This is a genomic window from Promicromonospora sp. NPDC023987 (assembly GCF_040639055.1).
Lineage (GTDB): Bacteria > Actinomycetota > Actinomycetes > Actinomycetales > Cellulomonadaceae > Promicromonospora.
In genome coordinates, this window is the sequence record NZ_JBEZZF010000039.1 from 1 (window position 1) to 52,752 (window position 52,752).

The 52,752-nt window shown below is 72.0% G+C and carries 46 protein-coding genes and 1 pseudogene; 31 read left to right on the top strand and 16 right to left on the bottom strand.

The window, feature by feature from the left end; translation table 11 throughout:
• A pseudogene (locus AB0F40_RS17190) lies at positions 1-422 on the bottom strand (UDP-glucose 6-dehydrogenase); the annotation flags it as partial.
• A gap of 226 nt (positions 423-648) precedes the next feature.
• Here AB0F40_RS17190 and AB0F40_RS17195 point away from each other — a divergent pair.
• The 3 genes from AB0F40_RS17195 (at position 649) to AB0F40_RS17205 (ending at position 4,123) form a co-directional block, all read left to right on the top strand.
• Positions 649-1,890, top strand: a complete 1,242-nt coding sequence (locus tag AB0F40_RS17195; protein WP_357469942.1) for an acylneuraminate cytidylyltransferase — start codon at positions 649-651, stop codon at positions 1,888-1,890.
• 58 nt (positions 1,891-1,948) lie between these two features.
• Positions 1,949-2,842 (top strand): N-acetylneuraminate synthase family protein, encoded by an 894-nt coding sequence (locus tag AB0F40_RS17200; protein WP_357469945.1) that lies wholly within the window; start codon positions 1,949-1,951, stop codon positions 2,840-2,842.
• Between the two features lie 237 nt (positions 2,843-3,079).
• A complete protein-coding gene (locus AB0F40_RS17205) occupies positions 3,080-4,123 on the top strand; it encodes a glycosyltransferase family 2 protein (RefSeq protein WP_357469947.1) in 1,044 nt (347 codons plus the stop codon).
• A gap of 34 nt (positions 4,124-4,157) precedes the next feature.
• Here the strand turns inward: AB0F40_RS17205 and AB0F40_RS17210 are convergent, their stop codons facing one another.
• Together AB0F40_RS17210 and AB0F40_RS17215 are read right to left on the bottom strand one after the other, a co-directional pair.
• The gene (locus tag AB0F40_RS17210; RefSeq protein ID WP_357469950.1) at positions 4,158-5,381 is read right to left on the bottom strand and encodes a DUF6716 putative glycosyltransferase; all 1,224 of its coding nucleotides are present in this window, start codon (positions 5,379-5,381) and stop codon (positions 4,158-4,160) included.
• Positions 5,378-6,451 (bottom strand): hypothetical protein, encoded by a 1,074-nt coding sequence (locus AB0F40_RS17215; protein WP_357469953.1) that lies wholly within the window; start codon positions 6,449-6,451, stop codon positions 5,378-5,380. The genes AB0F40_RS17210 and AB0F40_RS17215 overlap by 4 nt, the downstream gene beginning before the upstream one ends.
• A 162-nt stretch (positions 6,452-6,613) precedes the next feature.
• Here AB0F40_RS17215 and AB0F40_RS17220 point away from each other — a divergent pair, with 162 nt between their 5' ends.
• On the top strand, positions 6,614-7,609 hold the full coding sequence (locus tag AB0F40_RS17220) for an ABC transporter permease (RefSeq protein ID WP_357469955.1): 996 nt from the start codon (positions 6,614-6,616) through the stop codon (positions 7,607-7,609).
• Entirely contained in the window at positions 7,602-8,603 is a 1,002-nt protein-coding gene (locus tag AB0F40_RS17225) for an ABC transporter ATP-binding protein (protein ID WP_357469959.1), read from the top strand. The genes AB0F40_RS17220 and AB0F40_RS17225 overlap by 8 nt, the downstream gene beginning before the upstream one ends.
• Positions 8,604-8,695: 92 nt before the next feature.
• Here AB0F40_RS17225 and cysC read toward each other — a convergent pair whose 3' ends face one another.
• Positions 8,696-9,994, bottom strand: coding sequence for an adenylyl-sulfate kinase (gene cysC, locus AB0F40_RS17230; RefSeq protein WP_357469962.1), 1,299 nt, complete (start codon positions 9,992-9,994; stop codon positions 8,696-8,698).
• A gap of 98 nt (positions 9,995-10,092) precedes the next feature.
• On the opposite strand from cysC, the gene AB0F40_RS17235 reads away from it, so the two are divergent.
• Genes AB0F40_RS17235 through cysN form a run of 3 tightly spaced genes read left to right on the top strand, consistent with a single transcriptional unit; the run spans position 10,093 to position 13,217 of the window.
• Positions 10,093-10,980 (top strand): 3'(2'),5'-bisphosphate nucleotidase CysQ, encoded by an 888-nt coding sequence (locus AB0F40_RS17235; RefSeq protein WP_357469965.1) that lies wholly within the window; start codon positions 10,093-10,095, stop codon positions 10,978-10,980.
• A gap of 3 nt (positions 10,981-10,983) precedes the next feature.
• On the top strand, positions 10,984-11,886 hold the full coding sequence (cysD, locus tag AB0F40_RS17240) for a sulfate adenylyltransferase subunit CysD (RefSeq protein ID WP_357469968.1): 903 nt from the start codon (positions 10,984-10,986) through the stop codon (positions 11,884-11,886).
• Positions 11,886-13,217, top strand: coding sequence for a sulfate adenylyltransferase subunit CysN (cysN, locus tag AB0F40_RS17245; protein ID WP_357469971.1), 1,332 nt, complete (start codon positions 11,886-11,888; stop codon positions 13,215-13,217). The genes cysD and cysN overlap by 1 nt, the downstream gene beginning before the upstream one ends.
• 79 nt (positions 13,218-13,296) lie before the next feature.
• On the opposite strand, the gene AB0F40_RS17250 is transcribed toward cysN, so the two are convergent.
• Positions 13,297-14,802: a S8 family serine peptidase gene (locus tag AB0F40_RS17250; protein WP_357469973.1), complete on the bottom strand. Its 1,506-nt coding sequence runs from the start codon at positions 14,800-14,802 to the stop codon at positions 13,297-13,299.
• A gap of 183 nt (positions 14,803-14,985) precedes the next feature.
• Here AB0F40_RS17250 and AB0F40_RS17255 point away from each other — a divergent pair, with 183 nt between their 5' ends.
• The gene (locus AB0F40_RS17255) at positions 14,986-17,082 is read left to right on the top strand and encodes an acyltransferase family protein (RefSeq protein ID WP_357469976.1); all 2,097 of its coding nucleotides are present in this window, start codon (positions 14,986-14,988) and stop codon (positions 17,080-17,082) included.
• On the opposite strand, the gene AB0F40_RS17260 is transcribed toward AB0F40_RS17255, so the two are convergent.
• Entirely contained in the window at positions 17,042-19,276 is a 2,235-nt protein-coding gene (locus AB0F40_RS17260) for an acyltransferase family protein (protein ID WP_357469979.1), read from the bottom strand. The genes AB0F40_RS17255 and AB0F40_RS17260 overlap by 41 nt on opposite strands.
• A gap of 131 nt (positions 19,277-19,407) precedes the next feature.
• Here AB0F40_RS17260 and AB0F40_RS17265 point away from each other — a divergent pair, with 131 nt between their 5' ends.
• From AB0F40_RS17265 to AB0F40_RS17285, 5 genes are all read left to right on the top strand, one after another.
• Complete coding sequence (locus tag AB0F40_RS17265; protein ID WP_357469982.1) at positions 19,408-20,124, top strand: FMN-binding negative transcriptional regulator; 717 nt, start codon at positions 19,408-19,410, stop codon at positions 20,122-20,124.
• Positions 20,121-21,764 (top strand): amidohydrolase family protein, encoded by a 1,644-nt coding sequence (locus AB0F40_RS17270; RefSeq protein WP_357469984.1) that lies wholly within the window; start codon positions 20,121-20,123, stop codon positions 21,762-21,764. The genes AB0F40_RS17265 and AB0F40_RS17270 overlap by 4 nt, the downstream gene beginning before the upstream one ends.
• A gap of 181 nt (positions 21,765-21,945) precedes the next feature.
• Positions 21,946-22,209 carry a ribbon-helix-helix domain-containing protein gene (locus tag AB0F40_RS17275; RefSeq protein ID WP_357469987.1) on the top strand — a complete coding sequence of 88 codons (264 nt, stop codon included), beginning with the start codon at positions 21,946-21,948 and terminating at the stop codon, positions 22,207-22,209.
• On the top strand, positions 22,206-22,349 hold the full coding sequence (locus AB0F40_RS17280) for a hypothetical protein (protein ID WP_357469990.1): 144 nt from the start codon (positions 22,206-22,208) through the stop codon (positions 22,347-22,349). Before AB0F40_RS17275 ends, AB0F40_RS17280 begins: the two co-directional genes overlap by 4 nt.
• Positions 22,346-22,846, top strand: a complete 501-nt coding sequence (locus AB0F40_RS17285; protein WP_357469993.1) for an HIT family protein — start codon at positions 22,346-22,348, stop codon at positions 22,844-22,846. Before AB0F40_RS17280 ends, AB0F40_RS17285 begins: the two co-directional genes overlap by 4 nt.
• An 87-nt stretch (positions 22,847-22,933) precedes the next feature.
• Here the strand turns inward: AB0F40_RS17285 and AB0F40_RS17290 are convergent, their stop codons facing one another.
• Genes AB0F40_RS17290 through AB0F40_RS17310 form a run of 5 tightly spaced genes read right to left on the bottom strand, consistent with a single transcriptional unit; the run spans position 22,934 to position 27,259 of the window.
• The gene (locus AB0F40_RS17290; RefSeq protein WP_357469996.1) at positions 22,934-23,296 is read right to left on the bottom strand and encodes a DUF202 domain-containing protein; all 363 of its coding nucleotides are present in this window, start codon (positions 23,294-23,296) and stop codon (positions 22,934-22,936) included.
• Positions 23,293-23,652: a DUF202 domain-containing protein gene (locus AB0F40_RS17295; protein WP_357469999.1), complete on the bottom strand. Its 360-nt coding sequence runs from the start codon at positions 23,650-23,652 to the stop codon at positions 23,293-23,295. The genes AB0F40_RS17290 and AB0F40_RS17295 overlap by 4 nt, the downstream gene beginning before the upstream one ends.
• The gene (locus AB0F40_RS17300) at positions 23,649-24,659 is read right to left on the bottom strand and encodes a formylglycine-generating enzyme family protein (protein WP_357470002.1); all 1,011 of its coding nucleotides are present in this window, start codon (positions 24,657-24,659) and stop codon (positions 23,649-23,651) included. The genes AB0F40_RS17295 and AB0F40_RS17300 overlap by 4 nt, the downstream gene beginning before the upstream one ends.
• 37 nt (positions 24,660-24,696) lie before the next feature.
• Complete coding sequence (locus AB0F40_RS17305) at positions 24,697-25,479, bottom strand: GntR family transcriptional regulator (RefSeq protein WP_357470005.1); 783 nt, start codon at positions 25,477-25,479, stop codon at positions 24,697-24,699.
• The gene (locus tag AB0F40_RS17310; protein WP_357470069.1) at positions 25,463-27,259 is read right to left on the bottom strand and encodes a gamma-glutamyltransferase; all 1,797 of its coding nucleotides are present in this window, start codon (positions 27,257-27,259) and stop codon (positions 25,463-25,465) included. The genes AB0F40_RS17305 and AB0F40_RS17310 overlap by 17 nt, the downstream gene beginning before the upstream one ends.
• A gap of 423 nt (positions 27,260-27,682) precedes the next feature.
• Here AB0F40_RS17310 and AB0F40_RS17315 point away from each other — a divergent pair, with 423 nt between their 5' ends.
• From AB0F40_RS17315 to AB0F40_RS17335, 5 genes are all read left to right on the top strand, one after another.
• Positions 27,683-28,327 carry an ABC transporter permease gene (locus AB0F40_RS17315; RefSeq protein WP_357470008.1) on the top strand — a complete coding sequence of 215 codons (645 nt, stop codon included), beginning with the start codon at positions 27,683-27,685 and terminating at the stop codon, positions 28,325-28,327.
• The gene (locus AB0F40_RS17320) at positions 28,324-29,562 is read left to right on the top strand and encodes an ABC transporter ATP-binding protein (RefSeq protein ID WP_357470011.1); all 1,239 of its coding nucleotides are present in this window, start codon (positions 28,324-28,326) and stop codon (positions 29,560-29,562) included. Before AB0F40_RS17315 ends, AB0F40_RS17320 begins: the two co-directional genes overlap by 4 nt.
• Positions 29,562-30,386: an ABC transporter permease gene (locus AB0F40_RS17325; protein ID WP_357470014.1), complete on the top strand. Its 825-nt coding sequence runs from the start codon at positions 29,562-29,564 to the stop codon at positions 30,384-30,386. The genes AB0F40_RS17320 and AB0F40_RS17325 overlap by 1 nt, the downstream gene beginning before the upstream one ends.
• 73 nt (positions 30,387-30,459) lie before the next feature.
• Positions 30,460-31,404: a glycine betaine ABC transporter substrate-binding protein gene (locus tag AB0F40_RS17330; RefSeq protein ID WP_357470017.1), complete on the top strand. Its 945-nt coding sequence runs from the start codon at positions 30,460-30,462 to the stop codon at positions 31,402-31,404.
• Positions 31,405-31,509: 105 nt separating this feature from the next.
• On the top strand, positions 31,510-32,841 hold the full coding sequence (locus tag AB0F40_RS17335) for an Nramp family divalent metal transporter (RefSeq protein ID WP_357470021.1): 1,332 nt from the start codon (positions 31,510-31,512) through the stop codon (positions 32,839-32,841).
• Between the two features lie 87 nt (positions 32,842-32,928).
• Here AB0F40_RS17335 and AB0F40_RS17340 read toward each other — a convergent pair whose 3' ends face one another.
• Together AB0F40_RS17340 and AB0F40_RS17345 are read right to left on the bottom strand one after the other, a co-directional pair.
• Entirely contained in the window at positions 32,929-34,113 is a 1,185-nt protein-coding gene (locus AB0F40_RS17340) for a glycosyltransferase (protein ID WP_357470024.1), read from the bottom strand.
• A complete protein-coding gene (locus AB0F40_RS17345) occupies positions 34,110-35,042 on the bottom strand; it encodes a hypothetical protein (RefSeq protein ID WP_357470026.1) in 933 nt (310 codons plus the stop codon). The genes AB0F40_RS17340 and AB0F40_RS17345 overlap by 4 nt, the downstream gene beginning before the upstream one ends.
• A gap of 127 nt (positions 35,043-35,169) precedes the next feature.
• On the opposite strand from AB0F40_RS17345, the gene AB0F40_RS17350 reads away from it, so the two are divergent.
• Genes AB0F40_RS17350 through AB0F40_RS17360 form a run of 3 tightly spaced genes read left to right on the top strand, consistent with a single transcriptional unit; the run spans position 35,170 to position 38,490 of the window.
• Positions 35,170-36,189 carry an alpha/beta hydrolase gene (locus tag AB0F40_RS17350; protein ID WP_357470029.1) on the top strand — a complete coding sequence of 340 codons (1,020 nt, stop codon included), beginning with the start codon at positions 35,170-35,172 and terminating at the stop codon, positions 36,187-36,189.
• A gap of 11 nt (positions 36,190-36,200) precedes the next feature.
• The gene (locus tag AB0F40_RS17355) at positions 36,201-37,262 is read left to right on the top strand and encodes a glycosyltransferase family 1 protein (RefSeq protein WP_357470032.1); all 1,062 of its coding nucleotides are present in this window, start codon (positions 36,201-36,203) and stop codon (positions 37,260-37,262) included.
• 40 nt (positions 37,263-37,302) lie between these two features.
• Entirely contained in the window at positions 37,303-38,490 is a 1,188-nt protein-coding gene (locus AB0F40_RS17360) for an acyltransferase (protein WP_357470034.1), read from the top strand.
• A gap of 27 nt (positions 38,491-38,517) precedes the next feature.
• Here the strand turns inward: AB0F40_RS17360 and AB0F40_RS17365 are convergent, their stop codons facing one another.
• Positions 38,518-39,345 (bottom strand): RDD family protein, encoded by an 828-nt coding sequence (locus tag AB0F40_RS17365; RefSeq protein WP_357470037.1) that lies wholly within the window; start codon positions 39,343-39,345, stop codon positions 38,518-38,520.
• A 68-nt stretch (positions 39,346-39,413) separates the two neighbouring features.
• Between AB0F40_RS17365 and AB0F40_RS17370 the strand changes: the two genes are divergently transcribed.
• From AB0F40_RS17370 to AB0F40_RS17395, 6 genes are all read left to right on the top strand, one after another.
• Complete coding sequence (locus AB0F40_RS17370) at positions 39,414-40,403, top strand: stage II sporulation protein M (protein ID WP_357470040.1); 990 nt, start codon at positions 39,414-39,416, stop codon at positions 40,401-40,403.
• Between the two features lie 110 nt (positions 40,404-40,513).
• Entirely contained in the window at positions 40,514-41,731 is a 1,218-nt protein-coding gene (locus AB0F40_RS17375) for a hypothetical protein (RefSeq protein ID WP_357470043.1), read from the top strand.
• Position 41,732: 1 nt separating this feature from the next.
• Positions 41,733-42,356, top strand: a complete 624-nt coding sequence (locus AB0F40_RS17380) for a DUF4129 domain-containing protein (protein ID WP_357470046.1) — start codon at positions 41,733-41,735, stop codon at positions 42,354-42,356.
• On the top strand, positions 42,353-43,642 hold the full coding sequence (locus AB0F40_RS17385) for a DUF4350 domain-containing protein (RefSeq protein WP_357470049.1): 1,290 nt from the start codon (positions 42,353-42,355) through the stop codon (positions 43,640-43,642). The genes AB0F40_RS17380 and AB0F40_RS17385 overlap by 4 nt, the downstream gene beginning before the upstream one ends.
• Positions 43,639-44,766: a MoxR family ATPase gene (locus tag AB0F40_RS17390; protein ID WP_357470052.1), complete on the top strand. Its 1,128-nt coding sequence runs from the start codon at positions 43,639-43,641 to the stop codon at positions 44,764-44,766. Before AB0F40_RS17385 ends, AB0F40_RS17390 begins: the two co-directional genes overlap by 4 nt.
• Positions 44,767-44,776: 10 nt before the next feature.
• On the top strand, positions 44,777-46,129 hold the full coding sequence (locus tag AB0F40_RS17395) for a DUF58 domain-containing protein (protein WP_357470054.1): 1,353 nt from the start codon (positions 44,777-44,779) through the stop codon (positions 46,127-46,129).
• Between the two features lie 7 nt (positions 46,130-46,136).
• Here the strand turns inward: AB0F40_RS17395 and AB0F40_RS17400 are convergent, their stop codons facing one another.
• Positions 46,137-46,823 carry a response regulator transcription factor gene (locus AB0F40_RS17400; RefSeq protein ID WP_357470057.1) on the bottom strand — a complete coding sequence of 229 codons (687 nt, stop codon included), beginning with the start codon at positions 46,821-46,823 and terminating at the stop codon, positions 46,137-46,139.
• Positions 46,820-48,205 (bottom strand): sensor domain-containing protein, encoded by a 1,386-nt coding sequence (locus tag AB0F40_RS17405; RefSeq protein WP_357470060.1) that lies wholly within the window; start codon positions 48,203-48,205, stop codon positions 46,820-46,822. Before AB0F40_RS17405 ends, AB0F40_RS17400 begins: the two co-directional genes overlap by 4 nt.
• A gap of 205 nt (positions 48,206-48,410) precedes the next feature.
• Here AB0F40_RS17405 and mtrA point away from each other — a divergent pair, with 205 nt between their 5' ends.
• Genes mtrA through AB0F40_RS17420 form a run of 3 tightly spaced genes read left to right on the top strand, consistent with a single transcriptional unit; the run spans position 48,411 to position 52,575 of the window.
• Positions 48,411-49,091, top strand: coding sequence for an MtrAB system response regulator MtrA (mtrA, locus tag AB0F40_RS17410; protein ID WP_274996175.1), 681 nt, complete (start codon positions 48,411-48,413; stop codon positions 49,089-49,091).
• Positions 49,091-50,845 carry an MtrAB system histidine kinase MtrB gene (mtrB, locus tag AB0F40_RS17415; RefSeq protein WP_357470064.1) on the top strand — a complete coding sequence of 585 codons (1,755 nt, stop codon included), beginning with the start codon at positions 49,091-49,093 and terminating at the stop codon, positions 50,843-50,845. The genes mtrA and mtrB overlap by 1 nt, the downstream gene beginning before the upstream one ends.
• A complete protein-coding gene (locus AB0F40_RS17420; protein WP_357470067.1) occupies positions 50,845-52,575 on the top strand; it encodes a GerMN domain-containing protein in 1,731 nt (576 codons plus the stop codon). The genes mtrB and AB0F40_RS17420 overlap by 1 nt, the downstream gene beginning before the upstream one ends.
• Positions 52,576-52,752: the final 177 nt, after the last annotated feature.

Consider the following 52,752-nt stretch of genomic DNA (forward strand, 5'->3'; position numbering starts at 1 on the left):
TCCGGGGAGAACACGATCCCCGCGCCCGGGTGCTCGGCCCGCATCCGCTCGGTGAAGCCCACCGGGATCGTCGACTTCACCACGATCGTCGCGTCGGGCGCCACCTGCAGCACCTGACCGATCACCGACTCCACCGACGAGGTGTCGAAGAAGTTGCTCACCTCGTCGTAGTTTGTCGGCGTCGCCACGACCACGACCTGCGCACCGGTGTAGGCGGCCGAGGCGTCCAGCGTCGCGGTGAGGTCGAGCTCCTCCGTGGCCAGGTACTCCTCGAGCTCCGCATCCACGATCGGGCTCTTGCGCTCGTTCACCAGCGCGACCTTCGAAGCATCCACGTCCACCGCCCACACCTGGTGGTGCTGTGCGAGCAGGACGGCGTTCGACAGGCCGACATAGCCTGTACCGGCAACAGCTATCTTCATGGGCGAATCCTCTCACGGCGTGTTTGTGAAGGGCGGTGTTCACAAACACCGCCCTTGTCGGGCGTCCTTCGGTTCAGGCCGCTGGTGGGCGGAACCGGCAACCCCGATGACCAGCGGGCATCTCGGAGAGCGCTACAGTAAACAGCCGCCCTGCGTGCGTTCGCGGTGGCGGCACGGGACCTGGGCTGACCAGGGCCCTGCCCGAGTCATCCCGTCAGAGGAAAGCATGCCAGAAACAGCCGGCCCGTCGGCCATCGTGATCATCCCTGCCCGTGGTGGTTCGCAGGGGGTCCCGCTGAAGAACCTGGCGCGGGTCGACGGCATCACGCTCGTCGGCCGGGCGGTCCAGGCCGCGTCGGCAGCCCCGTCGGTAGCGACCGTCATCGTCTCGACGGACCACGACGAGATCGCGGCCGAGGCGAGATCGCACGGAGCCCGTGTGGTGGTCCGCCCCGCGGAGATCGCCGGGGGGACCGCGTCGTCGGAGTCCGCGCTGCTGCATGTCCTCGAGCGGGTCGAGGCCGGTGACGGGGATCTGCCCCCGCAGGAGATCCCGCCCGTCACCGTACTGGTGCAGTGCACCTCTCCGTTCATCGATCCCGCAGACCTGGACGCGGCCGTCCGGGCCGTCGCCGGGGGCGAGAAGGACGTGGTCGTCGCCGTCTCGGAGACGCACGACTTCCAGTGGCGGATCGACGACGGCGTGGCGAGCCCTGTGGGCCACACCACCGAGTACCGTCCACGGCGTCAGGAGCGGGCCCCGCACTACCGGGAGACCGGTGCCTTCTACGTGATGCGCACGGACGGGTTCCGGGAGAGCAGGACGCGGTTCTTCGGTGACGTCGGCATCCAGCCGGTCGCCTCGGAGTGGGCCATCGAGATCGACGAGCCGCGTGACCTCTGGCTCGCGCGCCAGCTCGTGGACCAGAGCGTCGAGGCCGCGCCAGAGCCGCTGGACGTCGACGCACTGGTGACGGACTTCGACGGCGTGCACACCGACGATCACGCCTACGTCGACCAGGACGGGACCGAGCAGGTCAGGGTGAGCCGCGGCGACGGGATGGGCATCTCCCTCCTGCGGCGCACGGGCATCCCGATCCTGATCCTGTCGACGGAGACCAACAAGGTCGTCGCCTCCCGCGCGAGCAAGCTGCGCGTCGAGGTGCTGCACGGCGTCGAGGACAAGGCCACCGCGCTGCGCGGCTGGCTCGCTGAGCGCGGTCTCGACCCGGCACGGGTCGCGTACGTCGGCAACGACGTCAACGACCTGCCCGCCATGGCGGCCGTCGGATGGCCGATCGCGGTCGCCGACGCGCGTCCCGAGGTGAAGACGCAGGCCAGGATCGTGCTGTCCCGCGACGGCGGGAACGGTGCGGTGCGTGAGGTCTGTGACCGTATACTCGCATCGCGTCCGGGTGAAGTCGCTCTGAGGGCCGGCACCGCCCAGGCTCCCGCCGTCACCGGATAGCCATCGACGACCCGTACGAGCACTACCCTGTGCATGACATCTTCGGAAGGACCTCGATATGAGCGCGACGAACGCGCAGCCCACGCCGGTCGCCATCGGCGAGCACCAGGTGGGCGCCGACCAGCCGGTCTACGTGATCGGCGAGATCGGCATCAATCACAACGGTGACGTCGAGATCGCCAAGAAGCTGATGGACGTCGCGGTCGAGGCCGGGTGCCAGGCCGTGAAGTTCCAGAAGCGCACTCCGGAGATCAGCACTCCGAAGGACCAGCGCGACAAGATCCGTCAGACGCCCTGGGGCGAGATGACGTACCTCGAGTACAAGTACAAGGTCGAGTTCGAGGAGCCGGAGTACACGGAGATCGACGCGTACGCCAAGGAGAAGGGCCTGCAGTGGTTCGCTTCTCCGTGGGACGCGCCGTCGGTGGACTTCCTGGAGAAGATGGGCGTGCCGACCCACAAGGTCGCCTCTGCGTCGGTCACGGACCACGAGATGCTGCGCGCGCTGGCCGCGACGGGCAAGCCGATCATCCTGTCGACCGGGATGTCGACGCTGGAACAGATCGACGCCGCCGTTGAGATCCTGGACACGAGCAAGCTCGTGATCCTGCACTCCACCTCGACCTACCCGCTCCCCCCTGAGGAGGCGAACCTGCGCACCATCACGACGCTGCAGGAGCGCTACGGCGTGCCCGTCGGCTACTCGGGCCACGAGACGGGTCTGCAGATCTCGATCGCGGCCGTCGCGCTGGGTGCCGTCGCCGTCGAGCGGCACATCACGCTCGACCGCGCCATGTGGGGCTCGGACCACGCCTCCTCGCTCGAGCCCAAGGGCCTCGAGAACCTGGTGCGCGACATCCGCATCCTCGAGAAGGCTCTCGGCGACGGTCAGAAGCGCGTCATGCCCGGCGAGTTCTCGCCGATGTCGCGTCTGCGTCGCGTCGACGCCTGAGCCGGTCGGCTCAGGGGAGGCGATAATGGATCCTGAGCCAGCGCTGCAAGTACGTCACGGGTCCTGACGCCGAGAGGCGTCCGAGCTCGTGGAACTGTTCATCGTCGGAGGCGGGTGCCGCGCGCGCGGTGCTCGCCTCTGATGTTTCCGGATCCGGCAGATCCAGTGTTTCCGGGTCCGGCAGGTTTCCTGGAAGTCCCGGGCCGGACCGGTCCGGCTATCTCGAGAGGGGGCCGCGTGCCCGAGCAGGTTGATGCGGCGAGCATGCCGTTGGTGACGGTGGTCGCCGTCGTACGAGACGAGGAGCCGTACCTCGAGGCGATGGTGCGGTCCATCCTGGGCCAGGACTACCCGCACCCGCTGCACATGGTGCTCGCGGTGGGCCCTTCGCAGGACCGCACGCGTGAGATCGCGGACAAGCTGGCGGTCGAGACCGGCCGGGTGACGGTGGTGGACAACCCCACGGGCTCCAAGCCGCTCGGTCTCAACGCGGGCCTGGCGCGGATGCCCGAGGGACACTCGATCTTCGTGCGCGTGGACGGCCACACGGTGGCCGAGCCCACGTACGTGCGCCGTGCGGTGGAGGCGCTCCAGGCCGCGGGGGCCGACGGCGTGGGCGGCCGCATGGTGCCCGTCGGCAACACCCCGGTCCAGAAGGCCGTGGCCCGGGCGATGGTCCACCCGGCAGGCCTCGGCGCGGCGTCGTTCCATACGGGTGGCAGCGCGGGGCCGGCCGACACGGTCTACCTGGGAACGTTCCGCCGCGAGGCGCTGGAGCGCGTGGGCGGCTACTCGCCCGTGTACGTGCGGGCCCAGGACTGGGAGCTGTGCCTACGGCTGCGCAACAGCGGCAGCCTCCTGTGGTTCGACCCCTCGCTGGTGGTCGAGTACAAGCCTCGCCGGACGCTGGGCGCCGTCGCCACGCAGTTCTGGCGCACCGGCATGTGGCGGCGCGAGGTGGTGCGCCGCAACCCCGGCACCGCCAACCTCCGCTATCTCGCCCCGCCGACGGTCGCGATCGTGCTGGCCGTGTCGGTGCTGGTGGCTGTCGTCGCGGCCGTCCTGGGTGCCGTCCCCGTGGCGCTGGTCGCACTGGTGCCGCCGGTCGCGTACACCCTGGGCGTGCTCGCCGCCTCCGCGCACGCCGCCACGCGCTCGCCGCGGCTGGACGTGCGCTCGGCCCTGGTGCTGCCCGTGACGCTCATGACCATGCACATGGCGTGGGGCGCGGGATTCCTGCGTGGTCTCACCGAGCGCGTCCGCGAGGACGACGGCGTCTGACCCTGCCGGGACGGAACCAGGGCGAGAGGGGTGGTCAGGCCTTCTTGTCCAGGAGCAGCAGCCGCACGGGGCGGGTGGACAGCCGGATCGCGTTGTAGACGAACCTGGGCAGGTACATCTGCAGCGCCATCCGCAGGTAGCGGAGCCTGAGCCACGGCTTGACCTCGGCCAGCGGCGTCAGGGCGCCCGTCTCGCGGCGCGCGGCGAGAGCCTGGACCGTCGCCGGCAGCTCCGACTCCGTCGCGTGCAGGTAGTTCTCCTCGAGCCAGACCGGGTCCGGCTCGGGTCCGCCCGAGCGGAACGCCCCCGCGGCGTCGGCGACGTGCATCACGCAGCCGCTGCCGGCGAACGGCGCGTTGAGGAGCTCGGGGCTGACGCCGAAGTCGTCGATGATGACGGTGGACAGGCCGAGGGCCAGCGACTCCATCGCGGCGGTCGAGCTGACCGTCATGAGTGCCGCACCCGGCTGGAGCCACTCGGCCATCGGTCCGTCGACGAACCGCAGGGTGTCGCTGCGGTGCCCGAGCTGCGTGTGCTCGGCGTCCCACAGCTCGTCGTACGGGAACGCCTCGTTGTGCGTCTGCCGCTCGCCCTTGCGGGCGCGGAGCTTGACGATGACCTCGAACTCGTCGTCGGCGAGGCGGGCGAGACGGTCCAGGAGGGCGACCCGGTCGGGCCGGTTGTCCGGCACCTTGGCCTGCGCGGCGAAGACGATCCGCTTGACCGGCTCGGTGCCGAGGCTGGCCGACATGTGCTCGAGGAAGGGCAGGTGCGCGAGCGGCACCTCGGGGGCGACGCCGTGCGCGGCGAAGGCCTCGCGGTAGGCGTCGATCTCGAGCCGGCTGTGCACCACGAAGGCGTCGCACCAGCGGCGCCAGCCGGTGCCCTCCGGCGTGGCGGGCAGCGCCATGCCGGGCAGGCCCGTGATGAGCGCGGGACGGCGCTTGCCGGTGGCGCCGACGACGGCACGCGCCACCACCTCGGCGACCGGGCCGGTGGCGGCGATGAGTACCACGTCGGGGGTGCTCTCCCGGATCTGCGCGGCGAGGTCCCGGACGGCCAGCACGGCGGGACGGACCACCGATGATCCAGCGACGGCGGCGGCGATCTGACTGGTGGTCGGCGCGATCGGCGTCTTGACGATCACCGCCGAACGGTCCAGACCGTCGTCCTCGGCCGGGCCGAGCCTGTCCAGCGTCGCGCATGCCCACTTCAGGTACGAGTCGCTGTCCGCGACCGCGAGCACGCGGATGGTCATTCGTTCTCCTCCGGGGAGTCGATTTCCGAAGCGTCCTCGACGGCGGCCCGGGCTTGCCGGGCGAGCTCGACGACGCTGGTCAGGTGTGCTCGGTGCTCGGCCGAGGCGCGCGGGGTCCACCAGTCGGCGGGCACTTCGAGCGCGGTGACGGGAACACCGAGTGGTGAAATGATAGTGGTCAGCAGGATGGTCGACGTCGAGGGCAGGCTCAGCACGCGCTGGCCGGACCGCAGGCCACGGAGCCGGATCTCCACGGGAGCGCCGGGCGAGTCGACCGTGACGCCGTCGATCGACGCCAGTGCGGCGAGCAGCTCCGGCGTCTGACGGCGGTGGGGGAGGTAGCGCAGCGCTCCCTCCTGCGCCAGCGACCGGATCCACTCGACGTACCGGTCCTGGTCGACCAGCCCGTCGGCCGGCATGGCCGAGCCGACGACGACGGTGGGCTCGGGCATCGCGGCGTCCGCAGGCTGCGCGGTGAGCCAGCCGAAGCGGTTGGGCCGCACGTCGAAGCCCTGGGCCCGCAGCCCGGCGGCCAGGTCGGGCGCGAGGGGGAGCGCGGTGAAGATCGTGACGCGGCCGTCGGCGGCCAGGGACCGCAGGCGTCCGGCGGCCACGGCACCGAGCCGACGCCGGGGTGCGCGCGCGGGCCGGCCGATCCGGACCAGCGGGTCCCGGCGCACCAGGAGGCGGCACAGCTCGAGGGTCGCCAGGCCGTCGTCGACCAGCACGACGTGTTCGGGCCGCCGCAGGGGAGCGGTGGCCTGGAAGAGGCCGGAGAAGGCGTCACCGACGAGCCAGACAGGCTCCCGGGCGGTCAGCGCGCTGCGCCGGCCCGCCAGGTCGAAGGTCAGGCCCTCGGGGAGGGTGAGGCCACGCACGGCGGACAGGGCGTCGCCAAGGGCGGGGACGTCGTCGCGGACGTGGACGTGGGTGTCGGTGCCGCTGTACCCGGCGGCGTGCGCTTCGATCGTGCAGAGCAGCTGCAGCGGCGACTCGACCAGGGCGCCGGCGACACGCGGGGACGTGGCGCGCGGGTCCGTGGCCCGAGGGGCGGGACGGGGGTGATGCACGCGGTGCAGTCTCTCACGGGAGCGGTCCGCCGAGGTCCAGAGGTGTGGTCCCAGGTGCCCCGAACAGCCCCCGGCCACCCTGCTAGGGTTCGGGACCGGCTAGGATCGAACGGCCGGAATGTCGCCGGCAGTGCCCCCGACCAGACAGGTATTTCCCCTACCGTGAGCACACCTACTACCGATGCGGTGGCGCCCGGGGCGCCCGCCGCCAGCGGTGATGCGAAGCAGCCGCCGCCGCCGCTCGTGCCGAGCGCGACGTCCGCCGAGCGGCTCGCCCTCGCGAAGCAGCACGGGCTGCGCCCCCTGAACGTTCGCCCCCCGCTGGGCGAGTACATCCGTGATCTGACGAAGCGCTGGGCGTTCACCCGCGTCCTGGCCACGTCTACGGCCTACGCGAAGAACCAGAACAACTACCTGGGCCAGCTCTGGGCCGTGCTCAACCCGATCCTCAACGCGGCTGTCTACGTGCTGATCTTCGGGGTGGTGCTGCAGCTCAGCCGTGACATGGACAACTCGATCGCGTTCATCGTGATCGGCGTCTTCATGTACCGCTTCATCGAGGCCTCGGTGACGGGCGGCGCCAAGTCCATCAGCGGCAAGACGCAGCTGCTGCGCTCGCTCCACTTCCCGCGCGCCGTGCTGCCGATGTCGACGGTGCTGTCGCTGCTGACGACGCTCATCCCCGCGATCGTGGTCATGTGCGCCATCACCCTGCTGAGCGGGTTCCTGCCCACCTACGAGATGATCCATGTGACCTGGTGGTGGCTCCTGCTGCCCGCCGCCGTGGTGCTGATGTGGATCTTCAACACCGGGCTGGCCTTCATCATGGCCCGGTTGGTGGCCACCACGCCGGACCTTGAGAACGTGCTGCCCTTCATCATGCGCGTCGTGATGTACGCGTCGGGCGTGATCTTCCCGGTGGCCGCCAAGGTGAACGAGCTGCAGATCGCCGAGCCGGCGAAGACGATCCTCACCGGCGTCCTCGACTACCAGCCCGTCGCGGTGTACCTGTACCTGGTGCGCTCCATCCTGATGCAGGAGGAGCAGTTCCCCCCCAGCGGCCTGATGTGGGCGCTCGGCGGCGCGTGGGCCGTGCTGTTCTTCGTGATCGGGTTCATCGTCTTCTGGCGTGGCGAGGAAAGGTACGGACGTGACTGAGGCCGACGACCACATGGACTTCGACCTCGAGGTCGAGCCGGAGGACGCCGGCGAGGAGGCGCTCGAGACCGACCTCGGGACCCCCTGTCTCGTGGTGGACGACCTGCATGTCGTCTACCGGGTCATCGGCGGCCGGGCCAAGAAGGAGGCCGAGAAGCAGGGCGCGGAGATTCACGAGGTCAAGGTCAAGGTCCCCTTCTTCAAGCGGCTGCTCCAGGCGGGACGCCGGCACGTCGGCGCCGTGAGCGAGATCCACGCCGTGCGCGGCGTCTCGTTCACCGTGCGGCACGGCGAGTCGGTCGGCATCGTCGGCGTGAACGGCTCCGGAAAGAGCACCATGCTCCGGGCGATCGCCGGGCTCCTGCCGCCCAGGTCGGGCACCGTGCACGTCTCGGGCGAGCCGTCGCTGCTCGGTGTGAACGCGGCGCTCATGCCGGCGCTGACGGGTGAGCGCAACATCATGATCGGCGGCCTCGCGCTAGGGCTCACGCCCAAGCAGGTCGACGAGCGGTTCGACGAGGTGGTGGAGTTCGCCGGTATCGGGGACTTCGTCTACCTGCCGATGAAGACGTACTCGTCCGGCATGGGCGCGCGCCTGCGGTTCGCGATCTCCTCGTCCGCCTCGCCGGACATCCTGATGATCGACGAGGCCCTCGCCACCGGTGACGCCGCCTTCAAGGAGCGCAGCAAGGCGCGCATCGAGCAGGTCCGCGAGGACGCGGGCACCGTGTTCCTCGTGAGCCACTCGATCTCGACGATCGAGGCGATGTGCACGCGCGTCCTGTGGATGCACCAGGGCCAGCTGGTCATGGACGGTCCTGTGCGCGAGGTCGCCGAAGCGTACAAGAACTTCGTGCGGGCGCAGCGGCCGGGCCGTCCGAGCATGAGCCCGGCGCGCCGCAGGGCGCACCTGCGCAAGAAGGCGCGGGAAGAGGCGGAGCAGAAGGCCGCGGCCGAGGCCGAGGCGAAGAAGGCGGCCGACGCGCGCGCGTGAGCGCCGCGCCCGGTCGGACGTAGAGCAAGAAGGGGCTGGGGCGGCACGAACCACAGGGTTCGTGCCGCCCCAGCCGTGTACTGCCTGGCGTTCTACCGCGGCGGACCGGTCAGCAGGCCGGTGAGATGACGGCGGACCGTCTCCACGGCGTCCGGGACCGGGACGTCGGTGGTGTCGATGACCAGCTCGGCGTCGTCGGGCTCCTCGTAGGGCGAGGAGATGCCCGTGAACTCCGCGATCTCACCGGCCCGCGCCTTGGCGTAGAAGCCCTTGCGGTCGCGGGCCTCGCACACCGCCAGCGGTGTGCTGACGTGCACCAGGACGAAGTGTGCTCCCGCCTCCTCGGCCAGCGTCCGCACCCTGGCCCGGCCGGCCGCGAACGGCGCGATCGGCGCGGCGACGGCGATACCACCGTGCTTGGCCACGAGGGCCGCGACGTACCCGATGCGCTCCACGTTGGTCTCTCGGGACGCACGGTCGAACCCGAGCCCCTTCGACAGGTGGTGCCGCACCTCGTCGCCGTCGAGCAGGGTGGTCCCGAGGCCGTCGTCGTCCAGCTCGGCGGCCAGGGCGCGCGCGACCGTGGACTTGCCTGAGCCTGACAGGCCGGTGAAGAACACGACGATGCCCTGGCGGTGGGTGCCGCTCGCGGCGCGCAGGACCTCCGCGGCGGAGGCGGGCGGGTACAGCGTCCGCACCGCGTCGTCCCGCACCCCGGCCAGGGCCGCGACGCGCTCGACGGTGGCCGGCGAGCGGCGTTCGGCGAGCGTCTCGACGCGGGTGGCGCCGTAGGCGGCCGCTACCTCTGCGAGCGTCGCCCCGCCCGGCCCGGACCAGGGCACGACGACGGTGGTCACCGTCGCCCCGGTACGCGCGGCGAGGTCACCGGCCAGCGCGAGCGCGGATCGGACCAGCCCGGGAGCGCCCACGCCGCCCGGTCCCGGAGCCCGGCGCGCGACCGGCACGAGCAGGAGCACGGGGCCGGCCCCCGCGCCGGAGACGAGGTCCGCCGCGACCTCGAACTCCTCGCGGGTGGGCGGCTCGGTGACGAGCAGCCCGACGCGGTCGTCGTCGTCCCCAGGGGCGGCACCGAGGTCCGCTCGGACCTCGCGTGCCGGACGGCGCAGGCGGGCGTCCCACTGCGGTCCGGTCGCGGTCGCGAGGGGCCGGAGCGGCTCGACGGCGTCCGGCAGCCCGTCCGGCCGGGCCGTGAGGCGGGCCAACGGGGTGTTCTCGGCGTCGGTCAGGATGACGCCCTCTCCCGCTGCCTCCGCGGGCAGAGCCGTCATCAGCACCGTCACCAGGGCCGACGGCGGGAGCGCGCCGCCGAGGACCAGCTCGAGGAGGTCCACCTCGTCGTCGGTGAGGACACGGGTCGTGGAGTCGGTCATCTACGGGTGCTCTTTCCTGATGGACGGCGCGGGAGCGGCGGCATCCCGGATGGTAACGTCGCGGCGTCCGCCGGGCTCGTGTCCACCTACGGAGATCGATGAACGCGCCGTCCCCCATGCTCCCTCAGGCCTCGCTCGGTGACGACGCCATCGCTCACGCGCTCGCCTCGGGAGCCACTGAGGTGCTGCTCGCGCTGCGTGCGGCGGTCGACGCCGCCGGCGGCTCGTTCGACGCCAAGGAGCTCAAGGACGCGGGCGACGCCGCGGCCCAGGCCTGGCTCGCGGCCGCGCTGAGCGCAGCCCGGCCCGCCGACGCCGTCCTCTCGGAGGAAGCAACCGACGGTTCCGGCCGGCTCACCGCCGACCGGGTGTGGATCATCGACCCGCTCGACGGCACCCGCGAGTTCGCCGAGCGGCACGCCGACGGCCCGTCGGCCGGCCGGTGGAGGGACGACTTCGCCGTCCATGTCGCGCTCTGGGAGCGCGGGCCCGGGCTCACCGCTGGTGCGGTCGCCCTGCCTGCCCGCGCGCAGGTCCTGACCACGGCGGACGCCGTCGTGCCGGGAACGTCCTTGGACACGCGCACTGCCGCTGTCCGCTCGGGTGAGCGCCCGCTGCGGATCGCCGCAAGCCGCAGCCGCCCGCCGGAGTTCGTGTCCGCCCTGGCCGAGCGCGACGACGTCGAGCTGGTCCCGATGGGCTCCGCGGGCGTCAAGACGCTGGCGGTGGCCGACGGCGGCGTCGACGCCTACGTCCACTCCGGTGGGCAGTACGAGTGGGACTCCGCGGCGCCCGTCGCGGTCGCCAGGTCCCGAGGCCTCGTCTGTACCCGGCTCGACGGATCCGAGCTGGAGTACAACCGGGAGAGCCCCTGGCTCCCCGACCTGTTCGTATGCCCCCCGACCCTGGCTCCGCGCCTGCGAGAGCTGCTCGACACCGTTGGTGTCGCGTCCGTGGCCGGGGCAGATCGCAAGGAAGGTGCTTAAGGAGTGAAGAGTCACGTCCTGAGTCAGCTGCGCAACCTGGAGGCCGAGAGCATCCACATCATGCGCGAGGTGGTGGCCGAGATGCAGCGGCCGTGTCTGCTGTTCTCGGGCGGCAAGGACTCGATCGTCATGCTGCACCTCGCGGTCAAGGCGTTCGCGCCGGCGCGGGTGCCGTTCCCCATCATGCACGTCGACACGGGACTGAACTTCCGGACCGTGCTCGACTGCCGTGACCGGTGGGTGGAGCGCACGGGCGTGCAGCTCGTCGTCGCGTCCGTGCAGGAGGCGATCGACCGCGGTCTGGTGCGGGAGGAGCCCAACGGCTCGCGGAACCGGGTCCAGACGCCGGTGCTGCTGGAGGCCGCGGAGAAGCACGGCTTCGACGCGCTGTTCGGCGGCGGCCGCCGCGACGAGGAGAAGGCCCGCGCCAAGGAGCGGGTGTTCTCCTTCCGCGACGACTTCGGCCAGTGGGACCCGAAGAACCAGCGCCCCGAGATCTGGAACCTGTACAACGGTCGCGTGCACCAGGGCGAGTCCATCCGCGTGTTCCCGCTGTCCAACTGGACCGAGCTGGACATCTGGGCGTACATCGAGGCAGAGGACATCGACCTGCCCGACCTCTACCTCGCCAAGGAGCGCGAGGTCGTGGACCGCGGCGGGATGCTCTACGAGGTCAACGACTTCACTCCGCTCAAGGACGGCGAGACCGCCGAGGTCCGCTCCACGCGTTACCGCACCGTCGGCGACGCGAACCTCACCGCATGCGTCGAGTCCACCGCGACCACGCTCCGCGAGGTCGTCGAGGAGGTCGCGGCCGTGCGCCTGACCGAGCGCGGCGCCACGCGCGGCGACGACAAGGTGAGCGAGGCCGCCATGGAGGACCGCAAGAAGGAAGGCTACTTCTGATGACGATTGCTCTTTCACCGGGCGAGTCCGAGACCGGCGCGGCCGGCGAGGGCTACCACGAGACGGTCAGCGGTGACCTCCTGCGGTTCGCCACGGCCGGCTCGGTCGACGACGGCAAGTCCACCCTGATCGGCCGCCTGCTGTTCGACAGCAAGTCGATCTTCGCCGACCAGCTCGAGTCCGTGGAGCAGGTCAGCAAGGACCGCGGCAACGACTACGCGGACCTGTCGCTCCTGACCGACGGCCTGCGTGCCGAGCGCGAGCAGGGCATCACCATCGACGTGGCCTACCGCTACTTCGCGACGCCCAAGCGCAAGTTCATCATCGCGGACACGCCCGGCCACACGCAGTACACGCGGAACATGGTCACGGGGGCCTCGACGGCGGACGTGGCGCTCATCCTCATCGACGCGCGCAAGGGCGTCGTCGAGCAGTCGCGCCGGCACACGTTCCTCGCCACGCTGCTGGGCGTGCCGCACGTGGTCGTCTGCGTGAACAAGATGGACCTGGTCGACTACGACGAGCAGGTGTTCGAGCAGATCCGTGCGGAGTTCACCGAGTTCGCCTCGCGGCTGCGCGTGCCCGACCTGACCTTCATCCCGGTGTCCGCCCTCGCGGGCGACAACGTGGTGACGCGGTCGGAGAACATGCAGTGGTTCGACGGCTCGCCGCTGCTCAGCCACCTCGAACGCCTGCACGTCGCCTCGGACCGCAACCTGGTCGACGTGCGGTTCCCCGTGCAGTACGTGATCCGGCCGCAGCAGAACGACGCGCGCGACTACCGCGGCTACGCGGGCACCGTCGCGTCCGGCGTCATGAAGCCCGGCGACCGGGTGCTGGCTCTCCCGGCCGGCCTGGAGACGACCATCGAGTCCATCGACACGGCAGACGGCCCGGTCGAGGAGGCGTACCCGCCCATGTCGGTGACCGTGCGCCTAGCGGACGAGATCGACATCTCGCGCGGGGACATGATCTGCCGCCCGAACAACTCACCGACGGTCACGCAGGACATCGACGCCCAGATCTGCTGGATGGACGAGTCGGCCTCGCTGGTGCAGGGCAAGAAGTACGCGATCAAGCACACCACCCGGTGGGCGCGAGCACTGGTCAAGCACATCAACTACCGCGTCGACGTCAATACCCTGCACCGGGACGAGGACGCGACCGAGATCAAGCTGAACGAGATGGCCCGGATCCGGCTGCGGGTCACCCAGCCGCTGTTCGTGGACGCCTACCAGACCAACCGGCAGACGGGCGCGTTCATCCTCGTGGACGAGGCGACCAACAAGACGGTCGCGGCGGGCATGATCGGCGGCCCCGCCCACCAGTAGTCGCCGCCTGCGTTGAGTGCGGGATATTCGCGCTGTCGAAACGTCTCGACAGCACGAATATCCCGCACTCAACGGGGTTCTACTTGCCGAGCGTTACCGCGTTCAGGGCGTTCGCTATGCCGTCACCGTAGTAGCTGTTCTCTTCTCGGTCACCTATGCATGGCGCTCCGGCACTCGTGGTCGTGCACTCGTGGTCGTCGGCCTGGGCGCGGACTGCCGCCTCCAGCCTTTCGGGGCTCCAGCGCGGGTGCGCCGACTTCATGAGCGCCAGGACACCCGCGACGTGCGGGGACGCCATCGACGTGCCGCTCTTGAGGTCCCAGGTGCCGTCGAGCTCCGTGGACAGGATCGCGCTGCCCGGGGCGGCGACGTCGATCTTGCCGAGGCCGCGGTTCGAGAACGAGCTCAGGTTCGTGGCCTCGGTCAGCGACGAGACCGTCACGACGCCGTCCAGCTCAGCGGGGATGTCCTCACAGCCCGAGTTGATCACCCGGTCCACGGCCGTCGAGTCGTTGGGGCTCGCCGTGTCGGTCGTGTTGTTGGCCAGGTCGGTGGCGGCGTTGCCGGCCGCGGCGGCGTGCACCACACCGCGCTCGGTCGAGAAGTCCACCGCGCGACGCACGGCCTCCTTGGCGGCAGCCTGGTCCGGCTGGTCCTCGCACCAGTACATGAACGGGTCGACGTAGTACGAGTTGTTCGTGACGTCCATGCGGTGCATTCCTGCCCAGATGAAGCCGCAGATCGCGTACTCGGGGTAGATGAACCCGTCGTCGTTCACGACCTTGACCGAGGCCATCTTGACGCCCGGAGCCACGCCCACGATGCCGACGCCGTTCTGCGCCGCGGCGATGGTGCCCGCGACGTGCGTGCCGTGGTCGGACGTGGTGGGCAGCCAGCCGGTCGCAGACATGTCCGGCTTACCGCCGTCGGTGCAGTTTACCGACCGGTCGGCGTCGACCTGCGTGGCCAGGTCGGGGTGCGACGCGTCGATCCCGGAGTCCAGCACGCCGACGACGACGTCGGACGAGCCGGGGTTGATCTCCAGGGACTGGTCGGCCTTGATCATCTCCATGTCCCACTGCGTCGCCTCACCCGGGTCGGGTACGGCGGTCGTGCCGGCCGGCTCCTCGACGGTCCACCCGGTGGTGTCCTTCTTGGCCTTGCCCATGACGGTCTTGCTCTTCTTGGCGCCCTCGGCGGTGTCCCTGCCGGGGGTGCCCTCGGTGGGGCTGACGGTGCGGGTGACACCGACGGACTCGACGACGCCGACCCGGTCGGCCGCGAGCACGTCCTCGCGGAACGATCCGTTGGCCGAGTGCACGACGACCACGCCGATCTGCGGCCAGGCCTGCACGACGACGCCGTCGGCGCGCTGGACCGCCTTGACGGCGTGGCGCGTCTGGCCGGGGTTGGCGCGCTCCGTGTTCACGACGTACGAGAACAGGGCGCCGTCCGGGGTGACGATCGGGACCGGCGTGGACTCCGGTTCGTCAGCCGCGTACCCGGCCACGGTGCCGAGCGCGGAGAGGGCGAGCGTCGTCGCGGTAGCGACGGCGATGGCTCGCCGGGAGTGGGAGATGCGCATGTTCACTCTCCTGTGGTGAGGACGGGTCCCCGAGTGGGACCCGTAGGGAAACCTACGCGTCCTGACCAGGATTGCCATCGCATCTGCACATCTGAAATGGACCCATAGCGATAACTTTCACCCGGCGGCCTGCTGTGAGAAGGTGAGCCGTTCTTGCCCCCGAGCCGGAGAGCCTGACACTCCATGACGGCAACGACGACAGCGCCTGCTGCCTCCAAGTACCGGTCGCCCGCGGTCCGTGTCCGCCAGCGAAAGTTCCGTCCCGAGGTCCAGGCACTGCGTGCTCTGGCCGTGCTGATGGTACTCGTGTACCACATCGACCCGGCCGTCCTCCCGGGCGGATACATCGGCGTCGACGTCTTCTTCGTGATCTCCGGCTTCCTCATCACGGGCCACCTGTGGCGCGAGGTCTCGACCACGGGCTCGGTGAGCCTCAAGAAGTTCTGGGCCGCCCGCGCCCGGCGCATCCTGCCGGCCTCCCTGGTCGCCACCGTGGGCGTGATCCTGCTCTCGCTCGTCGTGCTGCCGCCCTCTCTCGTGGAGACCTGGTGGCGGCAGGCGCTCGCCTCCGTGCTCTACGTCGAGAACTGGGCGCTCGCGGCCGACGCCGTCGACTACCAGGCGGCCAGCAACGACCCCACCGCCTTCCAGCACTTCTGGTCGCTGGGCGTGGAGGAGCAGTTCTATCTGTTCTGGCCGCTGCTCGTGCTGCTGGCGGTCGGGATCTGGGGCGGAGCGCGCCGTGGCGTAGTGGTGAAGGACCCCGAGAGGCTGCGCCGCATCTTGCTCGCCATCTTCGGCGTGGTGTTCGTCGCCTCCCTGATCTGGGGTGTCCGGCAGTCGCTCGGTGGCGACCCGGTGGCCTACTACTCGACGCTGACCCGCGTCTGGGAGCTCGCGGCCGGCGGCATCCTGGCGCTGCTCATCAAGGACACGCAGCGCTTCGCCCCGCTGCGCAACACGATGGCCGTGTTCGGAGCCGCGACCATCATCGCGGCGGCCTGCCTGCTCGACGACGGCACCCCGTTCCCCGGCTTCGCCGCCCTCGCGCCCGTGCTGGGCGCGTGCGCCGTGATCCTGGCGGGCCGCACCTCGGGCCCGGGCTCGCTGCGCACGGTCACCGAGTCGTGGGGCGTGCAGCGCATCGGCGACATCTCCTACTCGCTCTATCTCTGGCACTTCCCGGTGATCGTGTTCTTCGGTGTCTACACCGGACGGGACCCCAGGTTCACCGATGTCATGGTGATCCTCCTGGCCTCGTTCTCCATGGCGATCGCCAGCTACGTCCTCGTGGAGCAGCCCGTCCGGGCGGTGCGCTGGTTCCGGGCCGACGGGCGTCTGCTCGTGGCCGCCCTCGTCGCGATGGCGCTGGTGGCCGGACTCACCCTGACGATGCCATGGCGGTTGCAGGGCATCGTCGAAGGATGGGACGCCAACGCCCAGGCGGTCGATGCGGCCGAGACCGTCCCGGAGGGGATCGAGCAGGGCTTCGCACCGTTCGTCGACGGGAGCACCGCGATCGCGCCGAACCCGATCAAGGCAGCCGATGACATGGACCCCGAGGTCAGGGAGTGCCAGTCGCCGCAGCGGGCCAAGGTGACGAGCACCTGCGAGTTCGGCGTGACCGACGACCCGACGGCGACCGTGGCCGTGGTGGGCGACTCGCACGCAGCGGTGCTCACCGAGCCGATCATCGACGTCGCCACCGAGCGTGGCTGGCGCGTGGTCACCTACCTGCACTCCGCGTGCCCGTACACCGCCGGCAGCCCTAGCGGCAACGGGCCCAACGTCGACGCCTGCAACGAGGCCAACGCCGGGACCCGCGCCGAGCTGCGCGAGAGCGCGCCCGACCTCGTGGTCACCACCTACCACGAGTCGAACGAGCTCGAGCAGCGCGGCTCGGAGGAGCACGCGGGCGCGGCGGGTCTCGCCGAGGTCTGGAACGAGCTCGCCGACCAGGGTTCGCAGGTCGTCGTGCTGCGGGACACGCCGGGCGCGCGGGAGCACGCCGTCGCGTGCGTCAGCAAGAACTACGCCGACCCGTCGCAGTGCGACCAGCCGCGAGAGCGTGCCCTGGCCGACCGGGACACCGTCCCGGCGGCGCTGGAGGCTGCGCCGCGGGCCCGGGTCGGGGAGTTCACCGACTACTTCTGCGACGCGGAGACCTGCCACGCGGTGATCGGGAACGTGCTCGTCTACCGCGACGACGACCACGTGAGCGCCACCTACGTGAACCAGCTCACCGACCGGCTGCGCGAGGTGCTGCCTCAGGCGCCGTGACCGGTCCGTTCTCGAAGAGCCAGGGCACGCCCGTCCGGAGCTGGTCGCCGATGACGGGTGTCAGGGTGCGCACGTAGGTGTTGGTCAGGTGGTCGTCGTCGCGGTAGACGAGCACGTTGCCGACCACGGCGTCGCACGTCTCGGGCCCGCAGATGGAGTCGGTGAGATCCAGGTGGACGGCGGCGTCGGGCACGTCGGGCGCCGTCGTGACGGGCGAGACGTCGGCGAGCTGCTCCGCGCGCGGTCGGCCGCAGGCCTCGGGGGAGACCGCGTCGACCATGCACTCCGGGACGAACCACTCGAAGCGTGGGTTGTCCCGGATGGTGACCACGGTGATCCCGGCGTCGTCCAGCGTGCGCCACGCGTCGACCTGGCCGGGCAGCACCTCTTCCGGTGCGCCGCCCTCGTGGGTCCGCGTGCCCACCACGACCACGACGTCGGGCCGGGCCGCGACCAGGGCGTCCAGCGCGCCCTCGTTCCACGTGGTGCACGCCGACCGGTGTGCCACGCTGCCGCCGCCCGCCGTCGTCAGGCGGCATCCGTGCTTGATCATCTCGCGCAGCTCCCAGCCGTGCTCGTGGGCGAGCGCGACGAAGGCCTCCTCGTACTGCTGCTCGTGCGACGCGCCGGCGAGATAGACCACGGCCGCCGGGTCGGCGGGCGACACCACCGTGCACTCCAGCACCTCGGACCGGTCGCCGCCCTGGGCGCACTCCGGCCGGTCCGGGTGGTCGTCGTAGGCCACCCACGTCGCGGGGCGGAACGGGGCGTCGGGCTGCGGGTCGACAGGAGGCGCGTCCGCCGCGAGCGCGGCGGCCCCCGGGTGGTCGGGTGACGGCTGGAGGAGCGCGGCGACGCCGTGCCGCACCGTCGCGTCGTGCCCGGCCGCCGCGGCCTGGGTGCCGCAGAGCACCAGCACGGCGGCACCGGCCAGCGCCGCGAGCGTCCGCCTGCCCGACGGCGTCGTGGCGGCCCGGTGACCGACGTCGCCGCTCGGGGGAGCGGGGTCCGGAGCCGCGGCTCGCCGGGCAGCCAGGCGGTCCGTGACCCGGGTCAGGAGCGGTTCGGCGACGTACCGCGTCGTGAGCCACGCGAGGACTGCCGAGGCGGTGAGGATCGCGCCTGCCGCCGTCGGGCCCACCTGGCGTGTGTCGGTCGTGAGGAGCCAGAAGATCAGGATCGGCCAGTGCCAGAGGTAGAGGGCGTAGGAGATGCGCGCGCCGAAGCGCAGCGGAGTGCTGTCCAGCAGCCGCTCGACACCTCGGGCTGGAGCCGCCACGGGACGTCGCTGCCCTGCCGGGACGGACGCCGTCGCCATGAGCACGAGCGCAGCACCGCCGACGGGGACGAGGGCCCACGCGCCGGGGAACATGTGCGCGCCGTCCACCAGGAAGCCCGATCCGACCACCAGGGCGAGGCCCGCCCATCCGAGTGCGCTGCGCAGCGGGCCCTGCCGGGGTACGCGGGCGCGGAGGGCCAGGGCGAGCAGCGCGCCGGCGCCGATCTCCCAGAATCGCGTGAACGTGCTGAAGTAGGCGACCGGCTGGTCCACGGTGACGAGCCACAGGGCACCGGCGAACGAGGCGGCCGTCGCGACGCCGGTGACCGCGGCGAGCAGGAGGGCCGGGCTGAGCACACCCCGCGCGGCGCCGCGGTGCCGCCCGAGCCGTCGGGCGCCGAGGACCAGGCCCAGCACCACCAGCGGCCAGACGGCGAAGAACTGGCCCTGCACCGACAGCGACCAGAAGTGCTGCAGCGGGCTCGTCCCGGGCCCCGCGGCACCGTAGGCGAGCGACGCGTCCACGAGCTCCCAGTTCTGCCAGAAGGTCGCCGAGGCTCCGACCTCCCGCAGGCCCGCCGACCAGCTCATCCGGGGGGCCAGCGTGAGCAGCGCGATCGTGACGGCGGTCAGCACGACCAGCGCGGCGGGAAGCAGCCGGGCGAGGGTGCGCGCATAGTGCGCCGCCAGCCGCAGGCTGCCTGCCTCGGCGCGGCGGAACAGCGTTCCCGTGGCGAAGTAGCCCGACAACAGGAGGAACACGTCGACGCCGCCCGAGACGCGCCCCTGGCCGAAGAGGTGGAACGCGACGACGAGGATCAGTGCCAGGCCGCGCAGGCCGTCGACGGCACCGATCCGCCGGGCCGGCTGGGCGGGGGCGGACGAGGGCGCCGTCGGCGCGCCGGTGGCTGGCACGCCGACGAATCTAGAGCCGGCGCCTTACGCGCAGGTGGAGAGCGGGTGACGCCCAGGTCTCGACCTCACCCGCCCGGCCTGCCGCCGTCGGCAGGTTCCACGCGGAGTGCCCGCGGTGGTTCGATGGCCCCGTGATCGACACCCGCGACTACGAGATCGAGGACGAGGCCCGCGTGCGCGACCTGGTCCGCAACCATGGCTGGGCCACCCTCGTCTCGGTGGCCGACGACGGAGCTCCCGTCGCCTCCCACCTGCCGGTCCTGCTGGAGGACGCGCCGCAGGGGGAGCCGATGACCTTGCTCAGCCACGTCGGCCGGCCCGACGAGGTGCTGCACCGGCTGGACAGCGGCCGCGAGTCGCTGCTGATCGTGCAGGGCCCGCACGGCTACGTGTCGCCGGGCTGGTACGACCTGACGCCGGCCGTGCCGACGTGGAACTACATCGCCGTCCACCTGTACTGCGCGGTCGAGCTCCTCGCGCCGGCGGAGTCGTACCGGGTCCTCTCCGAAACCGTCGACCGGTACGAGTCGGTCATGCCGCAGCCGCTACGCCTGCCGCACGTGGAGGAGTACGCCCGGCGCATCGCCAAGGGTGCGGCGGGGTTCCGTCTGCGGGTGACCCGGTGGCAGGGCAAGGCCAAGCTGAGCCAGGACAAGCCCCGTGCCGTCGCCGAACGGGTGATCGCAGCGCTGGAGGCGGACCCGCACTACGCGCAGCCGGCGCTCGCGGCCGAGATGCGCGCGGAGCTCGGCAGGGGCCCCGACGGCCCCGGCGAGGGTCCGGTCGTCGGTCCGGCGGGCGGTTCGGCCGGGGGCTCGGCCGGGGGCTCGAGCGGCGGCGAGAGATGACCGGGACGGACGGCGTGCGCGGCCCGGCCGAGCCGCTGCTGCTGACCGGCGCGCGCCTCGTCGGGCACACCAAGCCCGTCGACCTGCTGCTGCGGGACGGCCGGGTGCGCGCGGTCGCGCCGTCGGGCACGCTCGCCGGCGGTGACCTCGGCTCCCTGGCCGCAGCCGGCCGGGGTCAGGGAGCCGGGCCGGTGGAGCGCCTCGACCTGGACGGCCGTACCGTCCTGCCCGGCCTCTGGGACAAGCACGTGCACCTCACGCAGTGGGCGCTGGTGCGTCGTCGGCTCGACCTGTCCGGCGCGCGCTCCGCGGCAGAGGTCGTCCGGCTCGTACGTGACCGCCTCGCCGACGGTCCGCCCGAGCAGGGCGCCGCGCTGGTCGGCTTCGGTTTCCGGGACGGACTGTGGCCGGACGTTCCCACGGCAGCGATGCTCGACTCCGTGGCGGGCTCCGTCCCCGTCGTGCTCATGTCCGGCGACCTGCACTGCGCCTGGCTCAACAGTGCCGGGCTGCGCTTCGTCGGCGTCGGCTCGCACCCCACCGGGTTGCTGCGCGAGAGCGAGTGGCTGCCGTTGTCCGCCGTCGTCGACCGGGTGGCCGACGACCTCGCCGACACCTGGGTGGCCGACGCCGCAGCTGCCGCGGCGGCCCGGGGCGTGGTCGGCGTCGTCGACCTGGAGATCACCGACAACCTCACGGCCTGGCACCGCCGGTTCGCGGGTGGGTTCGACGCACTGCGGGTCCGGGCCGGGGTCTGGACGCCCTGGCTGGACGACGTCCTCGCCGAAGGGCTGCGCACCGGTGACGTGCTGGCCGGCACCGGGGGCCTGCTGGAGCAGGGGCCGTACAAGGTGGTCACCGACGGGTCGCTCAACACCCGCACCGCCTACTGCCACGACCCGTACCCCGGACTGGCCGGGCCGGAGGCGCACGGGATCCTGTCCGTGCCGCCGGAGGACCTGGTCCCGCTCATGAAGCGCGCCCATGACGGCGGTCTGCACTGCGCGATCCACGCGATCGGCGACCACGCCAACGCCCTCGCGCTGGACGCGTTCGCCGCCACCGGCGCTCGCGGCTCGGTCGAGCATGCTCAGCTCCTCGACTCCGCCGACCTGGCCCGGTTCGCCGAGCTCGGCGTGGTCGCATCGGTCCAGCCCGAGCACGCCATGGACGACCGCGACATCGCCGACCGGCACTGGCCCGGCCGCACCGGCAGGGCCTTCCCGTACGGGGCCCTGGACGCGGCCGGCGCCGTGCTCGTCCTGGGATCGGACGCGCCGGTCGCCCCGCTCGACCCCTGGATCGCTGTCGCGGCGGCGGTCAGCCGGTCCCGGGGCGGACGTGCGCCCTGGCACCCGGAGCAGCGGATCGGGCTGCGGACCGCGCTCGAGGCCTCGACGGACGGGCGCGGGCTGTTCCCGACGGCGGGCGGGCCGGCGGACCTCGTGGTGCTGGACGCGGACCCGCTCGTGGCAGGGTCCGGTGGCGGGTCCGGCGTCGGCGGGTTGGGCGACGGTGGGTTCGACGGCGACGGTGGGTTCGACGGCGGCGGTGCGGACGCGGACGCCGCGGACGCGCTGCGGCAGATGCCGGTGGCGGGCACCCTGCTGGCGGGCCGCTGGACCCACCGGCTGTTCTGAGGCCTCGACCGCGTCTGTCGACCCCAACGCACTGCACGCGACACGCCGACGAAGAGGTGCAGGGTGTAGGGGTCGCGGGCGACGAGCCACGGCAGCGACGTCGGAGCACAGGGGCGTCCACAACGTGAGCGCCATGGGCACCACCTGTTGACCGGCAGGTATTTATGTATACGATATTCCCATGACCGACAGGAAGCTCCGCGGGCAGGCGGTGAGCGAAGAACAGATCCAGGCGTGGGCCGAGGAGGCCGAGGCTGGCTATGACGTGACCAGGCTGCGCGGCCGCGGCCGCCCCCCCGTCGGCGACGGGCCAGGCGAGGTGGTTCCGGCCCGGCTGGACGCTGCGACGCTGGCCGCGCTGGACCGGCAAGCCAAGGCTGAGGGACTGGCGAACAGGTCCGAGGCAATCCGTGCGGCGGTGCGTGCCTGGGCGCACGTCGCGTGAAGCTGCACGATTCGGCCCGTAAGCACTTCAAGCGAGACCGGCTGACCGAGGTCGGCGTTCTGCGCGCCGCCGAGCAGCCCGCCTACCGCGCAGCGCTGGACGACGAGGACGATCCGCGGCGCTGGCTCCTGGGTGTATGAGCGGTCGAGCAGTCGCACACGGCGTGCGGCATGAACCGAACGGGTACCGGTGCCCGTTCTGCCTCCTGCAGCAGGGAGCGTTCGACGAGCGGAACCAGCCGGCCGACGTCGTCGGCGTGACTGCCCTGGCCTACGCGCGCATCGCGCCGAAATGGTGGCCGGCCAACCCCGGCGGGGTCCTGGTGATCCCCCGCGCGCACCATGAGAACCTGTACGACCTGCCGGACGAGGTCGGGCACGCGGTCTGGGACCTGACCCGCAGTGTCGCAGCAGCGATGAAGAAGGCCTACCGGTGCGACGGGGTGTCGACACGGCAGCACAACGAGCCCGCCGGCGACCAGGACGTCTGGCACCTGCACGTACACGTCTTCCCGCGCTACGAGGACGACCAGCTCTACCTGCGGCACCTCGGCGCCGCCTCCGTGCCCGCCGTCGACCGGGTGCCCTACGCCGAGCGGCTCCGGGAGTCCCTGAACCTCCCGACGACGTTCGCCTGACCCCCGCCGTCCGGGGCCCCCGCGAAGTCCGGCTTGAGAATGACCTGGGGTACCGAATCCGGCCTGGACTGGTACCCCAGGTCATTCTCAAGCCGGACCGCCTCGCAGAGTGCTCAGGATCAGGTATGCCGCGCAGGCGATGCCCAGGACGAGCGCGGCAGCGGTGGCCAGGGCGATCGGGGCGGCCCCGTGGTCGAGCGAGCCGGTGCTGTGCAGCGCGGTGTTGGCCCTGCGGTAGCCGACGGCGGCGGCGACGTAGGCGGCGACCGCGAGCCCCGCCCCGGCGACGCCCGCGAAGACGGCGAGGACGCCGGCGGTCTCCACGGTGAAGCGCATGGCGACGAGGCTCGCGACGCCGAACGAGAGGCACGTGCGGCGCCAGGCAAGGAGCGTGCGCTCGGTCTGGAGCCCCGGATCGTAGACGCCGTGCTCGTCTGCGGCCCCGCTCATACGAACAGCCCGATCGTGACGAGGACGACGGCGACGACGATGCCCACCACGAGCAGCCCCCCGACGGCGAGCCCCGGGAGCGGCCGGCCCTTGCGCAGCGCCGACTCGGTGGCGGACCAGCCGAGCCAGGCCTGCACGGCGGCGATCGTGCCGAGGACGAGGAAGACGCCGGCAGCGGCCAAGCGCCAGCCGGTCGCGGCGGGCAGCGAGAGCGCTTCGAGCGCGAACGCGCCCGCGTACAGCCCGAGCGCGGTGCGCAGCCAGGCCAGGAACGTGCGCTCGTTGGCGAGGCTGAACCGGGGGTCAGGCTCTTCGCCGTCGCGGTAGACGCGCTGGGGGAATCTCTTCGCGCTCATGCCCGTGCGCCGGTGGGGCTGAGCGCGACGGTGCGGAAGCCGGCGTTACCCATCGAGGAGTCGGGGGTGTTCGACGACCGCGCGGAGTTGCGGTAGCGGTTGCAGTACGAGAGGTGGCACAGATAGCTGCCGCCCCGGAGGACCCGCACCGCGCCCTGCTCCGGACCCGGCGGGTCGGCCGCGGGGGAGCCCTGGTAGTAGCTCGGGTCGAACCAGTCCTGGCACCATTCCCAGACGTTGCCGACGGGCTGCCGGAGGCCGTAGCCGTTGGGCTCGAAGCTCCGCACCGGAGCGGTGGTGAGCCAGCCGTCGTCCAGGGTGTTCACCCGCGGGAACGTGCCCTGCCAGATGTTCGCGCGCCATCCGCCGTCATTGACCTCTGCGTCGCCCCAGGGGTACTTGGCGCGGTCGATCCCGCCGCGGGCCGCGTACTCCCACTCGGCCTCCGTCGGCAGGCGTCGGCCGGCCCAGGCGCAGTAGGCGACGGCGTCGTTCCAGCTGATGTGGGTGGCCGGATGGTCGTCGAGCCCCTCGACGCTCGAGCGAGGGCCACCGGGGTGTGCCCAGTCGGCGCCGCGCACGCCGAACCACCACGGGGCGCCGCTCGGCTGGCCCATGACGTCGGCGGGGTCGGCCGCCACGGCGAGGTGGAACACGGCAGAGAAGCCGAACGTCTCCGCCTCGGTGCGGTACCCGGTGTCGTCGACGAAGCGTGCGAAGTCCGCGTTCGTGACGGTCGTCGCGTCGATCTCGAACGCGTCGAGCGTCACCTCGTGCAGCGGGACCTCGCCGTCGGCGGCGTTCCGGTCGCCCGACGAGTCGCCCATGGTGAAGGTCCCGGCCGGGATCCGTACCTGTTCGACGCCGTGCCTGCCGTCGGCCGGTGTCGCGGCGGTGGCACCGGCGTCGTCGACCGGGCGGGTCCCCAGCTGCACGAACGCGTCCCGCCCCGGAGTACCGCAGCCGCAGCCGCAACCCTCGTGCTCTGCCCCGGTCTGCTCGCTCATGATCACGTCCCCACCGTAACCGCGTCGGGCGCCCGGCCTACCGCCGGCCCGTCGGCCGACGCTCCTCCACCGTCGCCGCGACCACCGGGTCGGAGCTCGGTGTCTCGATGCCGTACCGCAGCAGGTAGCCGATCCGGGACTCCCGCACGTGCGCGGCCATCAGGGCGGCGGCGCGCTCGCCGTCGCCCGCGTCGATGGCGCCGACGATCACCCGGTGCTCGGGCCAGAGCCGCTTGCCACGGGGCTGCACCTCGGCGGCGTAGAGCCACTCGATCTTCCACGAGAGCTGGCGCAGCAGCCGGGTCATGGTCGCACTGCCGCTGAGCTCGGCGATCCTGAGGTGGATCTGGTCGTTGAGGGCGACCAGCGGGTCCAGGTCGTCGGCCGCGACGTGCGCGTCCCCGGCGTCGAGCAGGGCGGCGATCTCCCGGCGGACCCGCCACCAGTCCTCCGGGCTCTCCTCGCCCGACCAGAGGGCGGCGGCCCGGCGCGCCGCGCGGCGCGCGGTCGACACCTCCAGGGCCTCGCGTACGGCGAAGAGGTCGTCGGCGTCGTGCACCGGGATGGGCGCCACCCGGGACCCCACGTGGGGCAGCGAGTCGATGAAGCCCTCGCTCTCCAGTCCCCGCAGCGCCTCGCGGACCGGGACCCGCGAGACGTCGTAGCGCTGGGCGAGCGAGGTCTCGGTGACGCGGGCGCCCGGCGTCAGCACCCCGGCGATGATGTCCCGCCGGATCGCGTCCTGGACCGACGCCGGACGCCCCGCCCCGGCGGGAAGCGGCCCGCCCGTCCCAGCGGCGGGCTCAGCGCCCTGCGGCATAGCCCTGCGCGCCCCTCGGGTTGGCGGCGGCCCCCAGCAGTCCCGTTGCCGGGTCGCGGGTCACCGCCGACAGGCGCCCGAGGGCCCAGTCTCCCGCGCGGGTCACCACGTGGCCGCGCCGTTCCAGGCCGGCGATGACGGCGTCGCCGAGCCGGTCCTCCACGACAGCGCCGCCGGGCGTCCAGGTGCGGGGCCAGAACGACCCGGGGAACGACGTCGTGTGCAGCGCAGGCGCGTCGATCGCCTGCTGCGGTGTGTACCCGCCGACGAGCACGCGCAGCAGGAACAACAGCTGCCACTGGTCCTGCTGGTCGCCGCCCGGCGAGCCGAGCGCGAGCACGGGCTCTCCGTCGCGCAGCACCAGCGTGGGCGTGAGCGTGGTGCGCGGCCGTCGTCCGGGCACGAGGGCCGACGGCGACGCCTCGTCCAGCCACGTCATCTGCAGCCGCGTGCCCAGGCAGAAGCCGAGGCCGGGCACCGCGGGTGAGGACTGCAGCCAGCCGCCCGACGGCGTCGCGGAGACCATGTTGCCCCAGCGGTCGACGACGTCGATGTGGCAGGTGTCGCCGCGCGTGGCACCGGTGTGCTCGGGGGTGTCGGGGGCCTCGACCGTCGGCTCGCCTACCCCGGCCGCCGCGCCGCCGGTCGGGGCGCCCGGCAGGGACCCGATCGGGGCGCTGCTGGCGTACTCGGTGCGCAGGGCCGGCACGGGCGGCGTGGGCCGGCCGGGCACGGCACCGGGGCGCACCTCGTGGCTCGCGGAGCCCGTGACGAGCGCTCGGCGCTGAGCCGCGTAGTCCTCGCTCAGCAGGTAGGTCAGCGGCACGTCGTCCGCAGCGGGGTCGCCGTACCAGACGTCGCGGTCCGCCAGCGCGAGCTTCTGCGCCTCGAGGATCGTGTGGGCGCCCAGCTCGGTGGACGGGTCGAGCGCGGCGTCGTCGAAGCCCTCCAGGATCTTGCACGCGGCCAGCAGCGCGGGGCCCTGCCCCCAGGAGCCGGTCTTGGCGATCGTGTACCCGCGGAACGTCACGGTGGTCGCGTCCTCGTAGGACGCCTCGAAGGCCGCGACGTCGGCGGCGGTCATGACGCCCGCGTGGTCGCCGCCGTCGGAGTGCCGGTGCGGGGTCCCGACGAACTCCTCGACGGCCTGGCCGACGCGCTCGCGCCAGGTGGCGCGGCCGAGGTCGATGGCCTCCTCGCGGCTCCCGGCGGCAGAGCCCGCGGCCACGACGGCGTCCAGCAGGTCGGCGTACTCCGGGTTGGTGACGAGGGTCCCGGGGGCGGGCGCCACGCCGTCGGGCAGCCAGCGCGCGGCCGAGGTGGGCCAGTGGTCCTGGAACAGCTCGGCGACCATGGAGATGGTGGAGCTGACCCGGCCGAGCAGCGGATGTCCGTCGCGCGCGTAACCGATGGCGTAGGCGAGCACGTCGGCGAGGTCCCACGTCCCGTGGTCGCGCAGGAGCAGCAGCCAGGCGTCGACGGCGCCCGGTACCGCCGCCGCCAGGGCACCGGAGCCCGGGACGAGGTCCAGCCCTTCGGCCCGGTAGTGCTCGATGGTCGCGCCGGCGGGCGCCGGTCCCTGGCCCATCAGGACGCGGGGCGCCGACGGCGCTTCGGCGGTGACGAAGACGCCGGTCATGTCGCCGCCGGGCCCGTTGAGGTGCGGCTCCACGACATGCAGCACGAAGGCCCCTGCCACCGCCGCGTCGAAGGCGTTGCCGCCCCGTTCGAGCACGGCCTGGGCGCTCGCAGTGGCGATCCAGTGGGTGGAGCCCACCATCCCGAACGTGCCCTGGAGGTCGGGTCGGGTCAGCGGTGCGGGCGGAGGGGTGAACGACGAGGTGCCGGCGGTCGGCGACGGAGTGCGCACTGGAGAATCCAATCAGGGTCGGACGGGACGATTGAATACAATCATTCTCTGCACGGACCCGATGTATGCAATGTGTGGCCGTCTTGTTCAGCCACCGTGTCGAGCCTCAAGGCGACGCGTTGAGGCGCTGTTGAGCGGCGTTTTGGCGTGAGCTCCGGGGGCGGTGCGGCTCCTGAGGGTCTCGTGACCGGGAACGATCTCACCTTACGATCGGGTCACAGATCGGGCTGCTGACAGTCATCCGGGCCCATCGGTGCGCGGGGCACCCGTACCGTGGGCGCCGCGCGAGCCGCCACGCTGCGGACCGCAGCACCCCCTACGTAACGAGCCTTTGTGACCTTTGCCGAATACCTGACACGCAACTATGACAACCTTCTGGAGCTCGGCCTCGAGCACCTCAACCTGGTCCTCGTCTCCATGGGGATCGCGCTCGTCGTGGGCCTGCCACTCGGGATCGTGGCCCATCGCAACGGGTTCCTGCGCAACCCGATCCTCGCCGGCGCAGGGTTCTTCCTGACCCTGCCGTCGCTGGCGCTCTTCTCGATCTTCATCCCGGTGCTCGGGATCGGTGCGCCTCCCGCGATCGCTGCCCTGAGCCTGTACGCGCTCCTGCCGATCGTGAGCAACACGGTCACGGGGCTCGCCTCGGTGAGCCCCGCGGTGGTCAAGGCGTCGCAGGGCATGGGCATGACCGGCTTCCAGCGCCTGCTCAGGGTCGAGCTGCCGCTGGCCTGGCCGGTGATCCTCACCGGCATCCGGGTCTCCACGCAGGTGGTCATCGGGATCGCCGCCATCGCAGCCCTCGTGGGCGGCCCGGGCCTCGGCACCGAGATCTTCCGGGGCCTGCGTTCCCAGGGCAACGCGAGCGCTCCCAACCTGGTCTACGGCGGCACGCTCGGCGTCATCGTGCTGGCACTCCTGCTCGATGCCGCCTTCGTCCTGATCCGCCGACTCACCACTTCGCGAGGTATCCGATGACCACCACCGAGACGATGACCCAGGCCGGTCCGACGGGAGCCGACGCCAAGCCGATGATCGAGCTCGTCGGCCTCACCAAGCGGTTCTCCGGCACGGCAGAGGCAGCGGTGGACGGGCTCACGCTCACGGTCAACGAGGGCGAGATCACGGTGCTCGTCGGGCCGTCCGGCTGCGGCAAGACCACCTCGATGGAGCTGATCAACCGCCTCATCGAGCCGACGTCGGGCCAGATCCTCATCGACGGCGAGGACATGACCCATACGAACCCGGACGAGCTGCGCCGGCACATCGGGTACGTGATCCAGGAGACCGGGCTGCTGCCGCACCGCACCATCGCGCAGAACGTCGGCACCGTGCCGAAGCTGCTCGGCTGGGACAAGAAGCGCATCGCCGCACGCGTGGACGAGCTGCTCGAGATGGTCGGCATGGACCCGGCCACCTACCGCGACCGCTACCCCAAGGAGCTGTCCGGCGGGCAGCGTCAGCGCGTCGGCGTTGCCAGGGCGCTGGCTGCCGACCCGCCCGTGATGCTCATGGACGAGCCGTTCGGTGCCATCGACCCGATCACCCGGGAACGCCTGCAGAACGAGTTCCTGCGACTCCAGCAGCAGGTCCGCAAGACCATCATCTTCGTCACGCACGACATCGACGAGGCGCTCAAGATGGGTGACCGCATCGCCGTGCTGCGCAACCAGTCGCACATCGCCCAGTACGACACCCCGGAGAACCTGCTCACCAGTCCGGCCGACGACTACGTGTCGGACTTCATCGGGACAGGTGCCTCGCTGAAGCGGCTCAACCTGAGCCGCGTGCGGGACATCGAGATGGCGACGGACGCGCCGACGGCAAGCCTCTCGACGCCGGTGGCCGAGGTGCGGGCCGCTCTGCTGGCCTCCAGCTGGACGTCCCTGCTGCTGCTCGACGCCGCCGGCCGCCCCGCCCGATGGGTGAACGGCCGGGACCTGGTCCGGGCTGAGAAGGGCACGGCGCTCACGGACCTGGGCCTGCCGGTCGAGGCGATCGTGGAGCCCCACGCGACGCTGGCCGACGCGCTCGACGAGCTCATCGCCTCCAACGTGGGCTGCACCGTGGTGGTCGACGGGACCGGCGCCTACCAGGGGGTCGTGGACCTGGAGACCATCATGACCGTGGTCAGGACGGTCCGGGACGAGTACGAGCGGTTCCATCTCGCGCAGAAGCTCGCCGGGAAGCCGACCGACGGTCAGGTGCACTGATGGCGGGCACCGCACTGGCCGCACAGGCGCCGCCAGGTCCGTCGGGCACACCCGGTGTGTCGGGTACGTCCGGCACGCCCGGCAGGGCCGGGAGCCGGCGCGGCGGGTCGCCGCTGACCTGGTTCGGCATGCCCGTGCTGCTCGCGGTGATCCTGGGCGGCACGTATCTCTGGGTGAGCTCGCTCGAGCTGGACTCGATCGAGCAGCGCACGCTCAACGCCGAACAGCTGACGCAGAGCACGATCGAGCACCTGCACATGACCGCGGTCTCGACGGCCATCGTGATCGTGCTCGCGATCCCGCTCGGCGTCCTGCTGTCGCGGCCGTTCGCCCGGCCCGTGGTGCCCGCTGTGCTGGGGCTCGCGAACATCGGCCAGGGCGTGCCGTCGTTCGGGCTGATCACGATCGTCATCCTCTGGACATCGCTGGGCTTCTGGCCCATGATCATCGGCCTCGTGGCCTGCTCGACGCTGCCCATCCTGCGCAACACCATGGTGGGGCTGGAGCAGGTGGACCGGACGGCCGTCAAGGCGTCGCGCGGGATGGGGATGTCACCGCTGCAGGTGCTCCTCAAGGTAGAGCTCCCGCTGGCCTTCCCGGTCATGATCGCCGGCATCCGTACCGCACTGATCATCAACGTCGGCACCGCGGCCCTCGGCACGTTCTTCGGCCAGGGCGGGCTCGGCTTCATCATCTACAACGGCATCACCCTCAACCGCACGCCCGTGCTCATCACGGGTGTGGTCCTGGTCTCGGCGCTGGCGCTGCTCGTCGACTACCTGGCCGGCGCGCTCGGCCGGCTGCTCGCCCCACGGGGCTTGTGAGCGAACGCCCCTGGCGGGCACCACGAAGCAGCGCTATCGAAGAACAACGCTCTGGAAAGGAGCATTAATGCGCATGAAAAAGGTATTCGCGACGGCAGGCGTGGTCACGGTGTCGTTCAGCCTGGCCGCCTGCGGCGGCAGCGACAACGCTGCGTCCGCGACCGACGGCGCCCTCGCCGGTGCCGAGATCGTCGTCGGGTCCAAGGACTTCGACGAGCAGCTCGTCCTGGGCAATATCACCAAGCTCGCGCTGGAGAACGCCGGCGCCACGGTGGACGACCAGATCAACCTCGGCGGCACCGACGCGGCGCGCGCCGCGCTGATCTCCGGCGACATCGACACGTACTGGGAGTACAACGGCACCGCCTGGATCAGCTTCTTCGGCGAGACCGAGGCGATCCCGGACCGCATCGAGCAGTACGAGGCCGTGCGGGACCGCGACCTCGAGGAGAACCAGCTGGTCTGGATGCAGCCGGCGGAGTTCAACAACACCTACGCGCTCGCGTTCCCGACCGCAGCCGCGGAGGAGCTGGGCAACCCCACCAAGCTCTCCGACCTGGCCGGCCTCGTCGCCGACGACCCGGACGCCGCGACGGTCTGCGTGGAGAACGAGTTCTCCACGCGCGACGACGGCCTGCCGGGCCTGGAGGAGGCCTACGGGATCGAGTTCCCGGACGACAACGTCACGGTGCTCGACACCGCGCTCGTGTACACGGCTGCGGCGGCGCAGGACCCCTGCAACTTCGGCGAGGTGTTCACCTCCGACGGTCGCGTGGCCTCGCTCGACCTGACGGTCCTCGAGGACGACAAGGGATTCTTCCCCCTGTACAACCCGAGCCCGGTCTTCCGCGAGGAGGTCTACGAGGAGTACGGCGACCAGCTCGACGAGATCTTCGACCCGATCTCGGCCGCGCTCACCCAGGAGGAGATGACCATGCTCAACGAGCGCGTCTCCGTCGACCTGGAGCAGCCCGCTGACGTGGCCGAGGACTGGCTGACCGAGCAGGGCCTGCTGTAGGTCCCCGGCTCCCTCGCGCGCCCGCGCCCGCGCCCGCCGCTCCCGGCGGGACGGGACGCGGGCGCGTCTCTTTCCGCTGGGTGAAACCGTGAGTACAGTCTCGCCATGGAAAAGGACAATGAGGTCACTTCACAAGGCACGGCCGGGGGGCCGCCGACGCCGGGCGGTGGGACCGCCGCCGGGTACGACGGGTCCCTCGAGAAGCCGCGCTGGAAGATCGTCGGCCCTGGCCTCATCGTCGCGGCCACCGGCATCGGCGCCGGTGACCTCGTCGCCACGATGGTCGCGGGCAGCGCCTACGGGTACGCCCTGCTGTGGGCGGTGATCCTCGGTGTCGTCATCAAGATCGTGCTGGTCGAGGGTGCGGGACGCTGGACGCTCTCGACCGGCCGCACCATCTTCGACGGCTGGAAGTCGCTGGGGCTGTGGGCCGTCGTCTACTTCGGCATCTACGTGGTGATCTGGGGCTTCAGCTACGGCGCCGCCGCGATGTCCGGCGTCGGCCTCGCGCTGAACGGCCTGTTCCCGGGTGTCGACGTGCGGTACTGGGCGATGCTCGCGGGAGTCGCGGGCCTGCTGCTCGTCTGGTTCGGCAAGTACAAGCCGTTCGAGAACGTCATGGCGGTCCTGATCGGCGTCATGTTCGTGACCGTCGTGGGCTCGGCCATCATGACGACGCCCAACCTCGGGGAGATCGCCGCCGGCCTGGTGCCGATCATCCCGGAGGGTGCGGTGCTGAACACGCTGGGCCTCGCGGGCGGCGTCGGCGGCACGATCACCCTGGCCGCCTATGGCTACTGGCTCACCGAGAAGGGCTGGGACACGCCCCGCTGGATGCGCGTCATGCGGCTCGACAACGCGTGGGCGTACGTGATGTCAGGCATCTTCGTGGTGTCGATGCTGATCGTGGGCGCCGAGCTCCTGTTCTCCGCCGGGATGGCCGTGGCCGACGGCGAGGAGGGGCTCATCGACCTCGCCGACGTCCTCTCGCAGCGGTACGGGGCGTTCATGGCGCCGCTGTTCCTCGTCGGGTTCTTCGCCGCGACGTTCTCGTCGATCCTCGGTGTCTGGCACGGCGTGTCGCTGATGTTCGCCGACTTCGTCGCCACCATGCGCAACCTGCCCAGCGACGACCCCCGCCGCGGCGCGGGCGGCACCTACCACCGCGCGTACATCCTGTGGCTGACGTTCCCGCCGATGGCGCTGCTGTTCCTCGGCAAGCCGATCCTGCTCGTCGTGATCTACGGCGCGCTGGGCTCGCTGTTCATGCCGTTCCTCGCGCTGACGCTGCTGATCCTCATGAACTCCAAGGCGGTGCCGCCGCGGTGGCGCAACCGGTGGTGGGTCAACGTGATCCTCGTCCTGGTGGCTGCGATGTTCCTGTTCCTCGGCGGCAACCAGCTGATCAAGGCGGTAGCGCCGCTCTTCGGCGGCTGACCCATCCACCGACGTGTCAGACCCTCAGGTCACTCCGGTGGCCTGAGGGTCTGACCCGTCCCGGAGGTTCTGACAGGTCGGAACCGGTCAGGCCGCCGCCGGGGCCTCGCGCATGCTCCGGACCTTCTCGTAGATGCCCTCGAACGCGTCGAGGGTGCCGTCCACGGCGTGCGCCGCGACGAGCTCCCGGCTGGCCGCGCCCATCCGGCGGCGGAGGCCGGCGTCCGCGAGGAGGTCGCTCAGCCGGTTGGCCAGCTCGCGGACGTCACCGGGGGTGTAGAGCCAGCCGTTGACCCCTGGCCGCACGAGGTGGGGCAGCGCCATCGCGTCGGCGGCGACCACCGGCAGGCCCGAGGCCATCGCCTCGAGGGTGACCAGGCTCTGCAGCTCGGCCACACCCGGCATGCAGAACACGTCCGCCCGGGAGTAGGCGGTGAGCAGCTCGTCGTCGGGCACGTACCCGCGGAACCGGACGCGGTGCGAGACGCCGGAGGTCGCGGCGAGCTCCGCCCACTCCTCGGCCTTCGCGCCGGTGCCGACGATCTCGAGCCGACCGGGCAGGTCCGCGGGCAGCAGGGCGAAGGCGCGGATGATCTCGTCGACCCGCTTCTCCTGGTCCAGGCGGCCCACGAACAGGACGGTGGGCTCGGCGCGCCCGTCCCGGACGGTGGTCGTGTACCGCTCGGTGTCGATGCCGTTGGACACCGGGACCGCGTGGGTGAGGCCCGCGTGCTGCGCGAGCAGGTCGACGGCACGCGGGGTGGGGGCGGTGACGACGTCGGCCTTCGCGTAGACGCGCCCGATGTCCTGCCAGGCCCAGCGCCCCACGGCGCGGTGCATCGAGCTCGGCACCATGAGGTAGCCGACGATGTTCTCCGGCATCAGGTGGTTGGTGGCCACCAGGGGAAGGCCCTCGCGGTGCGCGGCGTCGACCAGGGCGCGGCCGACGATGAAGCTGCCGTTGGTGTGCACGACGTCGGGCCGGACCTCGTCGAGGATCTCGGTGACCGCCCGGCGCGTCTCCCACGGCAGGCACACGCGCAGGTTGTCGTGCGACCGGTAGCGCCGGGACCGCAGCCCGTGCAGCACCACGCCGTCGCGCACCTCGCGCACCGGCGCGCCGGTCGGCGACGGTGCGACGACGTGCACGTCGTACCCACGCCGGGCCAGGCCGGTGGCCAGGCTGCCGGCGAACCGGGCCGCGCCGTTCACAGCGGGCGGGTAGGTGTCGGCGCCGATCAGGATCGTGCGGAAAGTACCGGGCAGGTTCACTGTGCTGTACCTCTCGATGGTTCGGGAAGTCTCGAAGGGTTGGAACGCGCCGCGCGAGCCGCTACGGCGTCTGGATGAAGCCGGGCAAGGACGAGGACCCCCACGGCCGCGGCGACCGCCGCGCCGCCGAGGAGGAACCAGGTGGCGACGGGCGTCTCAGCGCCCTCGCCGAGGAGCAGCGCGCCCAGGAGGACCGCGACTATCGGGTCCACGACGGTGAGGCACGCGACCACCACCTCGGGCGGACCGGACGGGTACGCCTGCTGCACGAGCCAGCCGCCCACGACGAGGGCGACGACGGCGCTCGCGGCGGCACCGAGCACCGTCGGCTCGTACCAGAGGGAGCCGGCCGTGAGCTCCTGGAAGATCACCCGCATGAGGGCGGAGAGCAGGCCGAACGCGGTGGCCCCCGCCGTCGCGCACGCGACGCAGCGGAGCCAGCCGCCGACCGCCAGGCCCGCGGTCGCGAGGGCGAGCACGACACCGCCGACGACGAGGGTGGTCGGCAGCGTGGATCCGGGCGGCGGTGGACTGCCGGTGCTGCCGCCCACCGACGCGGCGACGAACACCGCGACGCCGGCCATCGTCAGCACGACGCCGAGGATGACGCTGCGGCTGGGCGGACGCCGGGACCGGAGCGAGGAGAGCAGGACCGCCACGGGCACGGCGAGCACCCCGATCGGCTGGACCACGCGGAGCGGAGCGAGCGCGAGCGCTATGGCGTGCACGATCGTGCCGCCCCCGGCGAGCCCGAAGCCGGCCAGCCAGCCCGGACGCCGGGCGATCCTGGCGAGGCGGCCCAGGGAGAGGACCCGTTCGCGGGGGAGTGGCTGCCCGTAGAGATCGGCCACCTCGCGGTGCTGCAGGACGGCCGCCCCGGCGAACAGGGCGGCGCCGAGCACTGCGAGGGTGATCGCTATGGCTTGCATGGGTCAACGGTGACGTAAGGATGCCCTTCTCCGCCACCAGGTTTCCCCCCGGGATCGCATGGGGGTTTACCCCCATCTTTCTCGGCCCCCTCCCGCGTTGGCCACAGACGTGCTTAGGGTCAGCGCGATGAACACCGACACGCACTCGCGCCGCCGCGCCGAGCCGCCGCACGATCCACCGCACAAGGCATCGTACGAGTTGCCGTACGCGGCGCTCGTCGGGGGCACGCCCGTTCGCTCCGCTGACCTCGAGGTTCGCGGCGTCCGCGCGCACGTCCGGGTGTACGGCGCCGAGACTGCGCCGCGCCGCATGGTGTTCCTGCACGGGCTCCGGGGCGACCACCACGGACTGGAGCCGATCGTCGCTCACCTCGTCCAGGCGCGTCCTGACCTGCAGGTATGGGTGCCCGACCTGCCGGGGTTCGGTGCGTCCGCACCGCTGCGGGACCGAGCGCACGACGTCGCCGGCTACGCCGCGTGGACGGCCGAGCTGCTGGCCGCCGTCGCGCCGGAGGGCGACGTCGTGCTCGCCGGTCATTCCTTCGGGTCGATCGTCGCCGCCGCCACCGTGGCCGCCCCGGTCGGCACCGGACCGGGGCTCCGGCCCGCGCCGTCCGTGCGGGGTCTCGTGCTGGTCAACCCGATAGCGACGGCCGCGCTCGACGGCCCGCGCCGGGCGATGAGTGCCGTCACGGTCGGGGTGCACCGGCTGGCCGCCGCCCTGCCCGAGCGGGCCGGGACGGGCCTGCTGCGTCACCCGTTGTTCACCCGCATCGCGAGCCTCGCCATGGTCACCTCGACCGACCGGGAGATGCGGCGCTGGATCCACGCGGAGCACGATCGGTACTTCTCCGGGTTCGCCGATCGGCGCACCCTGCTGGAGGCCTTCCACGCCTCCGTCGGGACGGACGTCGCCGCCTACGCCCCGCGCATCAGTGCGCCGACGCTGCTGGTCGCGTCGGAGAACGACGACGTCGCGCCGTTGCCGTCCCAGCGGGTCCTGGAGTCGACGCTCGCCGACGCACGGCTGGTCGTGATCCCGCGGGTCGGGCACCTGGCGCACTACGAGGCCCCTGGTGCCGTGGCCCGTGAGACCGCCGGTTTTCTGGCCGCGCTGGAGCCCGCCGCCGGGCGGGATGAACAGTGAGGGAAGATCGGATGAAGATCGTCGTCGACTGCCGGTATCTGCGGGTCGGCCGGCACGACGGCATCAGTCGGTACACCGCGGGGATCGTCACCGCGCTGGCCCGGCTGCACCCGGTCGAGGTGCTGGTGAACGACGAACGCCAGCTCGACCACCTGCCCGACGGGCTGCCGTGGCACCTGGTGAGCGCCCCGACCAGCTGGCGCGAGCCGTTCGTGGCACGGCAGGTGCGGCGCACGGGGGCCGACGTCGTGTTCAGCCCCATGCAGACCATGGGGACGTGGGGACGGGACTACCGCGTCGTCCTGACGCTGCACGACCTCATCTACTACCGGCACCCCACACCGCCACGGAACCTGCCCGCTCCGGTGCGCCTGCTGTGGCGCCTGTTCCACCTCGCCTGGTGGCCGCAGCGGCTCCTGCTGAACCGCGCGGATGCCGTGGTCACCGTCTCCGAGACCACCCGCGACCTCATCGCGCACCACCGGCTGACCCGGCGTCCCGTGACGGTGGTGCCGAACGCGTCCGATCCGGTGCCCACCCGTCCGGGCGGCCGGTCCGAGGCGTCGCGCACCCGCTCGCTCGTCTACATGGGCTCGTTCATGCCGTACAAGAACGTGGAGCTGCCCGCGCGCGCCATGGCGCAGCTGCCCGGGTGGGAGCTGCACCTCATGAGCCCGGTGACGCCCGAGCACCGGGCACGGCTGACCGAGCTGGCCGGCACCGGCACGCTCGTGTTCCATGACGGCGCGTCCGACGAGGTCTACCGCGACGTGCTGGGGAGCGCGACGGCGCTCGTCTCCGGCTCAAGGGACGAGGGTTTCGGGCTGCCGCTGGTGGAGGCGATGGCGCTCGGCACGCCCCTGGTCGTCAGCGACATCCCCGTGTTCCGTGAGGTGGGTGGTGAAGCGGGCGCCTACGTCGGTCCCGACGACGTCACGGGGTTCGTCGCGGCGGTCCGAGAGCTCGACGACGCCGAGACGTGGGCCGAGCGATCGGCGGCGGCTCAGGTGCGCGCGGCATTTTACGACTGGGACGCTTCCGCGAAAACGCTTCTTACACTTCTGGTAGGGTGAAGTTTGACCGTTACCGTTCTGTGATCTAAGGTCTGCGGCGATGACCAGTCACCACAGCACGTCCGCCACCTTGCCAGAGGCGCCCTCCGCACCCGCGGTCGGCAAGGACCGGAAGCCCTCCGGTCGGCTCGTGGGGATCGACGGCCTGCGCTTCGCGGCGGCGGCTGCTGTGCTGCTCTACCACTTCACGGCGACCTCGACGGTGACCGGGTACTGGGGCGTCGACCCCGTGGACGCGTTCCCGCTGCTCAACGAGGTCACGCGGTACGGCTGGCTGGCGGTCGAGCTGTTCTTCATGATCTCGGGGTTCGTGATCCTGCTCAGCGCCGACGGCCGGGGCGTCGCGGGCTTCGTCGCTTCTCGCGTGGGCCGGCTCTTCCCGGCGTACTGGGCCTGCATCGTCCTGACGGCGGGCCTGCAGCAGGTGTGGTCGGGCGGGCGCCGCACGAGCCTCACGGAGACCCTGGTCAACCTCACGATGGTGCAGGACCTGTTCCAGGTCACCGGCGTCCAGGTCGTGTTCTGGACCCTGCTGGTGGAGCTGAAGTTCTACCTGCTCGTGTTCGTGGTGCTGGCGTTCGGCCGGCTCACGCGTAACCGCGTGCTCGCGTTCGCCACGCTCTGGCCGCTCGCCGGCTGGGCCGCCCAGGAGCTCGGCGCCCAGTGGCTCACCGACTGGCTGGTACCGAACTACGCTCCGTACTTCGCCGTCGGCATGCTGCTGTTCCTCGTCTACCGCGACGGTTGGGACCTGGTCAGCGGCCTGCTGCTCGTCGGGGGAATCACCCTGTGCGTGATGCGGGTCCTCGACGCCGCAGGCCGGGCGTCGGACCTCCAGGGCGTGCCGGTGAGCCCCGTCATCGCCGTGATGCTCATGCTGGCGAGCGTCGCGGCCGTCTGGGCGACGACCCTGCCAGGCCCGACCGTCCCGCCCCGGCGGGTGGCGGCCGTGCTCGGCACGGTCGGTGCCCTGACCTATCCCATCTACCTGGTGCACACCCAGTTCGGCTACGCCGTGATCGACCTCCTGGCCCACGAGACCACCCGCACCGTCGCGCTGTTCGCGGCGGGTGGGATCAGCCTCGCCCTGGCCGCGGTGATCCACTACGGCGTCGAGCGCCCGACGGCGACCCGGCTGCGCCGGGCGGTGCAGGCCGGGCTGTTGCGCGGCTCGGACGCCCTGCGCTCGCGTGGCCTGCTGCCCACCACGGACCACATCCGGACCTGAGGTCTCGGGCTGCGGGTCAACCAGCCGTCAGCGCGGCGGGTCCGCCACCGCGAACGGCAGGCGGTGCAGCAGCTCCGCCTGCTCCTCGGCCCGCTTGCGCTCGCGCTGACCAGCGCCGAGCTCACGGTCGCGACGCTCGGCGAGGACGGCGTGCAGGAAGGCCTCCGGGTGGGTGCCGGGCGGCGGACCGGGGGCGACGTAGCGCTCGATCCGGCCGGCGAGGTCGTCGGCGAGCCGGGCGCGGGAGTCGGGTGCGAGCCGGGCGGCGCGGCCCAGGAGCTGGCGGGCGGCCAACGCCAGCCCGTCCGGCAGCCTGCGCATGTCGGCAGTGTGGGCCCACGAGGCCAGGGCCTGCGGCATCACGATCGGTGCCGACAGCGGCTTGCCGCCCCGCACCCGTACCGCGTACGTGCCCGCGGCGAGATCGCCGAGGCGCTTGCCCTTCGCGTTCGACAGCGACGCGATGGCCGCGATGCCGCCGAACGTGAGCCACAGCTCGATCACCCCGACCAGAGCGCGCACCAGTGCGTGGCGGAACCGGACGGGCCCGCCGTCGTCGCGCACCACCCGGATGCCGCAGGCGAGCTTGCCGACGGACCGGCCGCGGGACAGCGTCTCGACGGTGACCGGCACTCCCACCATGACCACGACGGTCGCGACGACATAGATCACCATCGCGATGTCCTCGCCCAGCACGGCGTTCTCCAGGAACCAGATGCCGCCGACGATCAGCGCGACCCAGATGACGGCGCCGATCACCAGGAAGTCGAGCATTGCGCCCATCGCGCGGGTGATGAACGACGCGGGGCGTGCGTCCAGCACCACGCCCTCGCCGATGACTATGCCGTCCTGCACGGTTCCTCCGGTCGGGATGTCGGGGCCTTCGGGGTCACGCCGTATCTCCTGTGCGGCAGACTACCGTCGTGGACATCGACGCCTTCACCGCCGTGCACGCCGCAGAGTGGGACCGCCTCAAGGAGCTCTCGTCCCGGCGCCGCCTGGACGGCGCCGAGGCCGACGAGCTGGTGCGCCTGTACCAGTCGGTCGCCACGCACCTGTCGACCGTCCGGTCGGCCGCGCCGGACCCTGCGCTGGTCACGCGCCTGTCCGACGTCCTGAACCGTGCTCGCACCCGCATCGCCGGCACGCACGAGCCGGCCTGGCGCGAGGTCGTGCGGTTCGCCGTGGTGTCGCTGCCCGCGGCGTTCTACCGGATCCGCTGGTGGTCGCACGCGGTGACGGCGGCCTGCCTGCTCGTGGCGATCGTCGCGGGCGTCTACATCGCCACGGACTCCGCCGCGCTCAACGACATGGCGACGCCGTCGGCGCAGGAGGACTACGTGAACAACGCGTTCGCGTCGTACTACGACCCCGGCATCGGGTTCGCCGCGGTGGTGTGGACCAACAACGCATGGATCGCCGCCCAGGCCGTCGGCGGCGGCATCACGGGGTTCTTCACCCTGATGGTGCTCTGGCAGAACGCGGTGAGCATCGGAGCCACGGGCGGCATGATGGCTGCCCACGGCGAGCTCGACATGTTCCTCACGCTCATCGCCCCGCACGGCCTGCTCGAGCTGACCTGCATCTTCGTCGCGGGTGCCGCCGGGCTGCGGCTCTTCTGGACCCTGATCGATCCCGGGCACCGCAAGCGGTCGGTCGCCATGGCCGCCGAGGGCCGCGCCCTGATCACGACGGTCATCGGGCTCGCGGTGGCGCTCGGGGTCTCCGGTCTCGTGGAAGGCTTCGTCACCGGGTCCGAGATGTACTGGTGGCTCAAGATCGTGATCGGCATGATCGTGCTGGCCGGCTTCTGGACCTACGTCTATGTGCTGGGCCGCCGCGCCGTCCGTGCCGGCGCGACGGGCGACCTCGCCGAGCACGACGCCGGCGCCACGGTGGTCACGGCTGGGTGACAGTTGCGCGGAGCGACCGACGCGCGCGAAAAGCGCGGCCTGGTGTCAGCCCCGCGTACTAGGGTTGCCGCGCAGGCACGACTTGAGACGACAACCGGGAGCACGCCCCCATGACGACGCCCGAGAGCGCACCCGACCAGCCGGCGCAGCCGACGCCCCCGCAGCCCGGAGGGTCCCAGCCCGCCGGCTGGGGCGAGCCGCCGCGGTACGGGCAGTACGCGCCCGGGTACGACCCGGCAGCGCCACCGGCCCAGGACCAGCCGCAGTACGGCACGCCGCAGTACGGCACGGCGCAGGGTGAGCAGGCCGCGCAGTACGGTCAGAGCCAGTACGGGCAGTACTCCCCGTACACCTCGCAGGTACCCGGCTACCGCCCGCCGGCGGACAAGCCCGGCATCGTCCCGCTGCGCCCGCTCAGCCTGGGCGAGCTGTACGACGGCGCGTTCGGCGCCGTCCGCCACAACCCGGGCGTGACGCTGGGCCTGACGGCGATCATCGTCGTCATCGCCGTCGCCCTCGGCACGCTGGTCAGCATCCCCCTGACCACCCTGTTCACCGACATGTTCGCGGACCTGTTCGGGGAGATCGGGTCCGACCCGGCCTTCGACGACCTCGGCTTCACGCAGGACGTCCTCGGTGTGACCTACGGGTCGCTGCTCGGCACCAGCCTGCTGCTCATGTTCGCCACACCGCTCGCCATGGGTGTCATGGCGATCTCCGTCAGCGACTCGGTGATCGGCCGCAAGATCTCGGTGTCCGCCGCCTGGCACCGCGTCGGCAAGCGCGCCTGGTTCCTCATCGGGTTCTCGCTCCTCAGCACCGTCGCGGTGCTCGTGGCGTACGCGCTGGCCGTCGGCATCATCGCGGGGCTGTTCTACGTGGACCCGACGCTCGGCGTGATCGGCCTGTTCCTCGTGCTCGCTGCCCTTCTGGTGGTCGGCGTGTGGGTGTTCACCCGCCTCCTCCTCGTCCCGCCGGCGCTCGCCGTCGAGGGTGGCGGCTTCTGGACCACGGTTCGCCGCGCGTGGAAGCTGACGCGCGGCACGTTCTGGCGGCTGCTCGGCATCTACCTGCTGACGTCGATCATTCTGAGCATCATCGGCCAGATCGTCGCCTTCCCCGTCGGCATGTTGATGGGCGTGTTCATGGCGACCGCGAACAGCGCGGCCCTCGCGGTCGGCTACGGGATCACCTACGTCATCACCGGCGGCATGACCGTGCTGTTCCTCGGTGGCGTCATCGCTCTGCTCTACATCGACACCCGGATGCGTCGCGAGGGACTGGACGTGCAGCTGCAGACCGCGGCCGCCACCGCGGCGGACCAGTGAGATGAGGGCCGGCCTACCCGTCGTCCCGGACCGGGACACCGCACGTGAGTGGCTCAGCAGCGAGCTGCAGGGCCCCGAGTACGCGGAGCGCGAGTCCCTGCTGTCGCGCCTGATCAGCTGGGTGCTGGACTGGCTGAACGGCATCGACTGGCCCGACACGTCGATGTCGGGGCCCCAGCTCGGAGTGGTCATCGCGGTGGTCGTCGTGGTGGTCCTCGTGCTCGCCTGGCTGGTGGCCGGGCCGGTGCGCCTCGGGCGCAACCGCGCGGGCTCCGCCGAGGTGCTCGACGCCGATGACGCCCGCACCGCCACGCAGATGCGCGCGGCGGCCGACGCCGCCGCGGCGTCGGGCGACTGGCGGACGGCGGCCGTCGAGCGCTTCCGTGCCGTCGTCCGCTCTCTGGAGGAACGCGTGATCATCGACCCGCGGCCCGGCCGCACGGCCCAGGAGGCCGCCGCCGACGCCGGCGCACGCCTGCCCGCTCAGGCCGCCGGCCTGCGCTCGGGCGCCGACCTGTTCGACGGCGTCGAGTACGGCGACCGGGTGGCCACGCAGGGCGACGACGCGGACCTGCGTGCGCTCGACGCCGAGGTCACCGCGGCACGGCCTGGGGTGTCCGCATGACGGTCACGCCCCTGCCTCCGCCACCCGCTCCGACGCCTCCCACAGCGGTCGCCGGTTCGTCGACCGGCCCGGTCGACGAACCGCCCGTCGTGATCGGCGACGACAGCACCGGCCGGTCACGCGCCGCGAGCACCTGGCGCCGGCTGCGCTGGCCGTTGACGGTGCTCGCCGCCATCGCCCTCCTTGTCCTGTTCCTCGCGGTGGTCCGCCCGCCGACGTCGGCCGACCCGTACGCCCCGGACAACCCGGAGGAGAACGGGGGGATGGCCGTCGCCGAGGTCCTGAAGGACCAGGGCGTGCGGATCACTCACGTGACCACGGTCGCCGATGCCGTGGCGGCCGCTGGGCCGGACAGCACCCTCCTGGTCACGCCCAATCCCGGATTCTTCGCCGACGACCAGATCTCGTCACTGAACCGGACGGGCGCCGACCTCGTCGTGCTCGGCGGGGACTACACCATGGTCGCGGCCGTGAGCCGGAACACCCTCGACTCCACGTACGGCGAGACGGACGGCCCCGTGCCGCCGCAGTGCGACGACCCGACGGCGCAGGCCGCCGGCGAGGTGACGCTGCGGCCAGGGCTCTACGACGTGTCGGACGGGGCGGACGGCGACGCCGTGCGCCCGGTGCTGTGCTGGCCCGACGGCCTCGGCGCCTACGCCTACGCGCGGCTGGACTTCCCGGACCGGTCCGTGACCTTGGTCGACGACCCGGCGGTGATCCGCAACGGCACCGTCCTGGACGAGGGCAACGCCGCGCTCGCGCTGCGGATGCTGGGCCAGCACGAGGACCTGGTCTGGCTGGTGCCGAACCCGATGGACGTCAGCACCGGCGACGACGAGCCGACGCCCGCGGAGCGCGGCCAGATCAACCCGATGATGCCGCCCGGATCCGCACCCGTCGCGCTGGTGGTCGTGCTCGCCGCCGTGCTGCTCGCCCTGTGGCGCGTGCGCCGCATGGGTCCGCTCGTCGTCGAGGACCTGCCGGTGCTCGTGCGGTCGTCCGAGGCCACGCGCGGCCGTGCTCGCCTGTACCGGGCAGCCCGCGCCCGTGGGCATGCCGCGGCGGGCCTGCGCGCATCCACGGCCGACCGGATAGCCTCGCGCCTCGGCCTGGCTCGCTCGTCCGACGCCACTTCCGTGGTCGACTCAGTCGTCGCCGCGACCAACCGCCCGTCGCAGCAGGTGGCAGACCTGCTCTACGGCCCACCCCCCGCTGACGACGCCGCGCTCGCCGAGCTCGCGCGCCGACTCGACATCCTGGAGAGCGAGGTCCACCGACCGTGACCGAACCAGCCTTCCCCCACCAGCCCGCCACTCAGCCCGCTGAGCCCATGCCGGCCCAGCAGCCGAGCACCGAGCAGCCCGCGGCACCGGGTCCGCAGAGCGCACCGCCGACGGACCGGCCCGTGGCCGAGCAGGCCCCGGCCCGGCCGGCCGCGGCCGAGCCGCCCGCCCCGTCGCAGGAGCTGCGTGCCGCACTGGCGGCGGTCCGTACGGAGGTGGGCAAGGCCGTCGTCGGGCAGGATGCGGCAGTGACCAGCCTGCTCATCGCTCTGCTGTGCCAGGGGCACGTGCTCCTGGAGGGCGTTCCGGGTGTCGCGAAGACGCTCCTGGTGCGCACCCTGGCGGCAGCGCTGAAGCTGGACACCAAGCGCGTCCAGTTCACGCCCGACCTCATGCCGGGTGACGTCACGGGTTCGCTCGTCTACGACGCGCGCACCGCCGAGTTCTCGTTCCGCGAGGGCCCCGTGTTCACCAACCTGGTGCTGGCGGACGAGATCAACCGCACGCCCCCCAAGACCCAGGCATCCCTCCTGGAGGCGATGGAGGAGCGCCAGGTGTCGGTGGACGGCACGCCCCGGCTGCTGCCCGACCCCTTCATGGTGATCGCCACGCAGAACCCCGTCGAGTACGAGGGCACCTACTCGCTGCCCGAGGCCCAGCTCGACCGGTTCCTGCTCAAGCTCGTGCTGCCCCTGCCCGAGCGCGACCAGGAGGTGGAGGTCCTCGCCCGGCACGCCGCAGGGTTCGACCCGCGCGACCTGGCCGCCGCCGGCGTCACCCCCGTGGCCGACGCCGACATCCTGGAGCGCGCCCGTGCCGAGGTGGCCCGGGTCCAGGTGTCGCGCGAGGTGCTCGGGTACGCCGTGGACGTGTGCCGCGCGACCCGCTTCTCGCCGTCGCTCTCGCTCGGCGTCTCGCCGCGTGGCGCTACCGCGTTGCTGCGCACCGCGCGGGCCTGGGCGTGGCTTTCCGGGCGGTCCTTCGTGACCCCCGACGACATCAAGGCGCTCGCCCACCCGACGCTGCGGCACCGCGTGCAGCTGCGCGCGGAGGCCGAGCTCGAGGGTGTCACCGCCGAGGGCGTGCTGGACACGGTGCTGGCCTCCGTGCCCGTGCCGCGCTGAGGCCGCGTCCATGGTCGTGACGTGGCGGGCTGCTGCCCTGATGGGGCTCGGCGTGGTCCCCGTGCTGCTCCTGCCCGCGAACGGGACGGTGCTGGTGTGGGCGGTGGTGGTGGTCCTGGTGTGCGCTGTCGACATCGTGCTGGCCGCCTCCCCGCGGCGGGTGGCGGTGCAGCGGCGGGTACCCGGTTCCGTGCGGCTGCGCGCCGAGGCGACGAGCGAGCTGGTGCTCCGTAACGCTTCCGGACGGCGGCTGCGCGCCGTGGTCCGGGACGCCTGGGGGCCGTCGGCGGGTGCGGGACCGGGGCGGGGCAGGTCGGAGCGGGTGCGCCCGGCGTCAGGCGGGTCCGGGCGTCACCATGTGAACCTGCCCGACGGCGAGGCAGCGCGTCTGCCCACCACGCTCGTGCCGACCCGGCGGGGCGACCGGACGGCGGGCGGGGTGACCATCCGCAGCCTCGGGCCGCTGGGCCTGGCGGGTCGCCAGGTCACGCTGCCGGTGCCGGGCCGCCTGCGCGTGCTGCCGGAGTTCGCGAGCCGCAAGCACCTGCCGTCGCGCCTGGCGCGGCTGCGGGAGATGGACGGTCGCGCGGCGGTGCAGATCCGCGGCGAGGGCACCGAGTTCGACTCCCTGCGGGAGTACGTGGTGGGCGACGACGTCCGCTCGATCGACTGGCGCGCCACCGCACGCCGGCGCGAGGTCGTGGTGCGCACCTGGCGGCCGGAGCGGGACCGGCGGGTGATGATCGTGCTCGACACCGGGCGGACGTCCGCGGCCCGGGTGGGTGCGGCGGACTCGACGGGCGCGCCCCGGCTGGACTCCAGCATCGAGGCGGCGCTGCTGCTCGCGGCGCTGGCGGGCCACGCGGGCGACCGGGTGGAGCTCGTGGCGTTCGACCGCACCGTCCGGTCCCGCGTGGTGGGCGCGGCCGGGCCGCGGCTCATGCCCGCGATGGCGGAGTCGCTGGCTACCGTCGAGCCGGTGCTCCTGGAGACGGACTGGCCGGGCGTGGTGACGCAGGTGCGGACCCGCATGACGCAGCGCGCGCTCGTGGTGCTGCTCACGACCCTCGACCCTGCGGCGGTGGAGAACGGCCTGCTGCCCGTGGTGGACCAGCTCGCCCGGAACCACACGGTGGTCGTCGCGTCCGTCGCGGACGAGGAGGTGGCCGGGCTGCGGGCCGGACGCGAGACGGTCACCGAGGTCTACGACGCGGCGGCTGCCGCGCGGGGAGACCTGGAACGCACCGCCGTCACGACGATGCTGCGCCGCTACGGGGCCGACGTCGTCGAGGCGCTGCCGGACGACCTGGCGCCGCGCCTGGCGGACGAGTATCTGGCGCTCAAGGCGGCGGGCCGGCTCTGACCGGACCTCACGCCCCCAGGTGGCGGAGCACCGCCAGGACGCGGCGATGGTCGGCGGCGTCCTGCGGGAGGTCCAGCTTGGTGAAGATCGCCGCAACGTTCTTCTCGACCGCCCCGTACGACAGGTGCAGCAGCTCGGCGATCGCCCCGTTGGACCGGCCCTGGGCCATGAGGCCCAGCACCTCGCGCTCCCGAGCCGACAGGCGCTCCAGGTCGTCGTCCTGCCGGGCGGACCCCATGAGCTGGGAGACGACCTCGGGGTCGAGCACAGTCGCGCCACCGGCCACCCGGCCGAGTGCGTCGACGAAGTCACCGACGTCGGCCACCCGGTCCTTGAGGAGGTACCCGACGCCACGCGCGTCGCCGGCCAGCAGCCGGCTCGCGTACCGGGTCTCGACGTACTGCGAGAACAGCAGCACCGGCAGCCGTGGGTGCCGGGTCCGCAGGCCCAGCACCGCGCGCAGCCCCTCGTCGGTGAAGCTGGGCGGCATCCGGATGTCGGCGACGACCACGTCGGGCAGCGCCTCCTCGCGGACGAGGCGCGCGACCTCCCGCTCCAGAGCCTCACCGTCGCCGACGGTGGCGACGGTGTGGCCGCGCCGCGTCAGGAGAGCGGCGAGGCCGTCGCGCAGGATCGCCGAGTCCTCGGCAAGGAGCACCCGCAGGCTCGAGGGCGGGCCGTCCGGCCCGGTCATGCACGGCTCGACGGGTTGGTGGCTGGCAGGATCACGGTCACTACCGTAGGCCCACCGGCCGGGCTGGACAGGTCGAGCGTGCCGTCGACGGAGTACACCAGCCCGGCCAGCCCCGCCAAGCCGGAGCGCCGGCCGGGGCCCCCGGGGCGCACCACGCCCGCGCCACCGCGGCCGTCGTCGCGCACCCGGATGCGGACCGCGTCGGCGACGGGCTCGACCTGGACGGACACCTCGCCGGCGCGGGCGTGCGTGGCGGCGTTGGCGACCAGCTCGGCGACGGTGGAGTAGACGATCGACTCCAGGGCCGGAGCCAGGCGGCCGTCCGCCTCCAGGCCAGGATCCACGGACACGCTGACCGGCAGCGTCGAGCGTGCGGCCAGCGTCCCGAGCGCCACGGTGAGACCGCTGTCGAGGGCGGGCGGGTGGATGTCCCGCGCCAGCTCGCGCAGCTCCGCGAGCGCTTCCTTGGCGGACGAGTGGGCGGTGTCGAGCAGGTCGGCGGCCTGGTGCGGGTCGCCGCCGTCGGCGAGCTGCTCGCGCGCCTCACCGAGCTGCATGGCTACGGAGACGAGGCGGGCCTGCGTGCCGTCGTGCAGGTCACGTTCGATGCTGCGCAGGCGCGCGTCGGCGTGGTCCACCGTGCCCGTGCGCGACCGCTCCAGCTCGGCGACGCGCAGGCTCGCCCGGGTGGGGCCCAGCAGGCCGTGCGAGAGCGCGCGGAAGATCATCGCGAACATCCGCGTGATCCACGGCCAGCACAGGAGCAGCATCAGGCCGACCACCGCGGCCAGTGCGAGGCGCGGGGGCGTGTCCACGAAGTAGGCGTCGCCGAAGGCCGCGCCACGGTGCAGCTCTCCGTCGGTCCCGAGCTCCGCCGGCAGGAACCGGTACCAGTACCAGTAGGTGAGGCCGCCCAGCCCGGCGCCGAGGAACGTGCTGCTCGTGACGAACGACACGATGGACAGGGGCAGGGCGATGAGCACGAAGAGCAGCGCACGCCAGGCGGAGGCGTCGGAGAGCATGGACCCGACGGTCCGCCAGAAGCCGCGGGGCCGGACGTAGGGCGCCGGCGCCGCGATGTCGGCGTCGAGCAGCTCATGGGCCAGGCCGCGGTAGGCCGCACCCCAGCCGCGCGCGGCGAGCACGGCGGCGCCGGCCGCGACCAGCCCGACCACCGTGACGGCGACGCCTGCGGTGAGGCTCACCGCGAAGACCGCGTAGGCGAAGGCGAACGGCGTGAGCAGGAGGACGAGCGCGAGGTAGCCCTGCTCCCGCCAGGTGCGGCTCGCGAACGGGGCGGTGAGGAAGCGCGGGCCCGGACGGGCGGTCCCACCGGGGGCGGCGGTGCCGGCCACGAGCCGGTCGGCGGTCAGGGAGGTCATGGTCCAAGGTTCGGGCCTGGCCGGGCGCCCGCGACAGGGTGCCGACCGCCGGGTTCGACCGGGGGCTGTCCCCCAGGAGGGGCCGGTCCGGACCTGGTCGCACCCGGGCAACCCGGGACGCTACGGGCGGGTGAACTCGCAGTAAACGGGCAGCACACGGCGGGCAAGGCCGAGTTTGCTGGACCAGCCTGGCACACTGGAGGACATGAAGGTACGAGTTCTCGTCGTCGACGACGACACAGCACTGGCGGAGATGATCGGCATCGTCCTCAAGGGCGAGGGGATCGACGCCGTGTTCTGTGCCGACGGTGACTCCGCGCTGGGGATGTTCCGCACCCACCAGCCGGACCTTGTGCTGCTCGATCTCATGCTCCCCGGCAAGGACGGCGTGCAGGTCTGCCGCGAGATCCGCGCCGAGTCAGGTGTGCCGATCATCATGCTGACGGCCAAGTCCGACACGCTCGACGTCGTGGTGGGACTGGAGTCCGGCGCCGACGACTACGTGTCCAAGCCGTTCAAGCCCAAGGAGCTCGTGGCCCGGATCAAGGCCCGCATGCGCCGCAGCGAGGACCCGGGCCCGGAGCGCCTCGTCGTCGGCGACGTCGAGATCGACGTCACCGGCCACACCGTCATGCGGGACGGCGAGCGCATCGCGCTCACCCCGCTGGAGTTCGACCTGCTCGTGGCGCTGGCCCGCAAGCCGTGGCAGGTGTTCACGCGGGAGGTGCTGCTGGAGCGCGTCTGGGGCTACCGGCACAGCGCCGACACGCGTCTCGTCAACGTCCACGTCCAGCGCCTGCGCTCCAAGATCGAACGTGACCCGGAGAACCCGGAGATCGTCCTCACGGTGCGCGGCGTCGGTTACAAGGCGGGCGCGACACGCTGATGTCGCACGGCCTGGTCACGCGGCTGCGCCGGGTGGGGGCCCGGGCCCGGGTGGTCGCTGTCCGGTCCACCCGTCGCGCGATCGCGCAGTGGCGCTCCTCCCTGCAGCTGCGGGTCGTCACCACGGCGCTCGCCATCGGGTTCGCGGCGATCGCGGTCCTGGGGCTGTACCTGTCGACGTCGGTCCGCGACGGCATCTACGAGCAGCGGCTCGCCGCCATCGACCGGGAGGCCGCCGCGTTGACTGCGCAGGTGTCGCGGAACTTCTCGGAGACCCAGACGACGTCGGACGGCGAGCTGCAGGTCCTGCTGAACGACACCATCGCGACGCTCGGGGCCGCGAGCGGTTCCACCGCGGCCGAGTACTTCCTGCTGCAGGAGGAGGACGGCACCGCCCAGGTCGCCAACGTGGCCTCGCGAGCCGACCTGACGGACCTGCTCATCACCAACGAGCTGCGCGAGGCGAACATCGCCTCCGACGACGACCAGGTGCTGCAGGCGGTGGGCATCCCGTCCCGGGACGACGGCGGCATGGTCAGCCCGGGCGTCATCGTGGGCTCAACGGTCCAGGCGGCGCCCGATGCCAGGTACGAGATCTACTACCTCTACTCCCTGGAGCCCGAGCAGGAGACGCTGTCGTTCGTGCACCGTGTGCTGCTAGCGGGTGGCTTCGGCATGCTGGCGCTGCTCGGCGTCGTCACTTGGACCATGGCCAGGCAGACGGTGACGCCGGTGACCCGGGCCGCCACGGTGGCGGAGCGGCTCGCCGAGGGGCACCTGTCCGAGCGGATGCCGGGCGCCCGCGGCACGGACGAGATGGCGAGCCTCGCGCGCTCGTTCAACGAGATGGCCGGGAGCCTGCAGGACCAGATCCTGCGGATGGAGGAGCTGTCCGCCATGCAGCGCCGGTTCGTGTCCGACGTGTCGCACGAGCTGCGCACGCCGCTCACCACCATCCGCATGGCGAGCGAGATCATCCACGAGTCGCGGCAGCAGATGGACGAGGACGCGGCGCGCTCAGCTGAGCTGCTCCTCGGACAGATCGACCGGTTCGAGTCGCTCCTGTCGGACCTGCTGGAGATCAGCCGGTTCGACGCCGGCGCCGCCGTCCTCGACGCCGAGCGCCGCGACCTGCGTGACCTCGTCATGTCGGTGGTCGAGCAGGCCGCCCCCCTCGCGAACAGCAAGGACGTCCGGGTCTCGGTGCGGCTGCCCGACGCCGACGCGGCCGCGGACTTCGACCCGCGCCGTATCGAGCGGATCCTGCGCAACCTCGTGGTCAACGCGATCGAGCACGCCGAGGAGCGGCCGGTCGAGGTGACCGTCGCCGAGGACGACCGCGCCGTCGCCGTCGTGGTGCGCGACTACGGCGTCGGCATGACCAAGCAGGAGGTCGAGCACGTCTTCGACCGCTTCTGGCGAGCCGACCCGGCACGTGCCCGCACCACCGGCGGCTCCGGCCTGGGCCTGGCCATCGCCCTCGAGGACGCGCGCCTGCACGCGGGGCGCCTCGACGCGTGGGGCCGACCAGGGCAGGGCGCGAGCTTCCGGCTCACACTGCCCCGCAGCGCCGGCGTGCAGGTGGGCGAACCGCCGGTGACCCTGGCGCCCGCCTCGCACGAGCCCGGGCTCCGCACCGGCCAGATCCCCGTGGTCAATCCGCCCACCGGCCCCACACCCACGGCGATCCCCGACCTGTCCGATCCCGAGGGCGCCGTGGGACTGCCCGCTACCGACGACGTGGAGGTGCACTGATGCGCAACGGGAAGAACTTCGTGGCCGCCGTCGTCAGCCTTGCCTGCGTCGTCGCGCTCGGGGCCTGCGCCCAGATCCCGACGTCCGGCGCCGTACGCGTGGGTACCGCCGACGTGGACCAGCAGGTCGACATCGCGATGCTCCCGCAGGGGCCCAACCTCGGCGCCGACCCACGTTCGATCGTCTCGGGATTCCTGGGCGCGGCCGTCGCCGCCACGACGTCACCGAAGGAGTTCCAGACCGCACGTGAGTTCCTGACCAACGACGTCGCGGTCAAGTGGGACCCGGAGGCATCGGTGCGCGTGGTCCGCGAGCCACCCGTGCCGAAGCCGCTGGAGAGCACCGTAGAGATCGAGGACGCCGAGACGGTGAAGGTCGCCGTACGCGCGACGGCCATCGCCACCCTCGACAGCGCGGGCGCGTACACGGAGGTGAGTGACCCGCGGGAGCTGGACTACAAGTTCACCCTCACCAGGTCGGGCGGAGAATGGCGTATCTCCGCGCTCGACAACGGCGTGCTGGTACCAGCCAACCTGTTCGCCAACCAGTACCGCGCGACCCGGCTGTTCTTCCCCGCCGAGGACGACATGGAGAGCCTCGTGCCCGACTTGCGCTGGTTCCCGCGGCAGTACTGGCGGCGCATGGCGGTCGAGGAGCTGCTCGCCGGCCCGCCCGAGTGGCTGCAGGGAGCCACCCAGTCCCTGGTGCCGGACGGCACCCAGCTCGCGTCGCCCTCGATCAGCGAGGCGGACGACGGCAAACCCGTCGCCGTCCGCCTCACCGAGCAGATCGGCAAGGCCCCCGCCGCCCAGCGGTCGGTGATCGCGGAGCAGATCTCCGCGACCCTCTCCGAGGGCGCCGGACGCCCCGTGTCCATCGACCTGTTCAACGAGACCAGCCGCCTCGCGGTCGAGGACGCCGACGTCGATCTGCCGGCGACCACGGCCCAGCCGATGGCGCTGAAGGACGGCCAGCTGCACCTCATCGATGACGGCCGGGTCGTCGAGCACGAGCTGCCGGTGGACCTGTCGGGGATCGATCCGACGGCGCTCGCGGTCAGCCCGGTGACCACGCCGATCGTGGTGCGGGACGGTACCGACCGGATAGTGAGCATCTCGCCCGACAGCGAGAGCGGGCCGGTGCCGATGCTGGAGGGTCCGGACCTGGCGGCGCCGTCGATCGACAACCTCGGTACCACCTGGACCAGCGGCAGCGACGGGGAGCTGCGCGTGTACACCGCGGCGCTCGAAGAGTTCACTGTGAAACCGGACTGGCTGAAGGGTCGCAAGGTGGTCAGTGTGTCCGTGGCGCCGGAGGGCTCGCGGATAGCGATCGTCAGCAAGACACCGACGGGCACGCAGGTGCAGGTGGCAGGCATCGTGCGGGACAACGAGGGGACTCCGGTCGACCTCGCGAAGACGCCGCTGGCGGTCGGCGCACCGGTCGACGACGTCGTCGAGGCACGCTGGTCCGGGCTCACCTCGCTCGCGCTCCTGACGCGGGACAGCGAGGGAAACTCGGGCATCTGGACCGCCGGCGTCGGCGGGCAGGCCGGTACCGGCGGCCAGTCGACGAAGCTGTCGGGGCTCACGGACGTGGCGCAGATGGCGGCGGGCGTGACCGACGAGGGGATCCTGGTGATCACCGAGGACGGCGACCTGGAGCACGAGGAGACCGGCGTCTGGCAGCCGCTGGCCGAGGACGTCGACCTGGTGGCGTACCCGGGCTGACCTGCTCTCGGGTCGAGCTTGTCTCGGCGGACGAGCCTGTCTCGGGGGTCGAGCTTGTCTCGGGGGTCGAGCTTGTCTCGGGGGTCGCACCTCGAGATCGGCGTGGGTGGGCTGGTCCTGCTGCGGCACGAGCTCACCAACGACGGCCCGGCCGCGGTGGACGTGCACTGGCTCGAG

Coding starts and splice junctions, on each gene's coding strand:
- AB0F40_RS17195 (WP_357469942.1), top strand. CDS start 649: ATGCCAGAAACAGCCGGCCCGTCGGCCATCGTGATCATCCCTGCCCGT.
- AB0F40_RS17200 (WP_357469945.1), top strand. CDS start 1,949: ATGAGCGCGACGAACGCGCAGCCCACGCCGGTCGCCATCGGCGAGCAC.
- AB0F40_RS17210 (WP_357469950.1), bottom strand. CDS start 5,381: ATGACCATCCGCGTGCTCGCGGTCGCGGACAGCGACTCGTACCTGAAG.
- cysC (WP_357469962.1), bottom strand. CDS start 9,994: ATGACCGACTCCACGACCCGTGTCCTCACCGACGACGAGGTGGACCTC.
- AB0F40_RS17235 (WP_357469965.1), top strand. CDS start 10,093: ATGAACGCGCCGTCCCCCATGCTCCCTCAGGCCTCGCTCGGTGACGAC.
- cysN (WP_357469971.1), top strand. CDS start 11,886: ATGACGATTGCTCTTTCACCGGGCGAGTCCGAGACCGGCGCGGCCGGC.
- AB0F40_RS17250 (WP_357469973.1), bottom strand. CDS start 14,802: ATGCGCATCTCCCACTCCCGGCGAGCCATCGCCGTCGCTACCGCGACG.
- AB0F40_RS17255 (WP_357469976.1), top strand. CDS start 14,986: ATGACGGCAACGACGACAGCGCCTGCTGCCTCCAAGTACCGGTCGCCC.
- AB0F40_RS17270 (WP_357469984.1), top strand. CDS start 20,121: ATGACCGGGACGGACGGCGTGCGCGGCCCGGCCGAGCCGCTGCTGCTG.
- AB0F40_RS17275 (WP_357469987.1), top strand. CDS start 21,946: ATGACCGACAGGAAGCTCCGCGGGCAGGCGGTGAGCGAAGAACAGATC.
- AB0F40_RS17285 (WP_357469993.1), top strand. CDS start 22,346: ATGAGCGGTCGAGCAGTCGCACACGGCGTGCGGCATGAACCGAACGGG.
- AB0F40_RS17290 (WP_357469996.1), bottom strand. CDS start 23,296: ATGAGCGGGGCCGCAGACGAGCACGGCGTCTACGATCCGGGGCTCCAG.
- AB0F40_RS17295 (WP_357469999.1), bottom strand. CDS start 23,652: ATGAGCGCGAAGAGATTCCCCCAGCGCGTCTACCGCGACGGCGAAGAG.
- AB0F40_RS17300 (WP_357470002.1), bottom strand. CDS start 24,659: ATGAGCGAGCAGACCGGGGCAGAGCACGAGGGTTGCGGCTGCGGCTGC.
- AB0F40_RS17305 (WP_357470005.1), bottom strand. CDS start 25,479: ATGCCGCAGGGCGCTGAGCCCGCCGCTGGGACGGGCGGGCCGCTTCCC.
- AB0F40_RS17310 (WP_357470069.1), bottom strand. CDS start 27,259: ATGGTGGGCTCCACCCACTGGATCGCCACTGCGAGCGCCCAGGCCGTG.
- AB0F40_RS17320 (WP_357470011.1), top strand. CDS start 28,324: ATGACCACCACCGAGACGATGACCCAGGCCGGTCCGACGGGAGCCGAC.
- AB0F40_RS17325 (WP_357470014.1), top strand. CDS start 29,562: ATGGCGGGCACCGCACTGGCCGCACAGGCGCCGCCAGGTCCGTCGGGC.
- AB0F40_RS17330 (WP_357470017.1), top strand. CDS start 30,460: ATGAAAAAGGTATTCGCGACGGCAGGCGTGGTCACGGTGTCGTTCAGC.
- AB0F40_RS17335 (WP_357470021.1), top strand. CDS start 31,510: ATGGAAAAGGACAATGAGGTCACTTCACAAGGCACGGCCGGGGGGCCG.
- AB0F40_RS17345 (WP_357470026.1), bottom strand. CDS start 35,042: ATGCAAGCCATAGCGATCACCCTCGCAGTGCTCGGCGCCGCCCTGTTC.
- AB0F40_RS17350 (WP_357470029.1), top strand. CDS start 35,170: ATGAACACCGACACGCACTCGCGCCGCCGCGCCGAGCCGCCGCACGAT.
- AB0F40_RS17355 (WP_357470032.1), top strand. CDS start 36,201: ATGAAGATCGTCGTCGACTGCCGGTATCTGCGGGTCGGCCGGCACGAC.
- AB0F40_RS17360 (WP_357470034.1), top strand. CDS start 37,303: ATGACCAGTCACCACAGCACGTCCGCCACCTTGCCAGAGGCGCCCTCC.
- AB0F40_RS17375 (WP_357470043.1), top strand. CDS start 40,514: ATGACGACGCCCGAGAGCGCACCCGACCAGCCGGCGCAGCCGACGCCC.
- AB0F40_RS17380 (WP_357470046.1), top strand. CDS start 41,733: ATGAGGGCCGGCCTACCCGTCGTCCCGGACCGGGACACCGCACGTGAG.
- AB0F40_RS17385 (WP_357470049.1), top strand. CDS start 42,353: ATGACGGTCACGCCCCTGCCTCCGCCACCCGCTCCGACGCCTCCCACA.
- AB0F40_RS17395 (WP_357470054.1), top strand. CDS start 44,777: ATGGTCGTGACGTGGCGGGCTGCTGCCCTGATGGGGCTCGGCGTGGTC.
- AB0F40_RS17400 (WP_357470057.1), bottom strand. CDS start 46,823: ATGACCGGGCCGGACGGCCCGCCCTCGAGCCTGCGGGTGCTCCTTGCC.
- AB0F40_RS17405 (WP_357470060.1), bottom strand. CDS start 48,205: ATGACCTCCCTGACCGCCGACCGGCTCGTGGCCGGCACCGCCGCCCCC.
- mtrA (WP_274996175.1), top strand. CDS start 48,411: ATGAAGGTACGAGTTCTCGTCGTCGACGACGACACAGCACTGGCGGAG.
- mtrB (WP_357470064.1), top strand. CDS start 49,091: ATGTCGCACGGCCTGGTCACGCGGCTGCGCCGGGTGGGGGCCCGGGCC.
- AB0F40_RS17420 (WP_357470067.1), top strand. CDS start 50,845: ATGCGCAACGGGAAGAACTTCGTGGCCGCCGTCGTCAGCCTTGCCTGC.